The following is a 57,671-nucleotide window of genomic DNA, read 5'->3' on the forward strand; positions in this document are numbered from 1 at the left end:
TAAATGCTTTAGCGTTATTTGTCTTTAAAAAATGGCTACAAGAGCGTGATGATAACCTGATTGTTAATTGGCAAGATTGTACAATTACCAAACCAGCTTTAGCTAATGTCATTCCTACTGTTGCCAATTTACAAGTTGGTAATTTTAAAGTTTGTCTAATTACCATAGGTAATTCCTGGGATGAACAAATACCTTTATCTAGATTAGTCGTAGATATCCCCGAATTCGTTCCCCACTTTTATGTATTTGTAGAAGTTTTAGAATCACAAGAATTTGGCGTTGTTAGGGGATTTATCTCCTATCCACAATTAATAGAAAATATTAATAATGTACAGACAGTATCTCCTCAAGCAGATTGGAATTATGAAATACCTTTAACTTGGTTTGACAACGACCCAAACCGCTTGTTACTGTATTTACGAACTTTACAACCAGAGGCGATTAGCTTACCAGCCATACCAAATAATCGCCAGCAAACATTAGCAGCGCAAGAAAGTGAATTATCAACATTACTGTGGCAATTACAAGACCCAGAAATAGAACTTTGGGAAATCTTAAATTGGCAACAGGGATGTGTAGTTTTAACTTCTCCTGAATTACTTGATTGGATATACCAACTACAAACTAGTAGTCTAAATATAGAAGAATACCAGACACAAACCACCACCGCCCATACAACTTTATTGCAAGCATCCACAAGAGATTTAATTAAATTAATTACACAACCAGCTATTAATGTAGGACGCTGGTTATGGGATGAATTAGACGAAATTGGGGAATCACTAGCTTGGACGCTATTACCAAGATTTTCACCTTTAAGAGAAATCCGCAGTCCAGCCGAGGAATTAGAGGCGATAACATCACAATTGCAAACACAAGGTCTAGAAATCCCTTTAGCGGCTAGGAGTGGATATCAGAGTTTTCTCCTAGCCGGAATTCCTCTAAGATTGTATGCAATTGGGTGGAATTCATCGACATTAACTGAACCCAATTCCTGGAATTTGCTGTTAATTTTAGGTGCGCCTTCCCCAAATACCTTACCAGAAAATTTCAAGTTTCGAGTCAGCGATAAAACTGGGGTTTTGCTAGAACAGAGTGTGAATCCACAACAGCGCAATTGGTATTTATATACTTGTTTAGTTGGCAATTGGGATGAGAAGTTTATTGTGACTACCAGTTTAGGTGATGATGTAGAGGTTACACTACCACCGTTTGGCTTTGATATAACAAGGTAAACAGGAAACTGGGAACATTCAAGTTGTTGACGGCTGACGGTTCACTGTCTGTATGGGCGGATTTTGTGAAATATTCACGCTTCTAACAGATATGTCGGTTAAACCCACCCCTACAACAATAGCTTTGCGCGATCGCACTTCAGCAACAATACACTCAAATAGCACGGCACTGCAAGATTGAGGCTGATATAGATATGCCTAATTGCTGCTGTGCTTTGAGTATAACTGTTTAACACTATTTTCCAGCACTTTGAGGATTTTCTCCATAAATTCACGAAATCTTCAGCATTTTTACTCAGGTAAATACTCGACAATATCTTTAGCCGCCAAAACTGCATACCCCCTCATCGCTGAGAACTAAGAGTATTTACACAGATGCTGAAGGATGAAGCAATGCGCCACAGACTATGTTTAAACGAAAAGGATACAACCCCTTCACTTAGTTATAGCGATGATTTGAATTTTGTAGGCGTAAGCCTTAAGGCAGGGTATTTTAAATTCGGAGCAAAGCGACGTGACTAATTTTTATTTAAAAATTCAAAAAGTTGAGAAAACCTGTTTATTTGAACTATCCTGGGGTCAAGGTCAGCACATTACATCTGAAATTAGTTATCCAGAAAATATTATCGCTGACCATGAACAATGGCAGAAAATTTATATTAATTTTTACAGTAACCAATTGCGAGGTAAAGTCATAAATAAGGGGATGGTTATGCCACCTCCTGTTGATTGGCAGGCTCAATTAGTACAAGCAGAAGCTAAACTTTTATATGAGTTTCATCAATGGTTGCGTAGTGAAAAATTATATGAGATTCGGACAAAAATTAGTAAGCAAGCCGTAGAGAATTACAACAATGAATTAAAGGCTAATGCTGCCAGCAATATTAATATTTTTATTAGTTGTAACTCTCCGGAATTAGAATATTTACCTTGGGAAGCATGGGAAATCAGCACAGAATTAACATCTGGCAAACTACGGATTGTACGTCAACCACTGAATGTTAGGCAAGAAGTAACCAACTCCTTTCCCAAAATTTCTAGAAAAGCTAAAATTTTAGCTATTTTTGGTGATGATACTGGGTTAAGTTTCGCAGACGAATCTCGTGCTATATCATCACTCGAAAAAGTCGCCAATGTTAAAGTTAAATCAATTCGTTGGGACAAACAGAAAGATATTAATAATTGGAAAGATGAAATAATTACCACTCTGACTGCTCAAAGCTGGGATATGCTATTTTTTGCGGGACATAGTAATGAAACTACTTTTACTGGAGGTCAAATATCAATTGCGCCTAATGTCAGCATATCTTTAAGTGAAATTGAAAAGCCATTGACAACTGCTATTAATAATGGTTTAAAATTCGCTATATTTAATTCCTGCGATGGTTTAAGTATTGCGAATAAATTAATAGATTTAGGCTTAAGTCAAGTTGCAATTATGCGCGAAAAAATACATAATCGCGTAGCTGGGGAATTTTTTGTGCAATTTTTAAATGCGTTGAAAGAATATCAAGATGTTCACGAAGCATTATTAACCGCAAGTGATTATCTCAAAGTTGAAAAAAATCTTACCTATCCTAGTGCTTACCTAATTCCTTCTTTATTTCGTCATCCCAACGCCGAATTATTCCGTTTACAACCAAATGGTATTAAGCATAAAATTCAGCAATGGCTACCGACAAGCCGTGAAACTGTGGCATTAGGAACAATAGTTATTTTAAGTCTGATTACTCCTGTACGGCAAGCTGTAATCGACCTACAAATTGGTATGCAAGCAGTGTATAGAGATGTGACTCAACAAGTACCAAAAGGCAATACACCACCAGTTTTGCTGATTCATATTGATGAAAAATCATTGAATGAAGTTAATACTAAAGCTAATAAATTTAATCCTCTTGACCGGAGTTATTTTGCGCGATTAATTGATAAACTAACTAAAGATAATGCCAAGGTTATTGCTATAGACTATCTGTTTGACAGAATCACAGATGAAGATAAGATTCTAGCTAAATCTGTAGTCAATTCTATTAACCAAAATGGTACATGGTTTATCTTTGGCTCAATGTTGAATGATGATAATCAAGAACAGGGTGTAAATAAAAGCGTTGCTAATCTTAATCAAACTCTGCAAGGTTATGTCGATCACCATCAAGGACATCTATCATTAGTAAATACAAATCAAGATTGTATACAAAGTTGTCCATTTACCTATTTAATAACCTTAGTATCTGGGATAAATCAAGAAAAATTACCTGCAAATCTGCCACAACCACAATCTTGGCGAAATCCTGATTTACGTACAGATTTAATTAAATATCTGAATGAGACTCCCAAAAATTTATCTTTGAGTCAAAAAATACGCAAATTACGTTTGTCAACAGTTAGTAGATTTTCTGAATATTTTGGACAAGCTTGGTTATATCCAATTATTGACTATTCCCTACCACCTAATCAAGTTTATCAGGTAATTAATGCAGGTAATTATTTAAAGAACAATACAACTCTCAAGCCAGAAAATTTCCAACAGCAAGTTGTATTAATTGGTGCGGCTGGATATAAAGATTCGGGATTATCAGATGATCATAGCGATATTTTTCCCCTACCACTGGGGGTAGCTTATTGGCGAATACAAAATCCCACAACTGGCTTGTTGCAAGAGATGGCAGGGGTAGAAATTAACGCTTACATGATTCAGAACTTGATTAAACAACACCTGATTATCCCCATTCCTGATTTGTGGATAATTGGTATGGCAATATTGTTAGGCAAAGGAACAAAATTATTTCTGTTGCAAAATCAGCAGAGTAAACGCAGTAGTCATTTATTTATTGCTTTACTTATTGGTGGTAATCTAATTTATGCATTGATATCAATGCAAATCTACATAACTCTCAGCCTTTTAGTACCTTTATTTTTACCATCTGCTACTTTCTGGATGTATATATTATCAGGATTGAGGAAGAAAAATGCTTAATAAAATACTTGGAATTCGCTTGTTAATTTTGGCAGGTTTATTATCAAGTTCTGTTGTAGCTGCGTTGTTAATTAGTCCAGAGATAACCATCGGGCAAACCAAATCACAGGTAGTATCTTGGACAGGTATTTTTGACTGGTTAATAGGCAAGAAAAAACAGCGTCCAATTTCGCGTCCCCAAGAAGGTTTATGTCTGATTACTCCTAATGGAAAAATTTATAGTACTAACCCCATGTTTATATGGCAGGGTAATTTAAAGGAAATTGCTGTGTCAAAAGCACGCAATCAGAAAAATTTTTGGCATCAAAAAGTTACTAATCCAGAAACATTGGCAGTTTATCAAGGAGAACAAGCACTACAACCAGGGAGCAGCTATGATTGGAAAGGATTTCTTGGTGAAAATCCCACTATAGTTGCAAAGTTTCAAGTGATGGGTACACAAGAACGTCAGCAAATAACTGATGAACTGAAGGCTTTGGAACAGCGATTGCAAACCCAAGGTGCAGATGAGAAAACAATTGCTCTAGAAAAAGCAGATTTTTTTGCTAAACATGAGTTATGGTCTGATGTATTGCAGCAAGTGTATTCGGTTCCTAATCTTGCCAAAGAGTTACCTTCCCAGACAAAAGATTTGTTAAAGCAGTTATGTGAGGATAAGTAGTCACGCACCCCACACTCCGTCCGCCATCTGAAAGTTGATACCCAGCCCACCTTTAACCTCTAGCTTTCCTGAAGGGGTAAGTGGGCTTTGTTATACCATTTTAGATTTTAGATTTTAGATTTTGAATTGGGATGAATTTTTGCATACCCCCTCAGCCGCCAGAGATATAGATAAACAGAAAAGTGAAACAATTTCAATTTTCAAAACTGCATACCCCCTACTGGGCTGAGAACTATATATAGTCAACCAAAGCTAAGGGTAATGCATAGGTAACAAAGTCGATATCAAGGTGTATCTACAACCATTTTATGAGAAATAAGAATTTCTCATCCATATTCAACACTGTTTGTCATGTATTTAATTGGAGAATTAAAAATGAAAGGATTCAAAGTTTTAGCTTCAGGAATGATTTTATTCGGTTTAATGGTTTGTACTCCCAAGGCTAATGCTCAAAACTTACCCAGCATAGAGTTAAAACCACAAGCAGAAAAGTTGCAAGTTGAATCTAATTTTACGCAAGCTAGAGATGAGAATAATAACCCAAAATCTTATCTAGAGCAAGGATTTGCATTGTTAGAAAAGGATGATTATCGAGGAGCTATTCAAGCATTTAACCAAGCAATTCAGACAGCACCTAATCACCCATACGCTTATCTTGGTAGAGGGTTTGCTTACTTCAGTTTAAAGCAATACCAGGAAGCTAAATCTGATTTTGACCAAACTCTTAATCTGGATTCTAATATTGGTTATGCGTATTTATTCCGGGGTATGTCTAATTATGCTTTAGGAAGTAAGCAACTAGCAATTTCCGATTTGCAAACAGCAGCAAACGTTTTCCAAAAAGCTGGAGAAAAAGAACTTGCTCAAAAGTCTCTTGATGCTTTAGAACGGATACGGAATGCGTAATTAATTTGTAATTCGTAATCCGTAATTGTAAGAATTCAGCATCTAGAAGTCAGAAGTCAAAACTCAGAATTTAGAGGTAATCTAGTAGATTGGTAAATTTATTTATCAAATGTTTCTCCTCATTATTTAACTCTTCTGACTCCTGAATTCTGATTCGTAATTTACTTATTGGGGTATAATTACGAATTACAAATTAGTTTAATTTCTGGTGTGTTGCGCTACCAGACAACACACCATTAATGAGTTATGGGGCTTTATTACTATTTGTAATAATAGGCTATTCTATATTTAATTTACATTATTTGGGCAGGCAAGATGCCAATCCCACAATATTTATAGGCTTTATGGATGTAAATTAGATTGGTTTGGCTTACAAAAAATAGTTTTAAAATCATCGATAAAACTTACATAAAATTAGTGAGAAATAGGAGATATGCAATTAAAATTAGCTCTGGCATTTATTAGCTTTACTACTTGCCTAACTTTGCCTTTAAGTTTGACTCTAGCATTAGAAAAATCGTCATTAGAAAAGCAAACACCAGTTTCTCAACAACTGCTGAAGTCGCTCATTGTTCAAAATCAATCCACAGCAGCGTTAGAAGTTGAAGAACGCAGTAGAAATCGGGGTTTAGTTGATTTATTAGTGCAGAGTTTACCAACAAAAAATGTCGCTCCGCCAAAGGTTGAGGAAATTAAGCAAGTTGCTAAAAATCAAAACGCTACAATTGTGCAATATACAGTTTTAAGTTTAAGCGAAAATTCTGATGTTAATGGTAAAAGACAAACTCAAGCATCAGAATTGGTAGTTTGGGTAATTTCGCCTACTGGTGAAATTGCTTTTCGCCGGGTTGATGTACAAGCTTGGCAAAAGAAAAATCAGACTAATCTGGCAAATTTGATTCAGCAAATTCAAGCTAGTAATGGCAGTATAACTGAGCGAGATAAAGGCGGAATCATAACATCCAAGACCCCTAAAAATCCTTCTGCATTAACCTGGAAACAATTACATCAATTACTGATTCAGCCTATTGCTGATTTATTACCAACTAACCCAGATTCTAGAGTAATTTTTATTCCTCAAGATAAATTATTTCTTGTGCCTTTTGCAGCGCTACAAGATGAAAATAATAAATATTTAATTGAGAAACATACTATTTCTAACGCACCGTCAATTCAAGTTTTGGATTTACTGGCAAAACGACGTACTGCAAATACAACTGCTACTCAAGATGTGCTGATTGTTGGTAATCCTACCATGCCAACTAAACCCATGAATCCTGGTGAGCAATTTAGCAAGTTATCGCCATTGCCTGGTGCAGAAAAGGAAGCCAAAAATATTGCCAGTATCTATAATACCCAGGCTTTGATAGGGGATGCGGCAACTGAAACTGCTGTTGTTAAGGGAATGTCCAGCGCTAGGATTATTCATTTGGCAACAACGGGATTTTTGGGTAAATCTCTAGAAATTCCTGGTTTACTGGCGTTTGCACCTTCTAGTCAAGATGATGGTTGGTTAACAGGTAGTGAAGTTAGCAAGCTGAAGTTAAAAGCCGACTTGGTGGTTTTGAGTAGTTGTGATTCGGCTTTAGGAAAAATCACAGGTGATGGTGTCATTGGGTTATCGCGGGCGTTTTTTGTGGCGGGTGCTAATAGTGTGATTGCGACGCTGGGCAATATTCCTGATGAACCAACGGCGACATTAATGACTGAGTTTCATAGTATTTTAAGTAAAAATCCTGATAAAGCGGCGGCGTTGCGTCAAGCGATGTTGGTGACGATGAAACAACATCCTAATCCTCAAGATTGGGCAATGTTTACACTGGTGGGTTTGCCTTAATTGTGTAGGGTAATAACAATGCGTTCTTATAAGATTGGGTTAGGCATTTTTGTTTGTTTGTTGGCTGTGGTTTCGACTTCTTCTGTTTTCAATTTGCCGATCGCAACAGCATCGCGGGTTTTGGCGCAAACAGCAGATGCACGAAAAGCGGAAGCAGACCGATTGTTGCAGCAAGGTATTAAGCAGTTTCAAACGAGTCAGTTTACAGCAGCATTGCAGTCTTGGCAGCAAGCACTTTCTATTTACCGCGAAATTAAAAACCGTCAAAGTGAGGGTAAAGCACTCTTGAATCTCGGTCTTGCCTACCTTTCTTTGGGAGACTACCCCAAAGCTATTGAATACCAACAACAAGTATTAGCGATCGCACGGGAAATCAAAGACCGTCAAAGTGAAGGTGCAGCACTCTTGAATCTCGGTCTTGCCTACGTTTATTTAGGAGACTACCCTAAAGCTATTGAGTACCTACAACAAAGCTTGTCCATAGCACAGGAAATTAAAGACCGTGAAGGTGAGGGTAAGTCACTAGGAAATCTCGGTCTTGCCTACCTTTCTTTGGGAAAATACCCCAAAGCTATTGAGTATCTACAACAACTATTGGCGATCGCAAGAGAAATCAAAGACCGTCAAAGTGAGGGTGTAGCACTCTCGAATCTAGGTCTTGCCTACGTTTATTTAGGAGACTACCCTAAAGCTATTGAGTACCTACAACAAGGCTTGGCGATCGCACGCTCAATTCAAGATCGTAATAGTGAGGCTAAGGTACTGGGAAATCTCGGTCTTGCCTACCTTTCCTTGGGAGATTACAAAAAAGCCATTGAGTACCTACAACAAAGCTTGGCGATCGCACGCCAAATTCAAGACCGTCAAAGTGAGGGTGGAGCACTCTCGAATCTCGGTCTTGCCTACGTTTATTTAGGGGACTACCCTAAAGCTATTGAGTACCTACAACAAAGCTTGGTGATCGCACGCCAAATTCAAGCTCGTCAAGGTGAGGCTAAGGTACTGGGAAATCTTGGTCTTGCCTACCTTTCTTTGGGAGATTACAAAAAAGCCATTGAGTACATACAACAATTCTTGGCAATTGCACGTCAAATTCAAGACCGTCAAAGCGAGAGTGAATCGCTGGGAAATCTTGGTCTTGCTTACGGTTACTTGGGAGACTACAAACAAGCCATTGAGTATATACAACAATGGTTGGCGATTGCACGAGAAATTCAAGATCGTCAAGGTGAGGGTCTATCACTAGGAAATCTCGGTGTTGCTTACGGTTACTTGGGAGACTACAAACAAGCCATTGAGTACTTACAACAATGGTTGGTGATCGCACGCCAAATTCAAGACCGTCACAGTGAGAGTCTTGCACTAAATAATCTAGGATTTGCTTTCTACAAACAAGGCAATCTCACTTTAGCTGAAAGTACACTAAGAGAAAGCTTAAAAGTTAAAGAATCTCTTCGAGGTCGAGATTTAAAGGATGGTGAGAAAGTCTCGATTTTTGAAACGCAAAGTAACACCTATCGCACTTTACAACAAGTTCTCATTGCTCAGAATAAAACTGATGCAGCTTTAGAAATAGCTGAAAGCGGACGGGGACGTGCATTTGTAGAGTTACTTACTTCGCGGTTATATGCTGATCCCAAACAACAATTCCTTACTACACCAAATATTGCTGAGATTAAACAAATTGCCAAATCACAAAATGCTACCCTTGTCCAATATTCAATTGTTGGTGATGAATTCAAAATTGCAGGTAAATCAGAAACCAAAGAATCAGAATTATATATTTGGGTGATTAAACCTACGGGTAAAGTTTCATTTCATCGCAGTGACCTTAAACCTTTGTGGCAAAAGTCAAATACAAATCTATCCCAATTAGTTGAGGATGTTCGTACTTCTATTGGTGTGGTAGATATTAGAGGACGGGCTGGTGGTATCGTCGTTGCTGGTAATGGTGGAGATAAAACTAACCAAAATAAACGCTTAAAGCAACTGCATGAGGTGTTAATTAAACCGATCGCAGACAGTCTCCCTAAAAATCCTAACGATCACGTAATCTTTATCCCTCAAGGTTCTCTGTTTCTAGTACCTTTCCCAGCGCTGCAAGATGCAGACAATAAATATTTAATTGAAAAGCACACTATCCTGACTGCGCCATCAATTCAGGTATTGAGTTTAACACGTCAGCAAAAGTTGAAAAATGGGTCAGCGAAAATAGGAAGAAGTGAAGCTTTGGTGGTAGGTAATCCGACAATGCCGAGTGTAGCTTTAAAAGCAGGCGAAAAACCAATACAGTTACCGCCTTTGCTGGGTGCAGAACGAGAAGCTCAGGCGATCGCACCCCTTCTGAAAACCAAACCGATCATAGGTAGTCAAGCCACAGAAATTGCGATCGCCCAAAAAATGCCGTCAGCGCGATTCATTCATTTAGCGACACATGGCTTACTTGATGATGATCGGGGATTGGGAAGTGCGATCGCGTTAACTCCTGCCGGTAAAGATGACGGTTTGCTGACTGCGGAAGAAATTTTAAACTTGAAACTAAACGCAGATTTAGTGGTTTTAAGTGCTTGCGATACTGGCAGAGGCCGGATCACTGGGGATGGTGTGATTGGTTTATCGCGTTCTTTGATTAGCGCCGGTGTCTCCAGCGTTATGGTTTCTCTGTGGGCTGTAGATGATAGCTCTACGGCATTTTTAATGACAGAATTTTATCAAAATCTGCAACAAGGGCTTGACAAAGCTACAGCGTTACGAAAAGCAATGTTGGCAGCAAAAGATAAATACAGCAATCCTTTGCAGTGGTCTGCATTTACGCTGATTGGGGAAGCAGAATGAGAAGGAGTCAGAATACCCTATGCCTCGTAATTTGTCATGGATTTTGCTTACTGAATCTGGGAAATGAGAAAGCGATCGCAGTTTGAGAACGTGAAACCCAACATCCACAAGTTTTGAGGTGTTGGGTTTCGTCCAATTACCAATTATCTCCATTCACCCAAGAAGGTGAAAGCCGCCCAGTAATTGGGATTACGCCATTTCTCTTGTTGCCACATTTTTAACTGCGCTGCCCGTAATGCTTGATTTGGCGATTTGTTGTGCTGCCACATTTGCTGGTAAAATTCTTGCATAAACTCAGATGTGCCTTTGTCATCAACTTGCCATAAGGACACAACTAATCTTTCAGCACCTGCATACATTAATCCTCTTGTCAAGCCTACCAAGCCTTCACCTTGAATCTCTTTACCTAATCCGGTTTCGCAAGCGCTGAGAACAATTAAATCGGCTGGATAATCGAGGTTAAACAAGTCTGCTAACCGCAGATATCCCCGGATGTCTTTACCTTGTTCGTTTACCAGAGACAGCACAAGACCTGATAACTCTGGGTTAGCATCATTCACAAAACCGTGGGTAGCAAAATGTAAAATTCGGAATTGATTGAGATTACTGCTAGTAGCTTGGGTGTAATTTGCGGCAAAATCTAAGAGTTGCACGCCTTGAGATTTAGGTACTAGGTTAAAAATTGTCTGGGCTTCTGTGCGTGTACCTGAAAGTCGCGTCCAACCTTGGCGATTGAGAATATCAGCAGAACGCTTGAGGGCAGACTGTTCTAGCTCTATGTTGAGGTAATCTTGCTTTTGGAGTTGTTTATTTTGGGCGTTCGTAACTCGCGTATCAGTAGCGTTGTATACTGGGTCTGCGAGGATAGCTAAGGCTTTGGGTGCGGGTGGACGTGTGGCGAGTTCTTGGCGTTGAATTGCGATCGCACTTGCGGATGGTAAACTAACAATTTCGTGGTTAACTAATAAAGGTTGGTAATTTAAACTCTGCGCCTGGGCTGGCGAACAGACACGAATACCACCCGCAGTAGAACAGACAACATCTTTGGGTTTTTCTTTCTCTTCCTGTGGTGTAGAATTCGGTTGAGAATTGACATCAGCTAACGCTGCAAAGGGAATATATTGCAAAGCACCATCAGCAACAATGACTAAGCGTTTTGTAGCTAATTTATCTTTCGCAGGTGAGAGAATCAGTTGACTGAGTTCCTGTGCGGCGACATCAATGCGTTGATTTTTGATGTTTTTACAGGGATTTTCTTGATTAGTAACAGAAGGCGGTTTAGAACTATTTCGGCTAATCAGGCAAAATAAATTAATCGCGCTTTTGTCTATCTCGGCTTTTTTGGGAAGTTCGTAAATATCGAGAGAATTGGGAGAAACCACCCACAGAAAACTGCGTTCGGAACCTAAGGAATACTGTAATAGCAGGGTATCTTTATCAAGTTGTTGCTGAATTTGCGGTAAAGTCAGGGGTTGGGGATACTTGAGGTTAGCGTATTTTGAGCTAGTTTGACGAATTTCGGTTTCTAGTTGCTTTTGTTGGCTGAGAAGTTGCTCGATTTCTGTTTGTAACTTTTCGGCGTTGGCTTTAAAAATGGGGTTTTTAATTTTATCGCTGTTAACTATTTCAAACCTGACTTTCTCCTTACCATCAATTAAAGCTTGTATGCGGCGTTCTTCGGCTAAGAGTTCGGGGTTTGCACCTTTGCGGATATTGGCGCGGGCTTCGGTTAACAGTTCTACTAATCCTCTAGCGCGAGAGCGATCGCTTGTTTCCAGTGCTTGGGCATTGTATCCTTTTGATGGGTCTTGTTTGTGCAGTTCCATCAATAGGTCGATTTTGAATTTATAGTAACTTTGGACTGTGGCGAAGTAGGAAGTACGCAAATCTGAGTTTTTGACGTTGCTGCGGATATTTTCGATGATTTTAATTGCTGCTTCGATGTTGGTTAGTGCAGTTTCAGGGTTTCCTAGTTTGCGTTGATTCATGGCGATTAGATAAAAAGCATTTGCTTCGCCTGTTTTATCTTTTAACTCACGCCGCAGTTTTAGTTCCTCATTGAGTGTATTTATCGCCTGTTTATAATTGTTTTGTCGTTCATAAGTTATGCTCATATCGCCTAATATTCGAGCTTCTCGAAGGCGTAAGCCGACTTTGCGATAATGTGCCAAAATTTTTTGAGAGATATCTAATGATTTTTTGTATTCACCTTTTGCTCGATATAAACTACTAAGAATATTGAGAGAAACTTCTTCTTGAAAAGTGTTTTGGCGTGATAGAGCTAATGCATGATTGGCAAAATCCAATGCCTTATGGTAATTTTTCAAATATATATGTGTTTTCGCCATTCCATGAAGTATGCTGATTTCAGACTGATAATCATCTTTGCTTAATAGTGATAGCGCCTGGTTATAAAATGGAAGTGATTCATCGTATTTTTCTTGTGTTTGATAAACGATGCTGATCAATAATAAAGTCCGAATTTGTCCATTCTTATCTGGTAAACGTTTGTATATTTCTAATACTTTTCTGTAAGTATCAATACTTGACTTATAGTCACCTAAAGATTGTTGAAGTAGTGCAATTTTTCCAAGGGTACGAGCTTCCATTCTAGGATTTGGTATTGAACTTGAAATTTTCAAAGCATTATTATACTCATTTAATGCTAATTGGTAATCACCTTGCGATGCATAAATATCAGCTTTTGCGTCAAAAGTAGAAGCTTTTCCATCCTTATCGTTCACCTGAAGAGTAAGTGCTTCATCTAGAGATTCTAATGCTTTTTGATAATCTCCCGAAAAAGTTGTGTGAAGATTAGCAATCACAAGAATAATGGTTGATTCTAAATATGTATTGCCAGCTTGCTGATAAAGCTTTCTAGCTTGCTGATGGTAATAAATTGCTGTTTTATAATCTCCCCTTGAAGCATATAAAAAACCAATATCTGTTAGAGTACTAGCTTGGTCAGATAATTGAGATCCTGCCTCTTGATGCAGTTTTAATGCTTCTTTTAAGGAGTTCAGAGCATCTTCAAAGTTTCCCAATACACCTTGGAGAGCACCAATATCACTTATTAATATAGCTTGTTTTTTTAAATCTCTTCTTTGTCGTTGAATTTTTAAGGCTTGATTGTAATAATTAATAGCTGTTATATTTTCACCTGCTATTGAATATATAAAGCCAATACTATAAAGCGTGTCTGCCTCTCCAGATAAATCTTTTAGTGTCTCTCGATAAATTTTTAGTGCCTTGTTTAATAAATCTAGAGCCTCTTTTGTATTTCCTAACTTATGCTGAACAGTAGCAAGTCCTTTATAAGTCGTTGCTAGTTCATGAAGCTGTTGATTTTGCAAAAATATTGACTTTGCCTGTAGGAAATAATTAAGTGCTTTTTCTGGTTCATCAGTGTTAGTGTAAACAGCACCAATAGCAACAAAAACTTTTGCTAACAAAATATTATTTTTAAGTTCGCGGGAAATTTCTAATGCTTTATTAAAATATATTAAGGCATTTTTACGATCAGAAATATAATTGTAGGCAGTGCCAATAACAAACAATATCTCAAATTCATCTTGGAGCAGTCTTAATTCCTGGACAATTTTTAAAGCCTGCTGATATTTATTTATCGCCTGTTCATATCCTTCTTTAGTCCCCTTCTTCTGTAACTCCTGTGCTTCTTCAACTAGTTTTACACCCTGTTGGTATAACTTTTGCTGTTCTGCATTCAAGGGAACTGACGGCGTAGACGCTGGTTGCTGGGCAATTTTTATCCCATGACTCCCCAAACTTGCGGCTGTTGACTCGGATAATAAAAGCAGGGCAAAAAATAAAGCCGCAGCGCGAGATGCTAACCCAAGAAGTTTTTTATGCTTTGTCATGAGCGTTTATACTGAATTTTGAACTACGAATCAATATAGTTCTCGGCGGTATGGGGGTATGCAAGTTTACAGAAACTTTAAATGGAACGTTCATAGCTGCTTGGAATATCAACCAATCACGCAGACAGTTTTTCCAGCTTCAGCCAACAGTGTTGCATTCTGACGTACTTATAGGAAGAATAGCAGCTTCCGAATTCTCAGTTATTCGCCAAGTTGCATACCCCCCCCAATACTTCTCGGTTAAGGATTTTTAACTCGGAATTTGGTTTGGGGAAAAGGTGACTGGGTTTGGGTTAAAGGTTTTATCTTGCCCCTTTTGCCCTTAACCGACAAGTATTGCATACCCCCCCATACCCCCAGAACTATAAATAACCAGCAAATCTCAAATCTCAAATTTAAAACCTATGTCTCAAATCAAACGCCGTCAATTTCTGCAATTTGCTGGTTCCACATTGGCGAGTATTGGTTTCAGCCAGTTAGATATCATCCACCAGGGAGATAAATACGCCAAAGTTCTGGCGCAAAATTCACCCCGCAAACTGGCGCTACTAGTAGGAATTAATGAATACAGAAATGGTATCCCGCCACTAGCAGGTTGCATTTATGATGTGCAGTTACAAAAAGAATTACTAACTCACCGCTTTGGTTTTAACGAAAAAGATATTGTTACACTCACCGACGCACAAGCTACACGCCAAAATATCTTGACAGCCTTTGAACAACACCTCATCAACCAAGCTAAACCAGGGGATATTGTAGTATTTCACTTTTCTGGGCATGGTTCACGAGTAATTGACCCAGACAAGGACGAAAAAGATGGATACAACAGTACACTGGTTCCCGTTGATTCTAGATTACCCCAAAGCGGTGGCGTAGCCCAAGACATCATGGGACATACTCTGTTTTTACTCATGTATGCATTAAAAACAGATAATGTCACCGCTGTTTTAGATTGTTGTCATTCTGGTGGTGCAAAACGGGGCAATTTTCTTGTACGTACTCGTTCAGAAGTTCCAAATGTGAAAGCTATTGAGGCAGAATTGGAATATCAACGCCAATGGTTAAAGCGATTGAATCTGTCAGAAAAAGAATATAGAACACTGCGTAAACAAATAGCTAAAGGAGTTGTTCTCGCTTCTGCAAGACGCGATCAATTTGCTGTTGATGCAACTTTTAGTGATTTTTCAGCAGGAGCATTTACTTATGCTTTAACTAATTATTTATGGCAAAAGTCAGCAAATCAATCTGTCAACAAACTCTTTGCTGATGTGAGTCGTACTACTGCAAGTTTGGCATACCAAAATTTTGGCATTCAATACCCAGAGTTAGAAATTAACGTCAAAGGCAATTCTGAACCACAGCTTTACTTTAGTCCTTTTACAACATCCTACGGCGATGCAGTTGTGACTCAAACTAAAGGTGACCAAGTAGAATTGTGGTTAGGTGGTATAGATCCCCAATCTCTAGATGCATTTAATAAAAATAATGCAGCTTTTAGCCTTGTTGATAGCAACGGTAAAGAACGAGGACTAATTAGATTAGAATCTCGTCAAGGTTTAGTCGCCAAAGGTAGATTAACCGCATCTACAAAAGGAAATGCAGAATTACAAAGTGGAATGCTTGTACAAGAACGTTTGCGAGGCATCCCCACTGATATAACATTAAATATTGGACTAGATGACACATTTGACAATAACACTACTGCCCAAACTACACAAGCTTTAAAAGCACTCAACCGTGTTACACCCGTACCTTTGAGACAAAAAGAAGTACAATATATCTTTGGTCGCATGACCAAAGAAAGATATCAGCAATTACAGAAATTTAAAATAGCAAATCTTCCGAATGTAGGCAGTTTAGGCTTATTTTTACCATCATTAGACCAAATAATTCCTAAATCCTTCGGTGAAACTAATGAAACTATCCCGGCGGCAGTAGAGCGATTAAAATCTAAATTAAAATCATTATTAGCAGCGCGAATTGTCAAGAAAATGGTACGCAATACCAATACATCGCGCCTCAAAGTTAACGCGTCAATGATTATTGCGAATAGCCAAACAATTGTTAGTGAATCTTTTACAGTTCGTGGTCGCGAAAATTCTCAACAACCTGCAAATACTAGTAAGATTCAAGATGGTGGTATTGCACAATTACCTATTAATACGCAAATAGCATTTAAAGTTGAAAATCTAGAATCTGTACCTCTTTATCTCAGCATTTTAGTAATTGACGCTGAAGGTGAAATGGCAGTTATCTTTCCTGATAACCAACTTGTTTCTGCTTCAGAAGATGCAGTCACCATAGCACCAGGTGAAAAGCGAGTTATTCCTGAAGATGATGAGATGACACTCACTATCAGCGAACCATTAGGAATTACCGAAGCATTAATTATTGCTAGTACATCACCATTGCGAGAGTCACTGCAAGCACTGCAAAAAATTGCTAGAAGAGGAGATACTACTAAACGTAGTGCATTCGCTGCAAATGATGAGTTTTTAGATGTAGCAGATAAGTTACTTCAAGATTTAGATACTGCCACACGTAGTGCGACAAACGCTGAAGCACAGCAGTTACCTGCGGGAGTGCGCGGTGTAGATGTTAAGAAACTGGCTGCAATGTCAATTACCTTAGAAGTAGTTAGTTAAAGGGGACTGGGGAGTAGGAATTTTAGATTTTAGATTTTAGATTTTAGATTTTGGATTTTAAATTTTAGATTTAAACCTAATCCAAAATTGCAAATCCGTCTTCTCTCAAAGGGAGAGGCTACGCCAAGAAAAGTTTGCAAGGGCGGGGGGAACCCTCCTTCGGATTCACCACTTTGCTTATGCCGGGAAACCCGTCCACCGCAAGTGGTTCACCGCACGCAACTTTTGTCTTCTCTACGAGAGGCTGCGCCCGACGCGTTCGCGAAGCGTCTCGTAGAGAAGCGATGCCGCAGGCTTTACGACACGCTACGGGTAGCTTGCTTCTCCGCAGGAGTACGCAAAATCCAAAATTGAATTGCCCCATGCCCAAGAACTTCATCCACGAATGGGAGTTTTTCAAACTAGAATTAGCATAAAAAATAGCTTTTATTTCCGGTTGACTTCCGGAACTCAATCGGAACTCAACCCGAACTCTAATGCCCAAAACGTAGACTAGAAGACACAACCCGCCACAGCATCAAAAAAAGACGAACCACCGATGGATACTGGCTTTTGGCTGAGTATTGGATGGTGGTCAGACAAGCATGAGTATCTTCTGTGTTGCGACCGAAACCACAGTCATTACGGAGTCGTACTCGACGGACACGATAGCCACCCTTGGCTAAACGGCGTTGAATTTGGTGGCTGCTATCCAAGAGCTAAGTCTTTTTTAGAGTGGTTGCTCCTGCATGGTGGCAGTTAATTATGATGTTGCACCTGTTTTAGCAGACGTATTCGATTGAGCGGTTTCAAGCCTATCATTTCAGGTAGGTAGTTCCTCCTAAAGCCTGTTACATGATGTTTAAGGAAAGAGCTATTCAACATCGCACATCAGTTGTTTATACTCCGAAACAGCATTTCGATAAGCCTCATTCTCCCCAGGTCTTGCATCCCAAAGGATTCTAACCCTGTTTTGTCACTCTGGCAGTAGTATAATAAGGTAAAAATGCTAGAACCAAGACACAGAGCATGGTACAGCCCCGTCCAGCCGCACCAACAGTCAAATTTGTGGACGAATATTGCCAGTGGTATAAAAGTCTGTTTCCAGATGTTAGGAGTTTCGAGGCTTTTAAATATCTCCATGTAGGCTGCATTTCTGATCTAAAACGTAAAACATTGCCAGAAATAGCAAAAATCGTAGGATTAGATAACCAGCAAGGGTTGCATCATTTTCTAACTACATCACCTTGGGATATAGAAAAGTTAAGAACCTTAAGGTTAGAGTTAATTTTACAAGTGCTAAAAAGGTAGACCAATCATTTTAATTATTGATGAGACAGGGGATAAAAAGAAAGGGAGCAAGACAGATTATGTGAAACGGCAGTATATAGGAAATTTGGGAAAAACAGATAATGGAATTGTGGCAGTGACAGTATATGGTGTTTTCTGTGGGATGACATTTCCATTACTGTTTGAAGTGTATAAACCCAGGGAAAGATTACAGGCAGGAGATAAGTACCGCACTAAACCAGAAATAGCAGCAATACTGATAAAAAAGCTACAATCAATGGGTTTTAAATTCAACTTAGTACTTGCAGATAGCTTATATGGAGAGAGTGGTAAGAATTTCATATCTGTATTAGATGAACTAAACTTGAACTATATAGTAGCGATTCGGTCAAATCATTATGTAGAAATACTTCCACGACAACATATTCAATATTTAAAGTGGCAGAAGTTTCAAAGGGTATTCTCTGACTTGAGTCGGGAAAATCGATTTATTAGAGAAATTATTCCGGGAAAACGTGGAGAACTTAGATATTGGCAAATTACTACAGATCCAGAAAATTTGCCTGATAACACTACTTGGTATGTGATGAGTAAATATCCAGACATTACGCCAAGAGAAGTTGGAAATTTTTACGGTTTAAGAACTTGGGTCGAGTACGGGTTAAAACAAAGTAAGAATGAATTAGGTTGGTCAGATTTTCGCCTGACTCACTACCCAGATATTGAGCGATGGTGGGAAATTATTTGCAGTGCTTATTTAATGGTTAGTCTGCATTCGGAGCAACTGTTTCAGTCTCCATCACAACGAGAGTCAAAATTTGTTTCACATCCTTGGTGGGATAATGGAAATGGCTGGAAGAACATTCTTAACAATCTTCGTTTGATTATTCAACCTTTTACTTTATTTAATCTGATATATCCCTGGTTAACGGTTTTTCCTATTCCTCAATTAGCTTTGGGTTTTTTTAAACTTCAATCTATTATTTATAGCCTCACCAGTTCAATTTTTATATCCCTGATTCACCCTGATTTCTACTTTTCCTCTGCCTAGAGTGACAAAAGAGGGTTAAGATTCATTTCGTTTCGCAAGCGCAAAATCTCCGCTATTGCCTCATTTCGGAGTAAGGCGAAACGAGTGAAACGCGGCTGTTGTGAATCAAAACTATTGATTTCGCGTAGTTTCGGCGTTTCGGATGATTGTTTCGCCGTTTCGCTAGGTAAGGAATCCGAAATGGCTTCATCAGCATGGAAACTCGACTCCAGTCTCTTGATAGTGTCGATATCAGAACTAATAAATTCTCCGGGAGTAGGAGGTTGGAAGCCCTCAAGAAAAGTTCTGGAATCACGGTCATAGCCAGAATGATTTTCTAGCTTGGGCATTGCAAACCAATTATTTAAACCACCATGATAAACTGCTCGGTTTACAGGTGAAGCATCAATGAACTCCTGAAGTTTGGCATCACTGATTTTCTGAGAACTGGGGATGAAGCCAGTAGAAATCATCGCACTATAGGCTGCAATATTTACACCAGAGACAATCGCCAGGGGAGTAAATTGCGATCGCAATCCGCCGCTAATCCCCAAATCCTCAGTATGGGGATTCTGGGCTAAAATCCAAACTCTAATCCCCGCAGAATCACCGCAGGAAGTATAACTAGTCAATTTTCCCTTGAGCCAGTCGAGTTGCTTTGCGATTTTAAATTGACTGCCAATCTGCGTCCCTTCGTCAAAAGCCAGCAATTTGTCACCCCTGATGGTATCGAATTCTTTAATGCAATTTTGGAACCAACTGACAATTTCAACAGGAGTCATCGATGGAGTAGAAGCCCGTTTGAGGACATCTACACAACCAGAGAAATAACCAGTCTCCTTTGGGTCGTTTTTGGGGTCGATGTAAAAAATGGTAGTTTGCGGATGCAATTGTTTAATTCGCCGCAAAGCATTACTGACAAGCAAACCTTTGCCAGCCCCAGGAATACCTATAATTAAATGATTAGAAATCCGTTGTGACATCTTCTCAATTACATCAAGTGTTTGCGCTCTTTGGGGACTGTATTCATCAATGTGCGTGTTAGTTTCATCAATTGGTATAGGATTTGAGGAATTAGATGAAGGAATACCAAGTGGTAAATTAGTTATTGGTGCGGCTAAAGGTAAGTGAGCAATAGGTGGAGGGGGTAAGTTAATTTGAGGTGCTTCTAATTGTGGTGGGCGTATTTGTTGAATCGCTTGAACATGATGATAGTTAACTCTAGGGTCAACTGACACTTTGGCAAGATGCTGATTGAGTTGGTCAAACGTAGGGAAGACACCGCGAAAATTGACAAAGCAATCAAGCAAATATCGGTAAGCGTAAAAGCGTTTTCCCGGTTCCACAATATTAATAAACTCAGTTAAGGTATGAGTGTGCTGCCTGAGCATGGCAAATTCATAACGCTCGCACGGTTCTAAATGATGCATCAAGTCAACAAATTCGTTTTGATTTGAGAACCATTCTTCTCTGGCTTGACTATCACCCATCGCTGATAAAAACTCAAAGAAGTTACCTCGAATAAAGGGTATGGGGGCAAACTGATGGGAAGCATTCATGTCAGTTGCAACCGCCCAAACATACCCAGCACTGGCAATTAATGCACCGATGGGTGCCAAAGGACTGGTAGCATAACAAACTGCTCCAATTGCCCCACCAGCAAGAGTGATGAGTTTCGAGAGGTTCATCCCGGCTCGCTCATCTTTGGCTCTAATTAATAGCTGATCGGTACGTTCAACTAACCAAGCCGCAACATTTCCCGCTTCCAAGTGTTCTATTGAAGGATAATCTTCTCTGAGCCGAGCAGTTTCTAGCGTAGTTAAAGATGGTACTTGGTTTCCCTGATGAGTCTGGTTTTCATGAGATGTAGGGTCTGGTTGATAATTTATAAAATCCATAGAGTTCACCAATACTGATTACCAAAATAGAATTCAGGAGTCAGGAGTCAGAATTCAGTATGAATTCTGTACGACTGGCGGATAGCGTAGCGTTAACGAGTCCTCGTTCGCGCAGCGTCTCGTAGAGAGCGTCTGAATAAGTGGGTTTAAGACCCCCGCTAAATTAAAAATTTAGCGGTCTACAATTAGTGGCGGGTCTGAATCCCCCACTAATTGCATTCTGACTCCTGACTTCTGACTTCGGGATTCTTCTTCATTTGGTTAATTTCCAGATGGTGTAGCCGATTTCACCAGCCATCATTGAGCCTAAGTTGTAGACAAGGCAGGCAAGAATAATACTGGGATTGGTGAAAGCGAAAGGGTTGCGTCCAACGAAGGTGGTTGTTAGGTCAAAAATCCAAAAGAACAAAGCAACCGCACCGCCTGTGTGTCGTTCTTTCATGCCAGCAACCTTGTAATCCCGCCACAATGCCTGTGTTAGGTCAATGGTGCCACTGGGTTTGCCGCCTAATGTAAACTGCTTGGAATATTCAAACTCGGTTTTCGCTTCTTCTGGGCGTTTACCACGCAATGTTCGAGCTTGCATTACTTGGACTAACGCAGATATGCCAAAAGATAACCAGAATAATGGGTTGAAGGGCAGTGTTAACCACCCAATCCAACCAATCCAATTTTGCTCAAACCAAGGAAACAAAGGAGTTCCAGCAAACATCGTCTGCCAAATGCCATCAGTACTAAGTAAAGAGCCGATGAAAAAGCCGAGTGCGCCGATGATTTTCGTACCGCCAGAACCAGGGGTAACGAACTGTGCCAGGATATGGGAAACGAAAGACACGGGGATGGAAATAATATCAACAATCCATCCAGCTAAGATTTCTATGTAGTCAGAAACTCCCTTCCTTTTCTGAGTCTGCTTTTCGGTTGCTTGCTCAGAAGATGAATTTTTCTGAGTATCCATGTTTTTTAGACCCCCTAACCTGGTGCATCAGTGCAAGCATTTTTGTAGTGATATTTCCATTGCCATTGCCGAGCAGATATCCGCCCTATGCAAGCACCGGCAGAGTCATAAACATAAATCATTTCCGACTCTAACCAACCTGTAGTTTCTGGGCGTGGATCTCGTTTTGGGTTATCAATGTACTGCCGGATTTTCAGTTTTTGAGTATTGGGCATGACTTGGGTTTGGGCTAACTTTAAGGCTGTTAGCTGGCGTTGCTCGATGCGTGAGCGCTCTACATCTTCACTCTGTTCAATTTGTGCGGCAGCGTTAAATGATTGAAATTGGGATGGGAGTTTGAGGAATAGGGGTGATGCAATTAAAGCTATTCCTATAAAACCGAGTATTGCTTGTCCAAGGTATTTATTAGCACTAATAGTCACGATTTCTCTCCGATCAATTTCGCTGATATGCCAGCAGTAAAGCCTAAAGTCATGGCAGCTATGGTTACATTGGGCTTTACCAGTAATGTTGAAATCCCGATCGCGGCGGCCCAGAAACAACCATTCGCAATAGCAATTAATCGCTTGTTTTTTGGCTTGGTTATTTGGTCGTTGATCACCTGATGTACGATTGCGTAATCTTCCAGCTCAGTCAGAATGTCTGTTACAGAAGCACCGTACTCTTTTTCAAGTCTTGTAATTGCTATTTGGTCAAGCTTGACTGGGCTGGTTGCTAATTTCTCCAATGCTTGTGCGAGTTTGGGGGTCATTTTGAAACACGCCCCAAAATTGCAAAACCTGCACCAACAACTATTCCTAAAGCTGGGAGCAATCCAGCAGAAAGTACCCCAGTAGCGATCGCACTTCCTACAAGATAGCTACTACCACCCAAAGCACCCAAAACTGAAGTGGCAAATAAACTTGTACTGAGAATATCCATAACTGTCTTTTTCCTTTGAGATTTCAAGATTTCTTGCAGTAGTTGTATTTGAGCAACAGTAGCGACAGTCTCCTGATGGAGTTGTAGAGCAAGTGCTACTGTTGAATAAGCTTCTAGAAGCGAATCTGTGTCCCCATTGAGCTGACTCGTTCTCTCAAAAGGTTCAGTCGCTGTTTGAGTTGTTCCTTTTTGCGAATGGACTCCCCCAATCTTGTTGAGGCTTCTTCGGCTAGGTTAATTAAGCTCTGATCAATCTCCGCTATTTGATTGTCAACTTCAAGCAGAGATTGCTCCGCAAAAGCGTCTAGCACAGTTCCTTTAGCTGCAATCAAGGATTCCATGAACAACAATGCGCCTGTTACCCCAGTGGAAGCCCCCAATATTTTCGATTGTTCGTTTTGAACGGCGATCGCTCCTGATATCGTCTGTTTATCTGCTGCTGTTAGCTTGTATGACGCTTGTTGAATTGCCTCGTCAGCCTTTGTAATTGTGGCTTCTCCCATGCCATTGAATGGTTGCGAGTCCGGCTTTTGGTCTTGTTTGACTTTTGAATGAGCAGCCAGAAATTCTTCGGGGAGTGAGGAATTGATTGTCCAAGTTTGGCCTGGGAAATTTTTGCGGAACTCGTCAACTAACTTACCCGGCTTTATACCAATAGATTCTGCATATTCTTTGATAGTCATTATCTAAACTCCTGTAAATTTTTCTGGGTGTTGTTTTAACTCGACTGCGGTTTTGATTAAACCCTTAAGTAAAACGCAAGTCCTAATTTGTTGCAGAACTGGTAGATGCCAATTAGTCAATTTGACATGGCGATTTAATCCACCATTCTCTTCATCTCTAAAATCAGCAAAACTTGGGAGATATAAAGAAGCTAAATCTAGATATGTTCTTAACTGCCTTTCACTAATTTGTGGTTTCAATCTCAGAGCTGCTTGTTGTCTTGTGAGAACTTCTTCAACAGAGCAAGAACCTTTCAGTTGCAATACTTTCCCTCCTTTCACTTCCGATTGACTTCCGATGAACTTCCGATTCATTTCCGGAAGTGCTGATATCAATCATAAAAAAACCGCAATATTGCGGGTAGTGTTTGTGTAACCTCTTTGTGTTTCTCCAACACTAAGCTAAAGCTAATATTTTATGGATAGCTCCGAAGTGGTTCAGTACATATGGCTTAGGTTCTACAAATCTAGAACTATTTTCATCAGCTAACCAGTTTTTTAATGTTTCAACTGAATACCCTGACAATTTGCTCATTTGGTAAATCGAAAACTTATGAATCTTTTTAAAATCTTTAGGATGTATGGGATTAATACTAATAGTTACCATAGACAATTGCTCCTACTATTTGTGAAGCTTTGTGGGATGATCCTCTTATTTACCGTACTATACCGTACAAAATTTGTAACTATAACGTAATTTGCCGTACTATCAGAAAACTATTTCTCTGTTATGTATGCCAAAGCCAGGATATAAAACTATCACAGTTCCCGACTGGATAATTGATGAAATTAAAAGACAACCTGATTACCAGGGGAATCAAGCTGCTACACTGGGAAGATTGATTAAAGATGCGGTTGCGGCTCGCAGCGGAGATTTAGAAAGCCCAGAATTAATTACTGGACGTATCCTCAATCATCTGCCTCATTGGGATAGAGAGAAATCTTGGGAGTTAGCGCTAACTATTTTAAGCTGGCTACAAAAAAGCGAGCGCTCTGACCATGAGCTTTGATAACATACAGGGGTGTTCAAGAGAATGATTCTTTTGTTACGCAATCGCGCTACAAGTGAGCAACTTGAACAAATGTTAGAACAGCACAAGTTCTACATTAAAACAGCAGTAGATATTGAGCGTAGAGTATTAGTTGGCGGCGGTGAGCTACACGTTGATTGTGAACAAGTGCTGTTGGATGATGGTAGTAGACAGCAGGATATTTGGGCTGCTAGTTTCATGCCAGTGACTGGGAGGATTATATGCGAATCTATGGTTAATCTGCGTCCTCGCCAAAATCGGTCAATGGAAATTTTAGACTCTAATATTAGAGAAAGAGTTGCTCAAATCATTATTGAGTTCTTGGGAAACTTATGATTGAAATGACACCACAACAGCAAATTTTTATCCAAGATGATGTTTCCACTCGCCTGCATCACTTGGCAAATCACTTATCGCAAATTCATTCTTTATGGGCTGGGGAGTCATCGAAGGATTTGATGCTAAATCTGGTAAAAGAAAGTCGTTACTTTATAGAGTGGACTGTGCCTGACATGGTGAAAGCCGATGACATTGACAGGGCTTGTGAGTTAGTTGATTTAGCGCGTTTAATGAGTAATTGGTTATTCCATTGGAACGAGATGTGGTCTGATGCTGAACAAAAGCGGGTCGCACAGAAAAAGACCCAAAACTGGTTGCATCGGGTTTTGGAAATAGCGGATACAAAGCCAGAATCACTGAGTGCCTAGTTTTTTGCTTTGTCTAGCTTGACCTCAACAAACGGCTCAAGACAAGCCATCGCCCCATCGCCTTACCCAGATAATGCAGTGCATCACCCAAATATGTCTTGATTTGGGTTTAAAACTTCCAAGGTTTGTGCAAGTGCCTGTATTGCATCTGCCAAACTCAAATCCCTTTTGTTATCGCATAAGAATTGATAAACTCCTGGGTTTTGCTCTTGAAAATCTACCAATGAATTGAGTATTTTCTCCAATTCTTCATGCACAGATTCTCTGGTTCTGCTGTCTAAGTACAGTGCTTTATCTAGAGTTTGTTCATTCATGATTTTCGGAGAATATAAAGAAGCGCTCTGTGATTAACAAAGCGCTTTGTAATTAATAAATTGTTGTAATTTGGTAACTATGTTTTGAGATTGCTCTCAATTTGTAGCGAATCTTGCCAACAATTCTTCACGAGTTAATTGAAAGCATAGAGGCGTAAATTCTTCTGGTTGTAGCTGTAACAAACTATCAATAACTCTTGACAGTTCTTCATCTACTGAACCAAATCTTACTTTAAGCAAATTTTCTACAACTTCGCGTCGTTCCTCCAGTCTTGCCTGCTGTTTTGTAGTTTCTTCCCATTGTTGATATGCTTGTGACAAGTTCATGATTAACTCCTGATCATCTTCTTATACCATCTGTGCAAAAGTCTGCTTTTGCACTTGCTGCATCCATTCCTTAATTGCTTGTACTTCATCCACACCATCAGCTACAACATTAACAACGTGTTTCTGATATGAATTAGCAGCATGATTGGGGTGGTCAAACTTATCTGATGCCCAAGCAATACACATGGTTTTCACAAGTTCATCAACTTTACTGTGATGAAGCTCACTGGGACTACTAGCATCTTGAAAACGTAACCATTCCTTGATTAAATCAAGCGGATAATTTAATAAAGTCCGAATTTGCTTTACTCGTAAATCTTGAGGATGTAGTGAAGATGTTACCCCAGTCTGCTTTGAAGTTGCTTGGGGTTGTGCAATAGATGGAACATAATCGACTGAATCTGAACTTGGAGTTAACTTCGATTGAACATCACGAATCATTATTGCCCAATCAGCATTTGGATTCCATTCTCGACGAATTTTAGTTTTAGTCAAAGCATTATAGAGATTGCAGAATACTGAATTTTCATCACCTGGAGTAGCAACAATTATTATAGGCTGAGTAAAATCTTTCACAACAGATGCAGCTAACAAGAATGATTTAGCAAAGTTTGTTTCAATCCCACTGCGGACGATATAAATTTCATCAGCTTGGACAACAATATCTAATTTTAGATTATCCTTGCCTTTGAAATCTTTATCTGTCAATCTTAGCTCCAAAATATAACCTGTTAATGCTCTTTGGCTGACAGGAATCTTTTTGTCTTGTTCAATTTCACAGTTATACCAAGCATAAATCCGACCATCAACCTCTAATTTCTTCACGTACATGTAAATTGGCTGTGGTGGATTACCTAATCCGAGTTTTATTTCAGCCATAATTAGAAATCATCCAGTTCAGTTTCAGTTTGGTTTTTAGTTGATTGTCGTTGCATTCGGGCTTTATTCATCTGATGAATTGAGTCTTGAATTACAGGCCTGGCAGCTTCTTTAACAGAAGCCTTAGCTTGTTGATATAAAAATTGCGTGACACCTTCTGCATCTTCTTCTGGGTCGATTTGTGCCCATAAAGAGCAACCCAATTCCAACGATTCATAATCACCTAAGTTAAATTTTCTGTGATAGGTGACAGCAATAGTCTTAATATCCATCAGGTTTTTCAATTCCTAATAATTAAGTGGATATTTGCAGTTGATTTTGCTAATTGAATTAATTTTGAGCGCGGTCAATTTTCATCTTATTGAAATTGATTCAGCGCTGTTCCTTGATTTAAACCCAAACTTTTTTAATGATTAACTCTTTTGAATGAATCTAATAAGACTTCTCACGTCCGGCTTATTATGCTGATATTGAGATGGTGGGCGCATTGTGCCCACCATATTCTCTCTTAAACTACGCGATTAACACCATACTTTCTGGAAGTGGCTTGTACTCCATAAGCCGCTTCCATTCCTCAGTTGTCAGTTGATCAAATGGTTTATCTAGCAACTCCTCACAAGACTTTGTTTCTAACCCAGGCAATACTTCAACCATCGACAATGACCACACGGCATCGAATGCAGAATCACAGGGTACTTGCTGCTGATGTTCTGATGACGCTCTGTTGACCCACCAGCGACCATCAGTGCATCCTGCCGAGCCTAGCTTTTTGTCGTTGTTATAGATACCGTCATCAAGGAGTTCAAAGCCAAATTTCTCACATTCCAAGGCAATTTGTGCCATGACTTCGTTACCCGTAGTATTGGCTGGAACTTTTTGCTTTTGTACAGGCAGTGTGCCTTGCTTGTGGTGCCAAACAATGTGGTTGTGGCACTTGGCCCAGCTGTTTGCACGATGTTGTTCGGTTGAGTTCACCAAGACTACCCAGCGTTGGGTTACGAATTCGTCGTGGTCATATGTAATGCTGGCTATCAGTTTGTCGCCAACGTAAATTTCGTAGTCGTAGCAGCTGATTTCGATAACTGTGAATTCTTCGGTTGCTACAACTTCACCCTGTTGTGTGATGTGCTGCTCTAGTTGGGCTTGAGCTAGAGCTTGTTCGTCAACAGCAAAAGAAGCAAAAATTGCTTGCTGTGTATGCGTTGTATGGGTCATAATGAAAATCTCCAGTAAATTTGGATAAAAGGCGATCGCAAACTTTCCAGGTTGGGCGATCGCCTTTGTTTTGAGTGTGTTGTGCTGAAAGCACAAGACTTTCCCATTAATTAAGCGTAGCTTTGTATTTGTTGCTCAAAGTCAGTGACGTTTGAGCATTACCACAGAAGACAAATGGTTTTAGTAGACGTATAAGGCTTTGAAAACGTTGAATGTTAACCCTTGTCCTGCTTTTTGGTAATTCTTATTCAGAACTTTCCTCAACCCTTATCTACCAGAAGCCGCTTTGACTATCCACTGCCTCTGTTACCTCAGGGTGTATTGTTTAGTTCAGTTGTCATAGTTCTGTAGTGCTGTTTGCTTTCCCCTTTTAGCGTTCGGGTGCGGGCAGTTTGCTATCCGTTACCCTAATACTTAACTAAATATATCGCTTTATCGATTAATCGGCAAGTCGATTAATCATCAGAAAAATCACTAAAAATCTAGAAAGCGATTAATATGTCGTATAGTCGCTTTATCGATTAATCGATAAAATGATGATACGTTTAATAAAGTAATCGATAAGTAATCGAAAATAGGAACGTAAGGAAATGACATCTCTAGCTTTAATGATGAATCCTCCCGTTCCGCCTAAGTACACCAAGCGTAGTGATAGAAAAGCCGTGCAGAACCTTAAGGTGAAGCTACGTTGCAAATTGCAAGATTTAATTGACGAACATGGGTTAACTCGAACAGCTTTAGCTGAGGCAACAGGGTTAACCGCAGGCGCAATACGTGGCTTATGCGAGAACACTGCAAAACGTTATGACGCTGATACCATAACTGTTTTATGTGTTTATTTTAATTGCCAAATTTCAGATTTCTTTGAATTGGTTCCAAAAGACTAATTCCAACTTGAGTAACAATGCCAAACATTAAGCGATCGCTTGCTATCCAAGATTAGTGATCGCTGCCCCAAAATCTTTAAATGAGCTTGAAAAGCTGAAATTATCAACTTCCAAGTTCAGACGTTAATAATTTGCCAATTAAATTGGCGGCATCTTTGCAATGCCGTGATTGTTCTATGCGTCAAAAATAGGAGGGAGTATGGACACACTGACATTTCAAATCAAAGATGAATTAGGATTTTGTACCCGTCAGAATGATGGCATCAGTGGAATGACCGTAACTGCACTGGCGAATTTTTGCGGTGTAGATCAGCCTGTAATTACAAATTTGTTAAATCGACTTAGAGATTCTGACTCGATATTAAATGAATTACCACCGTCATTGAAAAGCTTTGCTGGCAAGGACTGGAGGCTCATATTAAAGGATGGCGACAATAGCTTGTTCATCATTGATGAGGTGTGTCACGCGATTTTGGAATATTACGCCGTAGACGCTCGTAAATATAAAGGTAAGGCAATCGCTCTCGAGAATTACCGCATGGTTGCCAGAGCAGGACTGCGGGTATTCATCTGGTCGCAAACTGGTTATTCACCGCAGACCAAGAGCGCACAACAGTTGGCATTGCTCCAAGATATCCCTGCTATGCAACAGGCGATCGCTCAACTGCAATCCCAAATCCAAAACCTTCTACCACCATCTGCTGACTTCATACCCCCAGGCTGGAATGAGGAAGTATGGCGAAAGCTCCCCTCACAGGATAAGCGCCACTTCCGCTATATCTTCCGCCGTCGTGGCTTTCGCCCTTCAGGGCAAGGCACAAATGAGCAACTAGCATTACCTGCTGTGACTACTGAGCAATTGAAGCAACGACAACGAGCAGAATTTGAGCAGCTCGTCGGTGAGTCATCAGCCCAGGAGAAAGAAAAGTTAGAAGCAGCAAAACAACAAGCACTGAAACAACTTTGGTCACAAGGAGAACAAGATGATACAGATGTCCCTTTTTAACGAACGTACGCCAGTTTTACCAGTCACTTATTATCCAGAGTTCCTTAGCCAAGAGGAAGCTGGCGTGTTATACCAGCACTGCTTAAAACTGCAATGGCAACAGAACCAAATAAAAATGGTGGGTAAAACTTTACTTGTACCCCGGCTGGAATGCATCTACGGTGACGAAGGTTGTGAGTATTTGTATTCCAAAAGCGTGCTATTAAAACCATTGCCTTGGACTTCATCGCTGGCCCAGTTGAGAGACAGGATTACTGCTGTTACTGGCTACAGCTTCCGTATCGTCATTGGCAACCAGTATAGAAGTGGACAGGACAGCATAGGGTGGCACGCAGATAATGAATCGTCGATGGGCCTAAATCCGGCGATTGCATCTGTAAGTTTGGGTGCAGAGCGGAAGTTTCAGATAAAGCCCATCGGGGGCAAGCCGACTGATTTCTGGCTGGAACACGGGAGTTTGCTCTTTATGCACCCTGGTTGTCAGTCCACGCACCTTCATCAAGTTCCCAAAACCAAGAAATTGGTTGGCACAAGAATTAACTTAACTTTTCGTCCGCATGTAGGAGGCAACAAATGAGTACTGTTGTCTCTACCGAAAAAGCATCCGGGCTGGTGATATTGCGGCGAGAGTATCTGGAGATTACTGGTAACTTCTGTGCTGCCAAACTGATTGAGTATTTCCGACATTGGACAAAGTGGAAGCTCGAAAATCATCGCACTCCTTGGGTTTACCAGCCACTCAAGCGAATTTATGCTGACCTAATGGGTGAGCATAGTCTTCATGTCATTAGGAGTGCGATCGCACTGCTTGAGAGCATGGGTCTTATCGAGAAGCAGAAAAATCCTGGTAATGGGCAGGATAAGACTTGGCAGTATAAATTGCACCTTGATGTACTTAATCGTCTATTGGAACCTGGCAAGTGCAAAACTGAACCTTCAGAATTCAATGCAGAACAACACCATAGATCAGATCCTGAAACTTCTAAGCCACAACAAAACACTGCTGTTGAGTCAGGAAAGGATGAAGTAGAAGAAGAAAGCGAATATGAGCTAGTTCGCCAAGCACCAGAACCAGAGCAACCCCAGATTACTCGCTTTGTTGATGAATTAGAACTAGATCACTCAACTAGCGAGATAGACTCTCATGAGGACGAGTTTTCCGAGCCGGAAGTTGAAGTAGGTTCAAGTACGTATAAGCCCAGCAAACCCGAGATTGCTGAGGTTTGTACCGAGTTGCGGCGGTTGCGGATTAACCCAGAGCCGTGTTTGGGGGTGATGAAGAAATATTGGGCGAATGTGCCTGGGGCGATCGCACGAGTCAAGGAAGCAATTCATGAAGGCTGGTGTGATAATCCGACTGGCTTATTTATCAACAGCTGCAAGAGTGGGGCTAAGGGCAAGAATGTGGTGACATCGGATGTGAGTGCTTGGTTTGAGTGGGCGAGGAAGCAGCGGATTGCGATTGCGATGTCTGGCGGGGTCGTGTATACGCCTTCAGGGGATGCGGTGGAAGTACAGGAGATGATGCGACGGTATCCTATACAAGAGTAAGCTAGTAGATTAAGTATTGCGTTAATTTTAGCGATCGCTCACACTGACGATTGAACACTAATCAAAACATAGTTTATTGATCGCTGTTTGTACCAATGCTGCAGAAAGTGCGATCGCTTTTTCACCCCATCTCAGTTGAAATTGCACAATTCGCATAGTAGTTATGATGATGTGCATGTACACCCGGTGATCGCTTTTTGACAACATCTTGGTGATCTCTGTTGACTCAAATCTACGAGCGCAGCAAAAATCAGCAACCAAACAACAGTCACCATTCCCTAACCCTGTTTTGTCACTCTGGCAGTAGTATAATAAGGTAAAAATGCTAGAACCAAGACACAGAGCATGGTACAGCCCCGTCCAGCCGCACCAACAGTCAAATTTGTGGACGAATATTGCCAGTGGTATAAAAGTCTGTTTCCAGATGTTAGGAGTTTCGAGGCTTTTAAATATCTCCATGTAGGCTGCATTTCTGATCTAAAACGTAAAACATTGCCAGAAATAGCAAAAATCGTAGGATTAGATAACCAGCAAGGGTTGCATCATTTTCTAACTACATCACCTTGGGATATAGAAAAGTTAAGAACCTTAAGGTTAGAGTTAATTTTACAAGTGCTAAAAGGTAGACCAATCATTTTAATTATTGATGAGACAGGGGATAAAAAGAAAGGGAGCAAGACAGATTATGTGAAACGGCAGTATATAGGAAATTTGGGAAAAACAGATAATGGAATTGTGGCAGTGACAGTATATGGTGTTTTCTGTGGGATGACATTTCCATTACTGTTTGAAGTGTATAAACCCAGGGAAAGATTACAGGCAGGAGATAAGTACCGCACTAAACCAGAAATAGCAGCAATACTGATAAAAAAGCTACAATCAATGGGTTTTAAATTCAACTTAGTACTTGCAGATAGCTTATATGGAGAGAGTGGTAAGAATTTCATATCTGTATTAGATGAACTAAACTTGAACTATATAGTAGCGATTCGGTCAAATCATTATGTAGAAATACTTCCACGACAACATATTCAATATTTAAAGTGGCAGAAGTTTCAAAGGGTATTCTCTGACTTGAGTCGGGAAAATCGATTTATTAGAGAAATTATTCCGGGAAAACGTGGAGAACTTAGATATTGGCAAATTACTACAGATCCAGAAAATTTGCCTGATAACACTACTTGGTATGTGATGAGTAAATATCCAGACATTACGCCAAGAGAAGTTGGAAATTTTTACGGTTTAAGAACTTGGGTCGAGTACGGGTTAAAACAAAGTAAGAATGAATTAGGTTGGTCAGATTTTCGCCTGACTCACTACCCAGATATTGAGCGATGGTGGGAAATTATTTGCAGTGCTTATTTAATGGTTAGTCTGCATTCGGAGCAACTGTTTCAGTCTCCATCACAACGAGAGTCAAAATTTGTTTCACATCCTTGGTGGGATAATGGAAATGGCTGGAAGAACATTCTTAACAATCTTCGTTTGATTATTCAACCTTTTACTTTATTTAATCTGATATATCCCTGGTTAACGGTTTTTCCTATTCCTCAATTAGCTTTGGGTTTTTTTAAACTTCAATCTATTATTTATAGCCTCACCAGTTCAATTTTTATATCCCTGATTCACCCTGATTTCTACTTTTCCTCTGCCTAGAGTGACAAAAGAGGGTTAATTTGGTTGATGATTCGGGTTTTGGGAAGCAGGCGCAGCATTAGCTAACTGCAAATTCATGGTGACGATCGCATAAGGATCGAGCGCAACGTGTAATTGACTTACGCCGCCTTGCAAGTGCTGGTGATTTACCTGAATTTTCACTTCCTTGTCATTGGCGGAAATTACCTCCACAGGTTCGTTGTTAATTGCAGCTACGGGGAATTCATCGAGGGATTGTGCGATCGCTAAATTATTTCCTTCTAAGGTAAGAATTGTTTTACCCTGAGATTGGGAAAGACTGGCTTTAGACACAGTAGGAGCCAGTTGCTGGCGGCGCGATTGGTTCATCAGGTTAGCCAATCCCTGATAGTCCACCTTGTTATCTGTCACCTTCGCGATATCAACGTTTTCCTCTTCAACCGTGCGGCGCAAGTCCTCAGCAGAGCGAATCCCCAGTTTTTTTAATTCCTTTTTCTCTGGTTCTGGTAAATTGACCTCTTCTAAGGAAATATCATTGCGGGTGAGTGGTCTTCTAGCAACTTCCTGAATTTGGTGATCTCGAATCGTCCCTAGCTGAAAGGTAACTTTTGATGCTCCTGTCTGTCCGGGTTGGGCTGTGACAAACCGGACTGTTTCGCCATCAAATTCGGGAAAGATTTGTAAATCTAAGGACACATCTTTGACCGTATAGGTTAATTTTCGATTCATGCCCTTGACAGAGAGGGTATCTTGAGCTTTGTCTAGCTCATAGATTAATGAATCGAGAAATGATTCCAAATTCCAGGGGCGGTTGTTGCTATTCGTCGCCATCCTCTCTGACTATCCGTAGTTGCATTTGATGAAATACTGGCATGACGGAGGTTTTCACCATTTGGGTGGGTGGTGAAGCTTTGAGATTTACTGTGCCGTCATTGTTGACAGTTACTTTCAATTCGATCGGCATATCGACCGTTAGTTGCGCGATCATCATGGCAAATCCCGTCTGGGGGTCAATTATTTGTTTTTGGTAATCTGTGAGTTTTTCGACTAATTGAGCAAAGGGCAATAACAGGCTGTGGTCTAGTGGTTTTGCTGGGGCTGCGGTATTAAATATATCTAGTTTGGGTAAGTTTAAATCGCTTGATTTAACTAGATTAGTTGAAGCAAGCTTATTTTCATGTTCCATTGCGATGTGCCTCGTCTTTAGATTCTAGAGTGACCGGATAAACTCCTATCGGTTGATCAAAGATCACCTTCATACCGTTGAGAATTAACTCACCAGAAAAACCATAATTAAATTGAGAGTTATCTTCAGGAATTAGGGATTGGGGAACTGCTAATGGACGACAATAATATCTATGAAGCAAGTCTAAAAAGAAATCTCCTAGTTTTGTGATTGCATTAACAGGCTCCATAGTACTGAACTTTTCTTGCATACATCTTTCTTTGAATTCTAACCATTTGATAACCAACCACATTTCTCTCAATGCTACAATGCCTGTATCTTGCTCCGTGAGGCACTTTTGAATAAATTTTTCTAGATGCTGCTTTTGTTGTTCAGGTTGCATTTGATAAAATTGACCTTTTGTGCTTAAACGATAATGCCCATCAACGTTTTCAGGTTTAACAAGTGCCATTGGGTATAAACCGACCGTCAACGTTTCGTATCTAGTATCGAATGCCTGTTGAAAGGTCGTTATTCTATCTCGGATCAACTCTAAAGTCATTAATGATGTACCAAAGCATAAATTATTCCGTGATGCTTCCATACCAAATAAAAGTGCATTTACGAAATTCAGGAAATGATTCAATTGAATACTTATACCCGGACATTTTCTCTCGGCTTGTGGAAAATTTGAGCTTTCACCATTCTTTACCTTTCTAAGCAAAATTTCAGCTATAGAAGCATCTGATAAATTATTGTCTATTCTCTTTAATGATTCGATAATCCTTTTAATTTCTGCGTAAGATAAATCTTTTCTATTCTCATTTATATCAGTGCATCTGATTAATAAAGAAATATTCTCCTCTAGAAATAACCTTTCTATATTAAGACATCCTCGCATTTTTGTTTGAGCTTCACCAACCTTCAAAATATAATCTAGAGACTGTGTTTGTGCATTCTTCTTATTTCCATCTGCTATATATTTAGCAAGGCAGCTTGTATGTTCAATCCAATTGATTCCCCCGGTTATTTGATATTGATTTTTATTTTGATTTTCTTGTATTTTTCCATCATTCTGGTCAATTAAACATTGAATTAAGCGATGAAGTTTCGCCGTTAAGATAGCACCCAAAATACACTCATTCTTAACTTGAAATTTAATATCCTCCCGTTTGAATATATTTAATGGCTGCTGCGGCTGAAATACTCTATTAAGAGGCTGTGTATTTGATGGCTGCTGCGACTGACATGGATTTTGATCAATTCGGGGCTTTTTGTAAAGCTTCTGATATAGTGATTGCGGTTTTTGCGAAGCATCCATATGGGTTTTCCTCTTCTGTTTATCGTGTGGACAGTTGAAAAATTGTTAGACAGTCAAAATTTACGTACTCACCCCAATAAAATGAGCCAACGCAGGCATCGGGAAATAAACAGGATGTTCTTTCAACGCCTGTACATTACCGTTAGGCTGACTCTGCTCTACCTGCTTCAAAATCACCTGTTGCAACTTCAATTCTGGATAAATCCAAAGTGCAACAGTATCTCTTGGTTTGCCCTTAAAATTCACCTGAGTACGCGCTGCATGACTAAACCGTGCTTTAAACTCCGAACCCACGAGTGCAGTTAATTCTGCATCGCTTAATCGGGGATGTTGAGAAATTTGCTCCAGCAGTTCATTCAACCCATAGGGACTGACAATCAAACCAGATTTCAACCTACTTTTGTGTCCTGTGGCATCATCTTCTAAAAGCTGCGTTACCGTTTCCATCCGAGCATTTTCGGTACGTTTACTTTCCAACGTGTAATAGTATTTACAATCAAAACTGATCCGCCGCACATCTTCAGTAAAATCCCCTTGCCACACCTTATGCCAGTAAGAACGAAATCGGTCTACATCATTTAGTGGTACAGTCTGACCAGTACCTTCAACGCGGTCAAACAAATATTCACCCACCAAAGTAATTAGTTGCATGGTACTTGTCCCTAACTGCATTACCTTTTGGGTTTTCTTTGACCTACCTTCCCAAACCAAAGAAACGCAGATTAAATATTCTTCATTGACAGCTAACTTTTTGAGTTGTTCTTTACTGATTTTAGGTACAACACTAACTGCACCAGAGGTAGCATTTTCAATGTGGTAGTTTTGCTCAATTAATACCTTCAAAGTGTTGGGATGCTTCACCAATAATTGCAATTTCGCTTTTTTTACTGCTTGGGGTGTTTCCAACTTCAAGGGGAAACTAATATCCTGGTCATGGCGATACAAAAAGCGTGACTTGCCATGTATCATCACCGGGGTAACATCAGTAAACGCCAAAATAACTGCATCAACCCGTTGATAAGCTAAATTCAATGTAGGAGCAGCAGCAATACCCAGACTTAAAGCAATCAACGTCGCATGGTCTTCTGTATACTCCTCCTCATCAATGCCCAACATCATACTCATTTGCTTTGATGTTGGGTTCTGGTTTTTAGGAAACATTTTCATAATCAAATCAATGATTTGTGGTGCAACCTGCAAAATAGTCGGCAAAATAGCCATCAGAGCAGCAGGAAACACCATCGCCTCGGAATATTCCAAAGGCATCGAATATGTGGATGCTGATGAAATATTGAGATCGTCATCTAGATCATCTTCTGTGGATAAGGCAAAACCATTAACCACCCCACCATATCTAGGCGCATAATAATCTTGAACAGACATCGCCATTGATTTCGCCGCCACTAGTGAACTTGAATTGCGCCGTGCTACAGGCGCTCGTTGCATAATGGGTCGTGGCGATGGTGGCACAGTAGTAGGAGTAGCTGCACTAGGAGATGGAGGCAACAGAGTAGTTGTTGGTGTAGGTGCGGTTGGCGTTTCAGTCCCACTTTGCTGAAGTAACCCCCCCAGGAGATTTGCAATTTGACTTACATCACCTGCTGGCTGCCCACCAGCCAAGTCTATTTTCCCGCCTCCCCCCATAAGTTGAGGTAACATCCCTAGCAACTTGGGCAGTAAAGTACTCAGCAGATTGCCAATTGACCCACCACCACTTCCTCCGCCCAAAAGAGTGGGAAGTACCTTTGAAACCGCGCCTGTCAACATATCCAGTATCCCCATAGCTTCACTCACAGGTGGTACTTCTCGATACTGAAAAGCAACTGTTTCTACTGATGATTTGTTCATAGTCGTTTGCCGATCTAGTTCTTGGCCAAAAGAAATCTCTGGTAAGTCATTTGTGCTAACACTGGGAACTATGACAACCTCAGAAATAGCAGGCCCTATTTTCTTTGCATTCTGAAAACTTATGATTTGGATGGCCCGATGCTGGCGATCAAATTTATCATTCGGCACTTCTAGAACAGTTCGCCCCAAACTACTCTCCGGTAAAGGGCCAATTAACGGCGAAGTGTAGATTGGGTCTTGTAAAAGAGTTAAACCATTATTGTGGATTTGTTGATCGCCAATCTTATAGCAATAAAACCGATTCGTCGTTCCCAGATTGACCCGAAAGCGGCTTTTTTGCCCATAACTTTCAAGAAATTCTAAAATTGCCAGTGCCATAGCTGTCAATTATTGAGGTGTTTGTGGTGCGGGTGTAGGTGTGGGTGCGGCGGCTGGCGGCAGAGTTTGCGCTGGTGCAGCAGCAGGCATTTGTCCGTGTGGAATTTGTCCTTGACCCAAGTCAAATATTTCTCTAAAGTTATCCAGTTTAAAATAATCTGATTTAAACTGAATCTCGACAAAACCTTCCATTTCTGCCGATAATTCTGAACCCATGTCAGTCTGAGAAGTAGCAATGCTAACCTGACTTTTTGTGTGATTGAAGCTTGTACCAAAATTAAAAGCACCATATCCGAAACCTGCATTGAACCCTACTGAGTTCGTTACGTTTTCGTCACCTCTATCATTGTTTTGGGTATCTTCATAGGCATCAATTTTGAATTTGACATTTGCCCGAATTACACCTTTTTCTACTACTAAACGAGATACTCCCATCAAAATCGTTTCCCGCAGCAGTGTACGTTGTTCTTTAGCAATGGCTAGTTTGGCATCTAAAATCTTGGCTTGAATAGCATTGTCATCTGTGTTAACATCTTTACCATCCTTATCTACAAGTTTCACTTCGTTCGCAGCAGGTGGGGTTTGACCTCCTGGCGTGGCGTTAGCTGAATCTTTCCTTCCTCGTCGTCCGCCTCTTCCGGGATCAGATGTTTTAGCTTTGGCCAATTTGTAATCATTATTCATCTGAGTCAAGCGAAATAAAGCCTCGTCATTGTTGATCGCATTGACAAATTCAGAAAGAGATTTGGTCGCTTGTCGTAATAGTTCTTGATACGCTCTCATTTGCCGTTCATTGGCATCTTGGTTAGCATCAAAAACACCAACAAGCAAATCCCGCACAAATCCAGGGAAATTTACCTTGTTAACCAGCTTACCTATGATATCGCCAGCATCTTTACCAGCACCCCCAATCCGTTCATTGCGGTGTCTGTCAGCGTCAATTAAATCACCAGCTGTCATTTCGGTAGCTAACCCACTTTGTTCGGCTAAATCCCTGTAGTGGGCATCTACTAAATCTTTATACAGTGCCAACTGCTCTTCCCGATCCATACTGCGGAAAGATTGGGAGTAAGCAAGTAAGGATCTTGTCTTTGCACGGGCTTGGTCTTTCAGTTCTTGATGATCGGACATAATCAAAATTCTCCTTCATGCTTGTCAACAAAATGAATCAGATTAAACATCCCAATCATCAAAATCACCATCGCCACCTTTTGTCTTCGGTTTCACCGTGTCTCGACCTCTGGGAAGGGATCTGTTGGCAGTACTAGTTTTGTAGTGACTAGCAGATCCTTTCGGCAGGAACTTGCCATTACTTCCTGTTTCCATTGATGCTTGGGCAATAATCCAAGATTCTGCGGCACTTAGTAGGGTGTCAAAATCTGCTTCCCTTACAGCGCCTTCTGTCTCAAAGTTAGCAATCCATTGAAAAATCTTGTTGCCCTCTACAGCAATTGTTCGCAGTGTAGCCGTTGCTACCATAGTGCCTAGGTCTTCTTTAGCAACTTGCTCAATCACACTCCAAAGGCTCTTGCGTCGTCCGCCAAAACTATTGAGAATTTCCTCAGATCGCAGAATCTCTAGAGCTTCTTGTAAGTGGGCATAGTCTTCCGTCACCTGCACATGAGACATACCAGTCATATGCTCGGTGAGGTTATACTGCAAGTTTTTGGTAGCTTGATAAAGAGGCGACCTGGACACGTAAACATCTTTGCTACGTTCTGACTTACGGATATATTCTGCTACTTCTGCCATTAATTGGTGCCAAAGCATGGGAAACGCTTCATTCACCACCATGTTAGACAGCAGTTTACCATGCCCTTTATTCAGCACCCGCTTGTAAAGCATGGCACGCTCTGCGGGTGTGTTGCGCTCATTACGTAGTTTATGAAAGCGGTAGAGAGCGCCAGCAGTCTTGCCCTCAGGGATGTCGAGTATTCCACTCGCCCAACGCAGCACCAGCGCATTGGCTACATCAAAGACACGCATCCGCTCACCAATATTAAAGATGTAATCTAATGCCCCTACTGCTTTAATATTGGCAGGAATTACGCCTTGATGCTCAAAAGTATCGAAGGAATCGACAACAAAATTCCAGGCGACTTCACCGCCTTTAATGCGTGCTGTGTCTATAGGATCATCTGCAACTGCACTTTTTTTTATGGCCTCATTATAGGCAAGGAGAAAATATTCGTCGTAAGCTCCTTTTTTAAAGTTCTCTTCTGTATTTGCAGCGTTAAACACTACCCCCAATTTAATGAGGTAATCAATCATTGACTGCTTGATTGTGTCGGTAAATGAAGTGGTTGGAATAGCACTACTACGTGTATAAATGTACTCATCAAGATAATAAGGAATATTCCCTTCACGGTACAGAATGCTTAAAAGACCCATAACTGATGGCCGTACCTGCCCATCTCGGATATCGATCCCGCGCTGTAGAGTCAACTCCACAAGTCGAGGCCAGTTCTTGTTGGGATCTTTGTCTTCAGTTGTAATCCGTATTTTTAAATCATTCGTAACCTCTGCTAGTACCCATGCCAGAAAGTATCTTTTTGGTTCATCTGTAACTCGCAACAGAACTGCATTGGCTAATCCAGTAATATCGTCTGACTTAACTGCATCTACTGCTTGCAGTAAGGTAAAGGCATAAATATCGCGATGAGATAGCAACAATCTGGGAATATCTTCTAGTCCAATTGTGTCAAGTTTTTTGGTTAATTCATCGATTTTCTCAATCGGCAGTTTTCTCGGTAGTGTATCTCTGGCATTAGTACCAAGACCAATCTTCGTAGATTCGTTAGAGGGATCTTTAGCCTTTTCCTGAAAATCTTTTTTGTAGTCTTCCCACTTCTTAGTGCTGACCCACTCTGCGGTTGCTGTTAAGGCTGTTTCGGCATAAATATCAACACTGACTGGTCTTCTGAACTTCAGTGCATTATCTACAGCCCAACCTTGGGTCATGATGTTAGAATTTATCGCTGCACCATTAACGGTGCCTACAACACTAGATTCTGGTGACATATTTTCCTTTGAGCTAATGATGAGTGTTTAATTTAAAAGTGTAAAAAGTATCTTTTATTTATTTGTCTGCTTGGATTTATCTAACTCAAACAGGTGTATTAATGTGGATAAGTTAATATCTCCTAATCCATCTGGTGGTTGATTAGGGGCTTCTGCTGGAGGTGAAGTCAGGGGAAGATTGTCCTTTTGATTAAATAAATCCCAAAGTGGTGAAAAGTTAGATGGGCCAGCTGGTATAGGAGATGCTGCCTCATTGTTTCCTAAGTTTTGGACATCTTCTTCTACTTTTGCTTTTAACTCGGAAATTGTTTGTTGAGCAGATTGAATATCTTTTAAAGCTTCCTTTGCGGCTGTTTCCGCATCTTTGGCAGCTTTTTCTTGAACTGCCACTGCATTCTGCACTTCCGTAAGATTTTGGAAGGGGATAGCAACTTTTGTTTCTTCAGCTTCCGCTTTTTCTGTAGCTTCGGAGGCTTCTTTTACTTTATTTTCAACTTTTGACTTCAAGCTTTCAGCATTTTTTACTTTTTCTGGAATCTCCTTTACTTGCTTTTCAGCATTTGCGACAACCTTATCGGCATTGTCTGCTTCTGATTTGGGGCTGGTTAGTCTAATCTTGGCAACATTCTCTTTGGCTGTCTTGATTATTTCATTAATCTCTGTCTGTGTATTTTGAATGCTTTTGTATAGTGCGATCGCAGCATCATAAATCAGACCAGTCCGTCTTGCACTTTCCCTAACTTTGACTACAGAAGCAGAAATAACCAATTTTCCAGAAGCTAACTCAGCTTCATTTTTAGCCTTGTCTATAGCAGTCTTAGCAGACTCAGCTTCTTTTTTGGCATTTTCTGCAGCAATCTGAGCAGTTTCTACTTTATTTTTAGCAGTTTCAATCGCCCCTTGGGCATCACCAATTTGTTGAACAAATTTTTGAAGTTCCAGATTTTTTGTGATTGGTTCAAGACGTTGTTCTAACTTATTCCATGTGTCGTCATCAACTCCTTCCTTAGGACCTATTCCTACGTCTGTTTGAAATTTGTCAACTGCATCTTGGGTCATATCCCCATAATCGCTATCGATTTTTCCTGAGTAATATCTGAGAACCTGTAAATAGCTCTGCAAAAGTTTTACTAAATAACCTTTAGAACCTTTGACTAGTATTTCCATAATCAACCTCTATGAACTGAGTTTGTAATCGAGGAGTTGTAAAGCATCAATGAGATTCAGCTTGCCAAATCCGGCTCTGCGATGCTTAAACTGGGTACTTATTTTGTCAGATGTATGCTTGAGAATGTGTTTTACCTGCTCATCTGATATAGTTTTCCCTCGCTTTTTCAAGGCATAAGACTTCAATAGCGCTACCGCACCAGCAACAAAGGGTGAGGCATGAGAAGTACCTGTAGAGAAAGAATATTCATTATGCAAATAGGTACTGTAAATATTGGTTCCCGGTGCAACTAGACTCACCTGTTTGCCATAGGTAGAAAATTTTGCGATCGCACCTGTTTCGTCAATGGCTCCCACAGCAATAACGTGAGGCAGCGCACCTGGATAATATAACTGTTCTTGCCCATCATTACCGGAAGCCGCAACAATCGTCACACCCTTTTCTTGAGCATAATTGACAACTTCTTCATGGGGTAAACCACCACCAGTATGGGGAATCCCCAAGCTCATGTTAATTACTTGAACGCCTTGATCTACTGCCCATTTAATCCCTGCATTAATGTTGTCTACTAAGCCTGCACCCACCCGTCTGCCGTTTTTCTCCATCGCACCGAGGACTCGTACAGGTAGGATTTTGCATTTTGGTACAACCCCTACAGGCATTCCCAACCCTTTGCCTCCGATGATGCCAGTTACATGAGTTCCATGCCCTACTTCATCATCAGGAACATCATCTGCACCCAAGAAATCCCCAACAAACTTACCTGCGCCGTCAATAATATCTACAAAGTCATAACCTGGTAAAAGAGAATCTTGATACTCTGGATGAGCAAGATTGATCCCTGTATCTAGAACTGCCACAACAATGTTTGGATCTCCTTGAGTATATTGATGTGCTGCTTCTAGATAAATTGCTTGACGCGATTGCCAATCAGTTTCAGCACTCATTGCAGCTGCTCTTGGAGACGGTAAGGGTACTGAAACTACCTCTCCAATCTTTACCTCTTCCACTATTGGTTGTACAGAGATTTCCTGGATTAATTGTGGAGGAATATTAGTATCCTCTTGCAGAATCAACCTATAGACTCGATTCAATCCATGAATTAACTCTCCCTGATTCCAGGTTTGTCCCGCTGGTTTATATTCTCTAGTTACCCAAATAGGTAGTCTATATTTAGCGAATAGTGTATCAATAACAGAATGAATGGTTGTTATAGCATGAGTTTTATCATCAAGAAAATTTTCCCAATGAGCTAATTCTCTAAGTCCAACATCCTGCTTTAACTTCAGCCTAATATGTTGTTTCATGGTGCTGATTGTTATGATTGATTTCTGCTAATACCTTCGCCAAATACTAAAGTGTTCAGGTAGATACATTTCTCTCATTACTGCTCTTCAATTAAGTAACTCAATCGAGTTAAGCTTCTATACCAGTACAGAGATACTTTTGACATTCTCCAAATGATTGATGGCAAAATGATGAACAGCTTTTATCATTTCCTCAAAACAAGGATTTTTATCGTCACGCAAATTTACGTCGGTTGCCGGAATGTCATCTTGCAATACAACACTTCCATGTTTAACTTTTAAATGCCTTGGTATTATAAATGATTCTTGAATAGAGCAGCGCTCTAGAAAAATCTTAATTGCCTCAAGATTTGCTCTTTCATCAGCTTCAGAATGAGCAGCAAAAACTGGTTGTAAGAGACTGGCTTTTTCAATATTTTTATCAATCTCTCGGATAATTTTTTTTAGCTGAATAGCTCCATGATAATCCATTTTTGCGTAACGGTAAGGATTTTCGCCAACTAAGGAATTATCCCTGATTAAATCCTGGATATCAGCAACTTCATTTGTTATGGGCAGTGTTAATAAAAATTCTTCTAATTCTCCTCCTAAAGTTCCATATTTGCTTGTTAGATCTAATGCGGCTGAAAATAAGAAAACACCTCCAGATATTCCGCCATTTGACTTGAATGCTTTATACACACTTAAAGCACCGCCAGTAGAAAGCCCACCAATGGAAATTTTGTTGCCGTAATTTTTAGCCGCCTCTACAGCATAATTTACATTTTCTTCCCATTGCGCTAAGGTTACGGTTCTCATACCATCGGGTTGTTTAAGTCCGTGACCAGCTAGTAATGGTATGACAACATTAAACCCCATAGCATCATGAAAGTATTGCCCTATCGCTTTCATGAAAAATGGTGAGTCAGTCAGTCCATGAATTAAAACTATTGCATTATCTTTTAGTTCATCGTTCACTATTAAATAGGGTTCGCATCCTTCTCTAATAGCATTTTGCTCAAGTCCAAAATGTTGAAGGTATTCTTCCCATATTCTGATTTCAGACATATCATTCTCCTAATTTTGAAGTTCAAGAAGAGTTTTGTTATACGTTCTACTGCAATCTGCTATAACTGGACTACAAAAATCCTTAGGCAGCATCCAGTTTTGGCAGATAGACTTCTTTACACAACCCATATAAAGGGTTTCTGGCACTCAATAAGGGACTTCCAACTAAAAAAATATACTGTCGCTAGGTTAGCCGAGGGAGCAGAGGGAGAGAAAGAATTTACTCAATATCTTCCCCCCTTGCTGATTGAATAATTTAATTTCTGAAAGTCCCTAATTATGTTTCTTCCAAAAGTGGACGCACCCAATCCTTATTTCTTACAGCATCTTCTAAATTAATGCCAGCAATGCATTGGACAATATTGTTAAGCTCTGAAATTGTTGCAGCTAGAGTCATTGTCCAATGTCTTATAAGATGCAAATGCAAGCATCGCTTTTTAGCTACAGTAAATCAAGAAAAATTGAATAAGAATTTTATAAGAACAATTCATATTCAATAATTCAACTAAAAAACCAATACTAAATGTTTTATATCAAAGCAAAGCTCGGTAAACCAGCGCACTAATTGTTTACCCATAAATGTGTAATTGCGGGAGCAAGAAGAGCGAATCCTCCCAGTATTATTAGAGAATTATATGACTCCGTCTTTTTTCAAAAATTTTTCAATGCCACAGATCACAGCATCTATCTGTGCAATAGTAACTAGAAATTACAGATGATGTAGACTTTCCCTAGAGCACCCTTTCCAAGTAAAAATACTGATGTATTTCATCTATTACTCTCGTATTTGCTTGATGAATAAGTCAAGCAGATTTTACAAGTCGTTATAAATAACTATGTTAAGCGATATAGTTATATAAGAAATTAAGGTAAAAAGCTTATCATATAAAGCTTACAGCTATTTCTCTTTATTAAGTAAGATTACAAGCTGATGAGTATAAGTACCAATTGTTACTAAATAAACCGATCAAAAGTGACACTCATAGGATTTGGATAATTCGAGCGACGCGATCGCTCTTCTCGTGAAAGGCGTAATCCCATAACCAAGAAGAAAATCACTATTCCAGCTAAGGCAGTGCCTGCATTTTCTGCTCTCAGAAGTTCCGCTCAACAGTAGCATCATCTGCACCATAAATGCATTAACTGAACTTCTGCCTATCCAATCACTACGGCTTTGTAGTGAGCGGTGCGATCGCAAAACATAGGCAACGCTAGGTGGAAACCGTGAGTGTTCAACCGTAGATTTTACAGATGGCGTACCACTGGCGCTAGCACAAGTACAATCGCTAGCACTACTCTAACAGCGTAATTGCTCCCTTCAACAGACCGAACAGATTGGCTTGTTTTCACTACTTGTGAAGGACTGTCCAATCACTCACCATAGATGAGACGCACAATTTTTAGCTACATCTGTTTTTCTATTATCAAGCTTTTGACACCAAGATAAAGATGAAACCTATCAAAAAACCGGAACTACTGATTGTCAAAAAGTCTGTTACTTCACAGCCAGCAGTTGAGGAAGTTGTCCCAGTCGAGACAGTCTCTGCTGATGAATCTATCATTCACCAGCAGCCAGATTTGGAGGTAGAAAGCCAATTGACAGAATATGTTCCCTTTTACGCTCCAGTGCAAGATTCTCCAGTTCTCCAGTCTGTGGGCAATACTGGTTGGCAGGTTTCTGACATCTGGCGAGATTTACGTATTGATAACTTTTGTGATTGATATTTTCCCTATGGTTGGTTTGACAAAGATTAGTCCCGGACAAAGAGCGGAAGATATTGAAAGCTAAAAGACTAAGCGGCAACCCAACACTCTCAACTATTGGCGTATTTGAGAACTCATTCCCACTCCCAACGCCAAGCAGTCTCTACTGTTATTTCTTTGCCGGAATTTTTTCTAACGAAACCAAACCATTGTCTACAAAATCTATCTCAAGATGATAACCTTCCAGCATCGCAGTTCCTAGTAAAGGCTTATAACCAGAAGCTAAAACGAGGACTACCTTTTCTACATCATCCCAAACAACAGTTGCAAAATGTATGGCTGATAAGGCTTCACTACCGTCAGCTAATTTTATAGGTGTACTGGAATATAAGGGAAGATTCATTGCACTGATTGCTTGAACTGGTAAAGTCAGATAGCCGTTGAATCCAGTATCAATAACAAAATCTAGGGAAAAATCTGGTTGTCCAGGTAAACGAAAAATTACTGGAGCGATTGCCTTACCATCAACCAATCTTCCTTTCATCATTCAACTGTACGCTCCATAGAAGCACCACCAAAACTAAACGCAACATCGTAACCAATTCGCATGGTAAATAATCTCGCGTTGGGATTTTTCTGCTTTAACATTAATGCAGATTCAACACCACTTTTATCAATTCCATATTCGCCAGTTTCAGCATCAATCACAATCATCTTGCCAATATTATCGCCATGCTCAACCTCTGAGCGAATCCCCTGCTCGTAAAAATTTTTGGCTCTTTGGGCAACTTCCTCTACAGTCCAAAAAATAGCCTGCATAATTACACCTGCTTTTACCCTAATGTTATTCCATATTCTCATTATAGAGATGGGATATCGACCCAGCAAGCAACTTTTACCATAACGCGAGCGTAGATAATTTTGGCAAATGAATTTATAATCATAATTAAACTAATATATTTTAATTTTTCACCCAAAGACACATTAATTTGCGCTATTCCCATCTGGCTCTTATTAACATTAAGTCTTTCTGTTCTAGTGATTATTTCAGCTTTGCTTCTCCCTTATCTGGCTTACGCCTGAAGAGAACTGAAGGTATTCAGAAGCAATCAACCATGATTCAGGCAATAGATTTTGAACAAACATTTGTTACCCATCTTGAAAGCTTCATGGGTAAAGCAGATAAGTTCATCAAGTTTTATTATACGGGTATAAGTGAAGAAACCCATCTAACAGAAATAATGCTGGCGGTGAAAAATCTCGCACTTGATGCAGACTTACAACAGCTAGAAGCTGAGTATCAAATATGTAGCGAAAGAAAAGATTTAATGGCTGACTGCGATGATTCAGCTTGGTGGTAATCTGTTTCAATTGTGGGCGGAAATTCTTCACAAGATTAAGTTGAATTTAGTAAGTCGAAAGTCGGAATTTTCAAAATACTTCTTACTTTCAATTTGCTACTTCTGAAAATATATTGGCTTACGCCATTTGGTTAATGAAGTTTACGGAACAATTTATGCCGTCACGCAAATCTTCTACTCCTACCATTCAACCAATAGATGGTTCAATATTAGGTGAATATGCCGTGAGCAATTACTCCGAGCGTGTTTACTCAAAAGTTTACTATTCTATCCGTTCTCTTTGTGGACTTGTTGCCAAACGCTCTCTCAAAGAAACTTTTGATTGGGATGAATTTAAAGAACGCTTTACTACTGATTTTGGTAATGTTGAAGAAAAGCGATACACTCTAGAGCAATTACTAGAATATGCAAATCGCAAATTTGGTAAAAGCCTTGAAGATTTGATAGTTCAAAATCAAATATCTTGGCAACGTAGACAAGAATATGCCGAGCGCAATCAGATGCATTACCAATCAGAGACGATTGAAGATAGCACTCACTACTAATCACAATAATCCATATTAGCAATTTCAAATCCTCCAGTATCATTCCCGACTGGAGGATTTTTATTAAAAGCGATTTATCTCCTCAACTCATCGCTTTTAATCAGTAAACTTTTGTGGCTATCTGTCTACGGAATTACTCGCTTCACAACTTGCCAACTCATCAATATTCAACTATCTGCTGTTATCAATATGCTACAAAACAGCTATATTGTTTGGTCAGGAGCTTCTTTAATTGATGGTTCTGCGATCGCCCTGATTTTGACGGGATTTGTTTACCCTACATCGAATCGCAAAACTGGAAGATTGATTCAATCTTGGATTTTGCAGCAAGAATTCGTGCCAACGTCAGCAGCAAGAAATGGTTTAGACCAGGGAATTTGTGGGAACTGTCCCTTGAAATTGAGTCAGAGCGGTAGCTGCTACGTTAATCTATTACCTGTTAATAATATCTACCGCAAATACAAAGCTGGTACTTATCCCAAACTGGGTACAAATGAAATAGAAGTTTTGAAACGATATCGCTATCCAGTGAGAATTGGCTCTTATGGAGACCCAACAGCAGTACCGTTTGAGGTTTGGGAGCCAATCATTTTAGCATCGAAAAAATACACTGGTTACACGCACCAATGGCGAGTGTGCGATCGCCGTTGGCAGAAATATTTAATGGCTTCGGTGCAAAGCCAAGCTGAAGCGGAGTTAGCACAAATTCAGGGTTGGAGGACTTTCAGAATCATCGCTCCTGATGCTCCTTTGAGCCAAGGCGAAGTTCTGTGCCGTCATACCGAAGATGACAGAATTCAATGCGAGACTTGCTTATTATGCGACGGTGCATCCTCAAAACCGAATGTAGTCGATCCCGTTCACGGTTTAAACTGGAAAATCTCGAATTTTCTTAAATACACCGAATCAGTATCAATTTAATTGCAGGAACTCTTATCTGTCTTCTCAAAATCATCAGACCCAGGAGTCAGAATTCAGGAGTTAGAAGAGTTAAATAATTAGGAAAAGACAAGTTCCAAAATATACTGGATTCCTTCTCAATACTGCTCGGTTAAGGATTTTCAACTTGGAATTTGGTTTGGGGAAAAGGTGAAAGGGTAAGGGTTCAAGGTTTTTTCTTTCCCCTTTTCCCCTTCCCCTTTTGCCCTTAACCGACAAGTATTGGATTCCTTCTTAATTCTGACTCCTGACTCCTGGATGCTGAATCCTTACAGCCTTACGGCAAGAGAATTTAGAACAGAATGTAAGGTGCTATCAATGGCAGAAGTATTAGATAAACCACAATTTCAAATATTCACTCACATAAAAACGGGAGCAAAAGTAGGAAGAATTTATTTTCCAGCTTTGTTTCTGGCTGAGTTTCACGCAACTGTATACCAATGGTTGCAAAGGCAAGAAATTATTTTCAATGAAAAAGACATCAAACAATATGGTGATGGCTCATTTCGACTTTATTTTAGAACTAATAATTCACTTGAAAGCGAATATTTTCAGTTAGTAAATCCACTCACAACTCAAAAGCATCAGAGTTATTTTGAAAATAACTTTCCTGATTAAACCTTGGTATAGACAAAGAAATTAAGTGCAACGCAAATTTAGTAAACCCCGAATGCAGGAGAAATATTCTATGCAATCAAACTATCGAAGCTTTCTGGGAAATCCTAACATCCAAATTCCACCTCTTGCTAACTTTCAAACAAATTACCCAGCAAAGCTAGAACGAGAAACAATTAAGCATACGCTGATTGGCTCCAGCCAAGCTGTAATGGCAACAATTCGTATTTTGCATCAACTCGGTTATGCAGATATAGGTAATTGGAGTCCCTTATTACCAACGAACAATCCTGGGGAAGTGATGAGCATTTTAATTCGGTCAATTAATGTGCATTAGTCAGAATTATTCCCCTAGTCCCCAGTCCCTACTCTAGGAGAGCGATTTTTTCGGGGGAGATGGGAATGGCAATGCGGGAAGATGACCCAATGACCAATTCTGAGCAACTTGTTATCTACCAGCTTCATATTTTTATTTTGGGCATCAGTCCCATGATTTGGCGTAGAGTCTATATTTTCCAGTCTTCTCGACGTGGCCCGTTGGCGCATGATACGATCGCCGGCATTGTTGAGCGATCTGGTGAATTAGCTGGTTTACCTTTAAGAGTTCATGCTCATATGCTGCGGCATGGAACAGGTTATTATTTGGCGAATCGAGGCATTGATATCCGAACAATTCAGAGTTATTTGGGGCATAAAAATATTCAGCATAAGTAGCTCAGTGTTAAAAATTATTGCTATGACAAGGCAGGAGGCAGGTGGCAGAAGGCAGGAGGGAAGAGGGTTATAGCTTTGTTTACTTTTCTTAACTTAGTTTTGTTTTTTCCCACCGACTTACTTACTGTTCGTTACACCGAACTTAGATCTACAAAATTTCAAAGGCTTTGGGATGATTAATATTTAAATCCCTTGGTTAATTTTTGCCCATCTCCCCCCGAAAAAATCGCTCTCCATTAACTAATACAATGCCTTCAAAAAAGTAAAGTAGGGCAGGCATCTTACCCTACACTTTAAACACGAGGTTAGCGACTATGATTGAGAACCCTACTTTTGGATTACACTTGCTTTTTAATCAATGGAGTTAGAGTCTGAATTAATAAGGCAAATGCACGAATTAAGATAGCTATTGCCAAGATTGTTTCAGTTCCCCAATACTGAGGGGAGGGTATATTTGGTTCTACATCAGTTGGTACAATAATGGTTGGTTTGCTCGTTTGGATTGAATGTTCAAGTCGAGATTGCATGGTATTTCTCCCGTGAGGATTTTTGGTTTGGTATAAGGAGAAGGTTGTTAGCGCTAACTTCGCTTTCCACACTTTTAGAATGCCGTACCCAAACGGGCGAAAAATCTCCTATTTCGGCTCATCTTGGGCAAGCTATCAAAAGTGAGCCAAAATTGAACCTCAAAATCACTCCTGTAAAGTATATGTATCCGATGGGCACAACAATCCGAAAAACTGCAACTTAGATCAGTAGTTACTTAGCGGGACTTAAACATTTTTGAGGCATAAACAAGCCTCAAATTCATACAGGGCAAGGAAAATACGCTAAAGCCTCAAAAATGCTTGAAACCCAGATATATCAAGAAACTAGGCAAATCGATGTCAAAGTCTCTCTATATATACATTTGAGGGTTTTTTATGGCTACTTTTTGTCTAAGTCCCATTAGGAATGTGTATACAAGCGAGAAGCACCCTATGGCGGTTACTCTTAAAGCATCAAAACAAGGTTTAGAAACAGTTGATCAAGCAAGAAGAAAGAAAAGATGGAGCGCAACAGCAGCTTCTTGGTGTGACGCTGCTAAGACTTCAGTTGCAACCCTGAAAAGGTTTAGGCGAGGGAGACCAATTGATGGAGATGTATTTGTTGCTATTTGTAAAGCTGTCGGGATAGATAACTGGGAAGCCATTGTCGATGACACCCCAACTCTCCAAGATTCCAGACCAGAGTTTTTTGCCTTTGATGATGCTTGGGTAGGTCGAGAGCAGCTAGTTAACGAACTAAGTACAAAGCTTCGTGGGTCGTGTCGTCTTTTGCTAATGCTGGGACTCACGGGCATTGGTAAAACTGCGTTAGCAGAAAAATTGGCAGTAGAAATGCAAGACTGGTTCGGTGGCGACTGGAAGAACAGATTCAAGCGAGCTAATTTTGACTACCAAGACAAATCTACAGACTTTGCCAGTGTCGCTGCTAGGTGGCTAGAGGAGTGGGAAGAGAAAGTTCCAACAGAGGATAATAAGCCAGAAAAATTGTTGCAGAGATTAGTAAAACATCTGCGCGAAAATCAGGTACTTGTGTTGATTGATTCTTTGGAGAAACTGCTGACAGGAAATGAAGAAGACGGCTGGAGTGATTTTGTAGACGAGTGGTGGGAAAAATTTTTTCTGAGCTTATTGTCAGCAGAATCCTGTCAAAGTCGGTTAATCGTCACTTCACAAGATTTACCAGTTAAGTTAGTAGACTCTCGGTACAAAAATTTCTGGCATCGCCAAGTTTTATATGGATTAGACGAAGCTGAGCAGGAGGCATTGTTTGAGATAACTGGGCTAGATGTCAGTGAGGAGTCACCAGATCGCCCTCTACTGATGCGACTTGGGAAAACTTACAAGGGTCATCCCCTAGTTTTACGAGTGATAATTGGGGAAATTTGTGAGTCTTTCAATGGGAATGTCCAGGCTTACTGGAATGATATCAGCAGCAAGATAGAAGAGGTAGAAAATGCTCTAGCAGAAGCAGAGGCGGATGCTAAGAAAATAGTGGGAGCAGACGACGATTGGAAATTACATAAGCTGACCCGAAAAGTACGATTAGAGGTCAATAAGCAACGACTAAAAGCTGTCTTTGAGCGTTTGGAAAGTCAGGTTAAGGATGCGTACATTTTGATTTGTGCTGCTTCAGTATATCGTGCTCCAGTGCAAGAAGAAGGGTGGTTGATGCAGTTGGCTAACTTGGTGAAGCGTTTAGAACATCAGCAGTGTAGCAGGGAGCGCCAAGAGAGAGCATTAGAAGAGCTATGCTATCGGTTCTTGGCTGAGGAATCAGTTAACCACAATAATAAGCGTGTCCTGGGACAACACAATTTAGTTCGCAGTGTGGCACTAGAACGCCATAAACAGTTGGTACAACGCTTGAAGAATGAGGCGAAATCAGCATGACAAGTAATTCGCAAACACCTGGTCAACTACTCTTTGCCAAATTGGAAATAAATTTGGATGAAATTCCGATTGAGCAACTAGCGGATTACACAGCAGTAGAATACTACCTGACAGTTGAGGATGAGCCACCACCAAATGCTACTAATCTAGAGAAGGTGCGCCACTACCTAGAAGCGTTTCACCATCTGTGCGAGGTAAAGGATTGGAATTCTGCGAAGACCATTCTGTTGGATCGGCAAATTGGATCGCAGCTTCAAACCTGGAGCAAATATCGGGAGATGATGAATTGTTATCAGAGGCTAATTGGGCATTTAAATGCCCTAGACGAGGTGACTTGCAACAGAGGATTGGGTAATGCCTATTTCTTTCTATGTATCTATCCCTCTTTTGTCACTCTAGGCAGAGGAAAAGTAGAAATCAGGGTGAATCAGGGATATAAAAATTGAACTGGTGAGGCTATAAATAATAGATTGAAGTTTAAAAAAACCCAAAGCTAATTGAGGAATAGGAAAAACCGTTAACCAGGGATATATCAGATTAAATAAAGTAAAAGGTTGAATAATCAAACGAAGATTGTTAAGAATGTTCTTCCAGCCATTTCCATTATCCCACCAAGGATGTGAAACAAATTTTGACTCTCGTTGTGATGGAGACTGAAACAGTTGCTCCGAATGCAGACTAACCATTAAATAAGCACTGCAAATAATTTCCCACCATCGCTCAATATCTGGGTAGTGAGTCAGGCGAAAATCTGACCAACCTAATTCATTCTTACTTTGTTTTAACCCGTACTCGACCCAAGTTCTTAAACCGTAAAAATTTCCAACTTCTCTTGGCGTAATGTCTGGATATTTACTCATCACATACCAAGTAGTGTTATCAGGCAAATTTTCTGGATCTGTAGTAATTTGCCAATATCTAAGTTCTCCACGTTTTCCCGGAATAATTTCTCTAATAAATCGATTTTCCCGACTCAAGTCAGAGAATACCCTTTGAAACTTCTGCCACTTTAAATATTGAATATGTTGTCGTGGAAGTATTTCTACATAATGATTTGACCGAATCGCTACTATATAGTTCAAGTTTAGTTCATCTAATACAGATATGAAATTCTTACCACTCTCTCCATATAAGCTATCTGCAAGTACTAAGTTGAATTTAAAACCCATTGATTGTAGCTTTTTTATCAGTATTGCTGCTATTTCTGGTTTAGTGCGGTACTTATCTCCTGCCTGTAATCTTTCCCTGGGTTTATACACTTCAAACAGTAATGGAAATGTCATCCCACAGAAAACACCATATACTGTCACTGCCACAATTCCATTATCTGTTTTTCCCAAATTTCCTATATACTGCCGTTTCACATAATCTGTCTTGCTCCCTTTCTTTTTATCCCCTGTCTCATCAATAATTAAAATGATTGGTCTACCTTTTAGCACTTGTAAAATTAACTCTAACCTTAAGGTTCTTAACTTTTCTATATCCCAAGGTGATGTAGTTAGAAAATGATGCAACCCTTGCTGGTTATCTAATCCTACGATTTTTGCTATTTCTGGCAATGTTTTACGTTTTAGATCAGAAATGCAGCCTACATGGAGATATTTAAAAGCCTCGAAACTCCTAACATCTGGAAACAGACTTTTATACCACTGGCAATATTCGTCCACAAATTTGACTGTTGGTGCGGCTGGACGGGGCTGTACCATGCTCTGTGTCTTGGTTCTAGCATTTTTACCTTATTATACTACTGCCAGAGTGACAAAACAGGGCTATTCACAAGCAATTCATTACTATGAACAAAGTTTGAGTTTGTCCTGTGAAAATGGCGATCGCCAGGGTGAAGGCACTGCATTAGGCTGTTTGGGTAATACTTACTTTAGCCTTGGGCAATATCAGCGGGCAATCGACTTCTATCAGCAATGGCAAACGATAGCGAAAGAAGTTGAAGATCGCCAAGGTGAAAGCATGGCCGTAGGCAATCTGGGGAATGTTTACTTTAGCTTTGGGAAGTATCAGCAGGCAATCGATTTCTATCTACAACACCTAACCATTGCGCGAGAAATTAACGATCACCAGGGTGAAGGACGTGCCTTGGGTGGTTTGGGGAATGCTTACCTTAGCCTTGGAGAGTATCACCGGGCAATCGACTTCTATCAGCAATGGCAAACGATGGCGAAGGAAATTAATAATCGCCAGGATGAAGGCGGTGCTCTAGGCAATTTGGGACTTGCTCACTACAGTCTTGGAGAGTATCAGCAGGCGCTCGAATGCCATCGGCAACACCTAACGATAATGCGGGAAATTGGTGATCGCCACAGTGAAGGTCTTGCTCTAGGCAATTTGGGACTTGCTCACTACAGTCTTGGAGAGTATCAGCAGGCACTCGAATGCCATCAACAAAACCTAATCATTGCACAGGAGATTGGTAATCGCCGAAGTGAAGGCGCTGCCCTGGGTAATCTGGGAACGACTCAACTCAAACTGAAACAGTATCCAGAGGCATTAACTCATAATCAGGCGGCATTAAGGATTTTTCGAGATATTGACGATCGCTCTGGTGAAGCAGAGGTACTCAAAAATTTGGCAGACATCCATCAAGCCCTAGGTGAGGTTAAGGTAGCACAGAAATATTGCCAGCAGGCATTGGCACTGGCAGCGGAGTTGGGCATTCCATTGCAAGCGGAGTGCCAGAAGCTAAAGGAAGCAATCGATAGTAGCTGTCAGTGACATTCTCTGGAGCAATATCCGATTCACGATTGAAGGCAACAACGAGATTATGAATTGTGTCAAATTCGCCAGGTAATATCGCATAGCCATAAAATTGATCGCCACGGGCATGAAGTTTCGCAACATGATCATGAATCTCTGATTTGATGGCATCAACGAGTTCATGATCATCGCGGTCAAGCCACGCTTGTAGGTCAGTTTTTGTCATCAGAAATACTGGTTTCTTTGGAACCAAGGGTCTAACTTGGCGATCGCTCATTAGTAAGATTTGGGAACCAATGGTTCCCATTTGGGATTTTATAATTAAAAATAGACAATAAATTTGTGACTTGAAGAAGATTTTGGACAGGTTGTCCATCTTTACCTGACAAAAACGTCCAAAAAATAATATAAAGGAAAACTAAACTGTTAAAATTATATGCCTGTATGCAAGTTAAAGGTTAAAGGTTTTGGTAATAGCGATGCCTTCGGCGGCAAGCTACGCTAAAGTTTGTAAGAAATCCCACAAGTTAGGGGAACAGTTGGCATCTGAGTAGTATTTATATAGATTTGCGTCCATGTTCTTCTTCCATTTTTGTTATTATGTCCATTTTCTTTATCCAAAAAAAGCGATCGCTTGATTAATGCCTTAACGAAGTTATAAGTATTTCCGCTTACAACTTGTCCAACTTCTGCTTCCAAAACTTTCCAAAATCTTCTTAAAATCACAAAATTTTCATGAGGTCAAAAATATGACACACTCTTCACCCGAAAGAATTGTCAGACGTGGGAGAGTATTTCCGGAAATTCAATGGACAGAAGCACAAAAAGCTCAAGAAAAATCCAGAAGACAGGCATTTTATGAGCGTTGTTGGGTAATTTTTGAGCGTTTAAAACCAGAAATACTAGATAAATACTATGGTTGGTATATTGCCATTGAACCTGATAGTGGGGATTATTTTATTGATCGGGATCAAGAGGTAGCAAGTAAAATGGCCAGAGAAAAATATCCTCATGTGATTCATCATATTTTTGGCATTAACGAAACCGGAGTTAGTGGCAGAATATGATTGAGGGGAGATTTGGAGATAAAGGTCAAGTTTACTTTGAAATTGATTTAATTGGAGGGGATGACTTCAGTTTTCCTATAGAAACAATGTTAGATACAGGATTCACTGAATTTTTAGCTATGAACAAACAAGATGTCCAAAGTCTTGATTGGTCTTTTTTGCGTCAAAATAAATTAAGAACTGCTCAAGGAGAAACTGAATTTGATGTTTATATTGGTAGGGTAATAATAGATGCTCAAGAGTGGGAAATTCCTGTATTTGCTGGAGATGAAATTCAGGAAATTTTACTAGGTTCTCGATGGCTGAAATTATTTATATTAGTCGCTAATTATAGCCAAAATATAGTAAGTTTAGAGTTAATTTAATTCATATGCAACTAATTGGTGCAATGGTGAAATACCAATGGTTGCTTTTTAACGCTTACGCGCTGCTGAGGGATGAAATTTAAATAGGAATTAGTCAATAAAATGTCCTATATCACCACAGACATCGACCGTGAAATTGACTTTTTGATGCAGGAGCGCGATAGGTTAACACTATATTGGTTTGAGTTAGGCGAGGCAGACCGTACCTGTAATTTACCACCATCGTATTCACAAAATTACTGGTATCTACTTGGATGGCATGACAGAGACTACCAGATAGAAATCGCCTTTCAACCGCAATTCTCAACTTTTGAGCATTTCTAGAATCAGTAACACCTCTAGCTTGTAGCTGGGGGTGTTGAAATATCTGCAACTCCTATGGGGAAAGAACTATAAAAAGCCAGCACACACTTCACGCAATTTTACTGGAGACACGGAAAATGGAAGATATTCAAGATTTTTTGAAAAATGCGATTTTGGCGATCGCCACCATATATGCAACCCTGATGATACTTGATTTGTTTACAGGTTTAGTAAAACTTTGGAATGCTTGCGGTCAGCGACAAAACAACACGGCATACCAAGTAAACGACGAGGAAGTGGCAGACAAACCTACTTCGCAACCTTCTAATAAACCT

General features: G+C 40.1%; 60 protein-coding genes and 1 pseudogene (1 of these 61 running past the window's edge). 32 read left to right on the forward strand and 29 right to left on the reverse strand.

Annotation, left to right across the window (positions count from 1 at the left end):
• Positions 1–59: 59 nt before the first annotated feature.
• Complete coding sequence (locus HG267_RS37530) at positions 60–1,235, forward strand: DUF1822 family protein (RefSeq protein ID WP_317891630.1); 1,176 nt, start codon at positions 60–62, stop codon at positions 1,233–1,235.
• Positions 1,236–1,253: 18 nt separating this feature from the next.
• On the opposite strand, the gene HG267_RS37535 is transcribed toward HG267_RS37530, so the two are convergent.
• Positions 1,254–1,400, reverse strand: a complete 147-nt coding sequence (locus tag HG267_RS37535; RefSeq protein ID WP_155539587.1) for a hypothetical protein — start codon at positions 1,398–1,400, stop codon at positions 1,254–1,256.
• 349 nt (positions 1,401–1,749) lie between these two features.
• On the opposite strand from HG267_RS37535, the gene HG267_RS37540 reads away from it, so the two are divergent.
• The 5 genes from HG267_RS37540 to HG267_RS37560 all read left to right on the forward strand — a co-directional run bounded on the left by HG267_RS37540 (position 1,750) and on the right by HG267_RS37560 (position 10,448).
• Positions 1,750–4,209 (forward strand): CHASE2 domain-containing protein, encoded by a 2,460-nt coding sequence (locus HG267_RS37540; protein ID WP_045873630.1) that lies wholly within the window; start codon positions 1,750–1,752, stop codon positions 4,207–4,209.
• The gene (locus HG267_RS37545) at positions 4,202–4,870 is read left to right on the forward strand and encodes a hypothetical protein (RefSeq protein WP_052335383.1); all 669 of its coding nucleotides are present in this window, start codon (positions 4,202–4,204) and stop codon (positions 4,868–4,870) included. Before HG267_RS37540 ends, HG267_RS37545 begins: the two co-directional genes overlap by 8 nt.
• Positions 4,871–5,245: 375 nt before the next feature.
• The gene (locus HG267_RS37550) at positions 5,246–5,776 is read left to right on the forward strand and encodes a tetratricopeptide repeat protein (protein ID WP_045873682.1); all 531 of its coding nucleotides are present in this window, start codon (positions 5,246–5,248) and stop codon (positions 5,774–5,776) included.
• A gap of 433 nt (positions 5,777–6,209) precedes the next feature.
• Entirely contained in the window at positions 6,210–7,613 is a 1,404-nt protein-coding gene (locus tag HG267_RS37555) for a CHAT domain-containing protein (protein ID WP_052335385.1), read from the forward strand.
• Between the two features lie 18 nt (positions 7,614–7,631).
• Entirely contained in the window at positions 7,632–10,448 is a 2,817-nt protein-coding gene (locus HG267_RS37560) for a CHAT domain-containing tetratricopeptide repeat protein (protein WP_045873631.1), read from the forward strand.
• Positions 10,449–10,591: 143 nt separating this feature from the next.
• Here the strand turns inward: HG267_RS37560 and HG267_RS37565 are convergent, their stop codons facing one another.
• Entirely contained in the window at positions 10,592–14,326 is a 3,735-nt protein-coding gene (locus HG267_RS37565; protein WP_045873632.1) for a CHAT domain-containing tetratricopeptide repeat protein, read from the reverse strand.
• A gap of 404 nt (positions 14,327–14,730) precedes the next feature.
• Between HG267_RS37565 and HG267_RS37570 the strand changes: the two genes are divergently transcribed.
• Both HG267_RS37570 and HG267_RS37575 read left to right on the forward strand, forming a co-directional pair.
• The gene (locus HG267_RS37570) at positions 14,731–16,971 is read left to right on the forward strand and encodes a caspase family protein (protein ID WP_045873633.1); all 2,241 of its coding nucleotides are present in this window, start codon (positions 14,731–14,733) and stop codon (positions 16,969–16,971) included.
• 179 nt (positions 16,972–17,150) lie between these two features.
• Positions 17,151–17,387, forward strand: a complete 237-nt coding sequence (locus tag HG267_RS37575; RefSeq protein WP_168161035.1) for a hypothetical protein — start codon at positions 17,151–17,153, stop codon at positions 17,385–17,387.
• 57 nt (positions 17,388–17,444) lie between these two features.
• Here HG267_RS37575 and HG267_RS37580 read toward each other — a convergent pair whose 3' ends face one another.
• Positions 17,445–17,666, reverse strand: a complete 222-nt coding sequence (locus HG267_RS37580) for a hypothetical protein (RefSeq protein ID WP_155539589.1) — start codon at positions 17,664–17,666, stop codon at positions 17,445–17,447.
• 313 nt (positions 17,667–17,979) lie between these two features.
• Here HG267_RS37580 and HG267_RS37585 point away from each other — a divergent pair.
• A pseudogene (locus HG267_RS37585) lies at positions 17,980–19,291 on the forward strand (IS701 family transposase).
• Here HG267_RS37585 and HG267_RS37590 read toward each other — a convergent pair.
• The 8 genes from HG267_RS37590 to HG267_RS37625 form a co-directional block, all read right to left on the reverse strand.
• The gene (locus HG267_RS37590; protein WP_052335363.1) at positions 19,288–21,168 is read right to left on the reverse strand and encodes a hypothetical protein; all 1,881 of its coding nucleotides are present in this window, start codon (positions 21,166–21,168) and stop codon (positions 19,288–19,290) included. The pseudogene HG267_RS37585 and the gene HG267_RS37590 overlap by 4 nt on opposite strands.
• Positions 21,169–21,421: 253 nt before the next feature.
• Positions 21,422–22,126, reverse strand: coding sequence for a hypothetical protein (locus tag HG267_RS37595; RefSeq protein ID WP_045873465.1), 705 nt, complete (start codon positions 22,124–22,126; stop codon positions 21,422–21,424).
• A 14-nt stretch (positions 22,127–22,140) separates the two neighbouring features.
• A complete protein-coding gene (locus HG267_RS37600) occupies positions 22,141–22,548 on the reverse strand; it encodes a hypothetical protein (RefSeq protein WP_309227754.1) in 408 nt (135 codons plus the stop codon).
• On the reverse strand, positions 22,545–22,877 hold the full coding sequence (locus HG267_RS37605; protein WP_045873466.1) for a hypothetical protein: 333 nt from the start codon (positions 22,875–22,877) through the stop codon (positions 22,545–22,547). Before HG267_RS37605 ends, HG267_RS37600 begins: the two co-directional genes overlap by 4 nt.
• Entirely contained in the window at positions 22,874–23,047 is a 174-nt protein-coding gene (locus HG267_RS37610) for a hypothetical protein (RefSeq protein WP_155539556.1), read from the reverse strand. Before HG267_RS37610 ends, HG267_RS37605 begins: the two co-directional genes overlap by 4 nt.
• Positions 23,048–23,160: 113 nt before the next feature.
• The gene (locus tag HG267_RS37615; protein ID WP_045873467.1) at positions 23,161–23,730 is read right to left on the reverse strand and encodes a hypothetical protein; all 570 of its coding nucleotides are present in this window, start codon (positions 23,728–23,730) and stop codon (positions 23,161–23,163) included.
• 3 nt (positions 23,731–23,733) lie between these two features.
• Positions 23,734–24,084, reverse strand: coding sequence for a hypothetical protein (locus HG267_RS37620; RefSeq protein ID WP_045873468.1), 351 nt, complete (start codon positions 24,082–24,084; stop codon positions 23,734–23,736).
• 82 nt (positions 24,085–24,166) lie between these two features.
• On the reverse strand, positions 24,167–24,376 hold the full coding sequence (locus HG267_RS37625; protein WP_045873469.1) for a hypothetical protein: 210 nt from the start codon (positions 24,374–24,376) through the stop codon (positions 24,167–24,169).
• Between the two features lie 127 nt (positions 24,377–24,503).
• Between HG267_RS37625 and HG267_RS37630 the strand changes: the two genes are divergently transcribed.
• The 3 genes from HG267_RS37630 to HG267_RS37640 are packed head-to-tail and all read left to right on the forward strand — an operon-like array spanning position 24,504 to position 25,507.
• Positions 24,504–24,779, forward strand: coding sequence for a hypothetical protein (locus tag HG267_RS37630; RefSeq protein ID WP_045873470.1), 276 nt, complete (start codon positions 24,504–24,506; stop codon positions 24,777–24,779).
• Between the two features lie 24 nt (positions 24,780–24,803).
• Positions 24,804–25,136: a DUF5674 family protein gene (locus HG267_RS37635; RefSeq protein ID WP_045873471.1), complete on the forward strand. Its 333-nt coding sequence runs from the start codon at positions 24,804–24,806 to the stop codon at positions 25,134–25,136.
• Positions 25,133–25,507 carry a hypothetical protein gene (locus tag HG267_RS37640; RefSeq protein ID WP_045873472.1) on the forward strand — a complete coding sequence of 125 codons (375 nt, stop codon included), beginning with the start codon at positions 25,133–25,135 and terminating at the stop codon, positions 25,505–25,507. The genes HG267_RS37635 and HG267_RS37640 overlap by 4 nt, the downstream gene beginning before the upstream one ends.
• Before the next feature lie 83 nt (positions 25,508–25,590).
• Here the strand turns inward: HG267_RS37640 and HG267_RS37645 are convergent, their stop codons facing one another.
• The 5 genes from HG267_RS37645 to HG267_RS37665 all read right to left on the reverse strand — a co-directional run bounded on the left by HG267_RS37645 (position 25,591) and on the right by HG267_RS37665 (position 28,338).
• Positions 25,591–25,821: a hypothetical protein gene (locus tag HG267_RS37645; protein ID WP_045873473.1), complete on the reverse strand. Its 231-nt coding sequence runs from the start codon at positions 25,819–25,821 to the stop codon at positions 25,591–25,593.
• Between the two features lie 96 nt (positions 25,822–25,917).
• Entirely contained in the window at positions 25,918–26,148 is a 231-nt protein-coding gene (locus HG267_RS37650; protein WP_045873474.1) for a hypothetical protein, read from the reverse strand.
• Positions 26,149–26,169: 21 nt separating this feature from the next.
• On the reverse strand, positions 26,170–27,027 hold the full coding sequence (locus tag HG267_RS37655; RefSeq protein WP_045873475.1) for a hypothetical protein: 858 nt from the start codon (positions 27,025–27,027) through the stop codon (positions 26,170–26,172).
• A gap of 2 nt (positions 27,028–27,029) precedes the next feature.
• On the reverse strand, positions 27,030–27,299 hold the full coding sequence (locus HG267_RS37660) for a hypothetical protein (protein ID WP_045873476.1): 270 nt from the start codon (positions 27,297–27,299) through the stop codon (positions 27,030–27,032).
• A 241-nt stretch (positions 27,300–27,540) separates the two neighbouring features.
• Positions 27,541–28,338: a hypothetical protein gene (locus HG267_RS37665; RefSeq protein ID WP_228045721.1), complete on the reverse strand. Its 798-nt coding sequence runs from the start codon at positions 28,336–28,338 to the stop codon at positions 27,541–27,543.
• Positions 28,339–28,832: 494 nt separating this feature from the next.
• Between HG267_RS37665 and HG267_RS37670 the strand changes: the two genes are divergently transcribed.
• The 5 genes from HG267_RS37670 (at position 28,833) to HG267_RS37690 (ending at position 33,342) form a co-directional block, all read left to right on the forward strand.
• Complete coding sequence (locus HG267_RS37670; RefSeq protein ID WP_045873477.1) at positions 28,833–29,129, forward strand: helix-turn-helix domain-containing protein; 297 nt, start codon at positions 28,833–28,835, stop codon at positions 29,127–29,129.
• A 199-nt stretch (positions 29,130–29,328) separates the two neighbouring features.
• Positions 29,329–30,135 carry a hypothetical protein gene (locus tag HG267_RS37675; RefSeq protein ID WP_045873478.1) on the forward strand — a complete coding sequence of 269 codons (807 nt, stop codon included), beginning with the start codon at positions 29,329–29,331 and terminating at the stop codon, positions 30,133–30,135.
• Positions 30,122–30,712 carry an alpha-ketoglutarate-dependent dioxygenase AlkB family protein gene (locus tag HG267_RS37680; RefSeq protein ID WP_263420091.1) on the forward strand — a complete coding sequence of 197 codons (591 nt, stop codon included), beginning with the start codon at positions 30,122–30,124 and terminating at the stop codon, positions 30,710–30,712. The genes HG267_RS37675 and HG267_RS37680 overlap by 14 nt, the downstream gene beginning before the upstream one ends.
• Positions 30,709–31,686, forward strand: a complete 978-nt coding sequence (locus HG267_RS37685; protein WP_081584121.1) for a hypothetical protein — start codon at positions 30,709–30,711, stop codon at positions 31,684–31,686. The genes HG267_RS37680 and HG267_RS37685 overlap by 4 nt, the downstream gene beginning before the upstream one ends.
• 345 nt (positions 31,687–32,031) lie before the next feature.
• The gene (locus tag HG267_RS37690) at positions 32,032–33,342 is read left to right on the forward strand and encodes an IS701 family transposase (RefSeq protein WP_096621593.1); all 1,311 of its coding nucleotides are present in this window, start codon (positions 32,032–32,034) and stop codon (positions 33,340–33,342) included.
• A 15-nt stretch (positions 33,343–33,357) separates the two neighbouring features.
• Here the strand turns inward: HG267_RS37690 and HG267_RS37695 are convergent, their stop codons facing one another.
• The 9 genes from HG267_RS37695 to HG267_RS37735 all read right to left on the reverse strand — a co-directional run bounded on the left by HG267_RS37695 (position 33,358) and on the right by HG267_RS37735 (position 44,576).
• A complete protein-coding gene (locus tag HG267_RS37695; protein ID WP_045873546.1) occupies positions 33,358–34,152 on the reverse strand; it encodes a hypothetical protein in 795 nt (264 codons plus the stop codon).
• Entirely contained in the window at positions 34,139–34,507 is a 369-nt protein-coding gene (locus HG267_RS37700; RefSeq protein ID WP_045873547.1) for a hypothetical protein, read from the reverse strand. The genes HG267_RS37695 and HG267_RS37700 overlap by 14 nt, the downstream gene beginning before the upstream one ends.
• Positions 34,497–35,807 (reverse strand): hypothetical protein, encoded by a 1,311-nt coding sequence (locus HG267_RS37705; protein ID WP_045873548.1) that lies wholly within the window; start codon positions 35,805–35,807, stop codon positions 34,497–34,499. Before HG267_RS37705 ends, HG267_RS37700 begins: the two co-directional genes overlap by 11 nt.
• A 60-nt stretch (positions 35,808–35,867) precedes the next feature.
• Positions 35,868–38,033, reverse strand: coding sequence for a hypothetical protein (locus HG267_RS37710; RefSeq protein WP_045873549.1), 2,166 nt, complete (start codon positions 38,031–38,033; stop codon positions 35,868–35,870).
• A gap of 9 nt (positions 38,034–38,042) precedes the next feature.
• Positions 38,043–39,164, reverse strand: coding sequence for a hypothetical protein (locus tag HG267_RS37715; protein ID WP_045873550.1), 1,122 nt, complete (start codon positions 39,162–39,164; stop codon positions 38,043–38,045).
• A gap of 42 nt (positions 39,165–39,206) precedes the next feature.
• Positions 39,207–41,054, reverse strand: a complete 1,848-nt coding sequence (locus HG267_RS37720; protein ID WP_052335372.1) for a hypothetical protein — start codon at positions 41,052–41,054, stop codon at positions 39,207–39,209.
• Positions 41,055–41,108: 54 nt separating this feature from the next.
• Entirely contained in the window at positions 41,109–42,221 is a 1,113-nt protein-coding gene (locus HG267_RS37725) for a peptidoglycan-binding domain-containing protein (protein ID WP_045873551.1), read from the reverse strand.
• A 9-nt stretch (positions 42,222–42,230) separates the two neighbouring features.
• Complete coding sequence (locus HG267_RS37730) at positions 42,231–43,529, reverse strand: S8 family peptidase (RefSeq protein WP_045873552.1); 1,299 nt, start codon at positions 43,527–43,529, stop codon at positions 42,231–42,233.
• 117 nt (positions 43,530–43,646) lie between these two features.
• On the reverse strand, positions 43,647–44,576 hold the full coding sequence (locus HG267_RS37735; protein WP_045873553.1) for an alpha/beta hydrolase: 930 nt from the start codon (positions 44,574–44,576) through the stop codon (positions 43,647–43,649).
• A 1,039-nt stretch (positions 44,577–45,615) separates the two neighbouring features.
• Between HG267_RS37735 and HG267_RS42055 the strand changes: the two genes are divergently transcribed.
• Positions 45,616–45,693: a hypothetical protein gene (locus tag HG267_RS42055; RefSeq protein WP_411863278.1), complete on the forward strand. Its 78-nt coding sequence runs from the start codon at positions 45,616–45,618 to the stop codon at positions 45,691–45,693.
• 332 nt (positions 45,694–46,025) lie between these two features.
• Positions 46,026–46,298: a hypothetical protein gene (locus HG267_RS37745; protein WP_045873555.1), complete on the forward strand. Its 273-nt coding sequence runs from the start codon at positions 46,026–46,028 to the stop codon at positions 46,296–46,298.
• A 151-nt stretch (positions 46,299–46,449) separates the two neighbouring features.
• Here HG267_RS37745 and HG267_RS37750 read toward each other — a convergent pair whose 3' ends face one another.
• Together HG267_RS37750 and HG267_RS37755 are read right to left on the reverse strand one after the other, a co-directional pair.
• A complete protein-coding gene (locus HG267_RS37750) occupies positions 46,450–46,827 on the reverse strand; it encodes a clan AA aspartic protease (RefSeq protein ID WP_045873556.1) in 378 nt (125 codons plus the stop codon).
• Positions 46,824–47,099, reverse strand: coding sequence for a hypothetical protein (locus tag HG267_RS37755; RefSeq protein ID WP_045873557.1), 276 nt, complete (start codon positions 47,097–47,099; stop codon positions 46,824–46,826). Before HG267_RS37755 ends, HG267_RS37750 begins: the two co-directional genes overlap by 4 nt.
• Before the next feature lie 296 nt (positions 47,100–47,395).
• On the opposite strand from HG267_RS37755, the gene HG267_RS37760 reads away from it, so the two are divergent.
• The 6 genes from HG267_RS37760 to HG267_RS41800 all read left to right on the forward strand — a co-directional run bounded on the left by HG267_RS37760 (position 47,396) and on the right by HG267_RS41800 (position 50,454).
• On the forward strand, positions 47,396–47,641 hold the full coding sequence (locus HG267_RS37760; protein ID WP_045873558.1) for a hypothetical protein: 246 nt from the start codon (positions 47,396–47,398) through the stop codon (positions 47,639–47,641).
• A 155-nt stretch (positions 47,642–47,796) separates the two neighbouring features.
• Positions 47,797–48,186, forward strand: coding sequence for a hypothetical protein (locus HG267_RS37765; protein ID WP_045873559.1), 390 nt, complete (start codon positions 47,797–47,799; stop codon positions 48,184–48,186).
• 189 nt (positions 48,187–48,375) lie between these two features.
• Positions 48,376–49,107, forward strand: a complete 732-nt coding sequence (locus tag HG267_RS37770) for a hypothetical protein (RefSeq protein ID WP_045873655.1) — start codon at positions 48,376–48,378, stop codon at positions 49,105–49,107.
• 336 nt (positions 49,108–49,443) lie between these two features.
• Positions 49,444–49,743 carry a hypothetical protein gene (locus HG267_RS37775; protein ID WP_045873560.1) on the forward strand — a complete coding sequence of 100 codons (300 nt, stop codon included), beginning with the start codon at positions 49,444–49,446 and terminating at the stop codon, positions 49,741–49,743.
• A gap of 70 nt (positions 49,744–49,813) precedes the next feature.
• Positions 49,814–50,077: a hypothetical protein gene (locus HG267_RS37780; protein ID WP_045873561.1), complete on the forward strand. Its 264-nt coding sequence runs from the start codon at positions 49,814–49,816 to the stop codon at positions 50,075–50,077.
• A gap of 65 nt (positions 50,078–50,142) precedes the next feature.
• Positions 50,143–50,454 (forward strand): tyrosine-type recombinase/integrase, encoded by a 312-nt coding sequence (locus tag HG267_RS41800; protein ID WP_304412436.1) that lies wholly within the window; start codon positions 50,143–50,145, stop codon positions 50,452–50,454.
• A gap of 338 nt (positions 50,455–50,792) precedes the next feature.
• Here the strand turns inward: HG267_RS41800 and HG267_RS37790 are convergent, their stop codons facing one another.
• Positions 50,793–50,981, reverse strand: a complete 189-nt coding sequence (locus tag HG267_RS37790) for a hypothetical protein (protein ID WP_045873562.1) — start codon at positions 50,979–50,981, stop codon at positions 50,793–50,795.
• Positions 50,982–51,434: 453 nt separating this feature from the next.
• Between HG267_RS37790 and HG267_RS37795 the strand changes: the two genes are divergently transcribed.
• Together HG267_RS37795 and HG267_RS37800 are read left to right on the forward strand one after the other, a co-directional pair.
• Positions 51,435–52,892, forward strand: coding sequence for an ATP-binding protein (locus tag HG267_RS37795; RefSeq protein ID WP_045873563.1), 1,458 nt, complete (start codon positions 51,435–51,437; stop codon positions 52,890–52,892).
• Positions 52,889–53,338: a hypothetical protein gene (locus HG267_RS37800; protein ID WP_052335373.1), complete on the forward strand. Its 450-nt coding sequence runs from the start codon at positions 52,889–52,891 to the stop codon at positions 53,336–53,338. Before HG267_RS37795 ends, HG267_RS37800 begins: the two co-directional genes overlap by 4 nt.
• On the opposite strand, the gene HG267_RS37805 is transcribed toward HG267_RS37800, so the two are convergent.
• A complete protein-coding gene (locus tag HG267_RS37805; RefSeq protein ID WP_096621593.1) occupies positions 53,288–54,598 on the reverse strand; it encodes an IS701 family transposase in 1,311 nt (436 codons plus the stop codon). The genes HG267_RS37800 and HG267_RS37805 overlap by 51 nt on opposite strands.
• On the opposite strand from HG267_RS37805, the gene HG267_RS37810 reads away from it, so the two are divergent.
• From HG267_RS37810 to HG267_RS37830, 5 genes are all read left to right on the forward strand, one after another.
• Entirely contained in the window at positions 54,597–55,619 is a 1,023-nt protein-coding gene (locus HG267_RS37810) for a tetratricopeptide repeat protein (protein ID WP_052335374.1), read from the forward strand. The two genes, HG267_RS37805 and HG267_RS37810, sit on opposite strands and share 2 nt — an antisense overlap.
• A gap of 731 nt (positions 55,620–56,350) precedes the next feature.
• On the forward strand, positions 56,351–56,668 hold the full coding sequence (locus tag HG267_RS37815; RefSeq protein WP_045873565.1) for a hypothetical protein: 318 nt from the start codon (positions 56,351–56,353) through the stop codon (positions 56,666–56,668).
• Entirely contained in the window at positions 56,665–57,033 is a 369-nt protein-coding gene (locus HG267_RS37820) for an aspartyl protease (protein ID WP_045873566.1), read from the forward strand. Before HG267_RS37815 ends, HG267_RS37820 begins: the two co-directional genes overlap by 4 nt.
• Before the next feature lie 102 nt (positions 57,034–57,135).
• Positions 57,136–57,357 carry a hypothetical protein gene (locus HG267_RS37825; protein WP_155539573.1) on the forward strand — a complete coding sequence of 74 codons (222 nt, stop codon included), beginning with the start codon at positions 57,136–57,138 and terminating at the stop codon, positions 57,355–57,357.
• 116 nt (positions 57,358–57,473) lie between these two features.
• On the forward strand, positions 57,474–57,671 hold the 5' end (the start) of the coding sequence (locus HG267_RS37830; protein WP_045873567.1) for a hypothetical protein. 300 nt of this gene lie beyond the right edge of the window; the window shows 198 of its 498 coding nt (coding positions 1–198); the start codon lies at positions 57,474–57,476; its stop codon lies off the right edge, out of view.

Origin of the sequence: Tolypothrix sp. PCC 7601, from assembly GCF_025677855.1 — a bacterium.
Classification (GTDB): Bacteria; Cyanobacteriota; Cyanobacteriia; order Cyanobacteriales; family Nostocaceae; genus Aulosira; species Aulosira diplosiphon.

Excerpts from the sequence above, each read along its gene's own strand:
- HG267_RS37545 (WP_052335383.1), top strand. The coding sequence starts at position 4,202 with ATGCTTAATAAAATACTTGGAATTCGCTTGTTAATTTTGGCAGGTTTA.
- HG267_RS37550 (WP_045873682.1), top strand. The coding sequence starts at position 5,246 with ATGAAAGGATTCAAAGTTTTAGCTTCAGGAATGATTTTATTCGGTTTA.
- HG267_RS37555 (WP_052335385.1), top strand. The coding sequence starts at position 6,210 with ATGCAATTAAAATTAGCTCTGGCATTTATTAGCTTTACTACTTGCCTA.
- HG267_RS37560 (WP_045873631.1), top strand. The coding sequence starts at position 7,632 with ATGCGTTCTTATAAGATTGGGTTAGGCATTTTTGTTTGTTTGTTGGCT.
- HG267_RS37565 (WP_045873632.1), bottom strand. The coding sequence starts at position 14,326 with ATGACAAAGCATAAAAAACTTCTTGGGTTAGCATCTCGCGCTGCGGCT.
- HG267_RS37570 (WP_045873633.1), top strand. The coding sequence starts at position 14,731 with ATGTCTCAAATCAAACGCCGTCAATTTCTGCAATTTGCTGGTTCCACA.
- HG267_RS37575 (WP_168161035.1), top strand. The coding sequence starts at position 17,151 with ATGCCGGGAAACCCGTCCACCGCAAGTGGTTCACCGCACGCAACTTTT.
- HG267_RS37590 (WP_052335363.1), bottom strand. The coding sequence starts at position 21,168 with ATGGATTTTATAAATTATCAACCAGACCCTACATCTCATGAAAACCAG.
- HG267_RS37595 (WP_045873465.1), bottom strand. The coding sequence starts at position 22,126 with ATGGATACTCAGAAAAATTCATCTTCTGAGCAAGCAACCGAAAAGCAG.
- HG267_RS37605 (WP_045873466.1), bottom strand. The coding sequence starts at position 22,877 with ATGACCCCCAAACTCGCACAAGCATTGGAGAAATTAGCAACCAGCCCA.
- HG267_RS37610 (WP_155539556.1), bottom strand. The coding sequence starts at position 23,047 with ATGGATATTCTCAGTACAAGTTTATTTGCCACTTCAGTTTTGGGTGCT.
- HG267_RS37615 (WP_045873467.1), bottom strand. The coding sequence starts at position 23,730 with ATGACTATCAAAGAATATGCAGAATCTATTGGTATAAAGCCGGGTAAG.
- HG267_RS37620 (WP_045873468.1), bottom strand. The coding sequence starts at position 24,084 with ATGAATCGGAAGTTCATCGGAAGTCAATCGGAAGTGAAAGGAGGGAAA.
- HG267_RS37625 (WP_045873469.1), bottom strand. The coding sequence starts at position 24,376 with ATGGTAACTATTAGTATTAATCCCATACATCCTAAAGATTTTAAAAAG.
- HG267_RS37630 (WP_045873470.1), top strand. The coding sequence starts at position 24,504 with ATGCCAAAGCCAGGATATAAAACTATCACAGTTCCCGACTGGATAATT.
- HG267_RS37635 (WP_045873471.1), top strand. The coding sequence starts at position 24,804 with ATGATTCTTTTGTTACGCAATCGCGCTACAAGTGAGCAACTTGAACAA.
- HG267_RS37640 (WP_045873472.1), top strand. The coding sequence starts at position 25,133 with ATGATTGAAATGACACCACAACAGCAAATTTTTATCCAAGATGATGTT.
- HG267_RS37645 (WP_045873473.1), bottom strand. The coding sequence starts at position 25,821 with ATGAATGAACAAACTCTAGATAAAGCACTGTACTTAGACAGCAGAACC.
- HG267_RS37650 (WP_045873474.1), bottom strand. The coding sequence starts at position 26,148 with ATGAACTTGTCACAAGCATATCAACAATGGGAAGAAACTACAAAACAG.
- HG267_RS37655 (WP_045873475.1), bottom strand. The coding sequence starts at position 27,027 with ATGGCTGAAATAAAACTCGGATTAGGTAATCCACCACAGCCAATTTAC.
- HG267_RS37660 (WP_045873476.1), bottom strand. The coding sequence starts at position 27,299 with ATGGATATTAAGACTATTGCTGTCACCTATCACAGAAAATTTAACTTA.
- HG267_RS37670 (WP_045873477.1), top strand. The coding sequence starts at position 28,833 with ATGACATCTCTAGCTTTAATGATGAATCCTCCCGTTCCGCCTAAGTAC.
- HG267_RS37675 (WP_045873478.1), top strand. The coding sequence starts at position 29,329 with ATGGACACACTGACATTTCAAATCAAAGATGAATTAGGATTTTGTACC.
- HG267_RS37680 (WP_263420091.1), top strand. The coding sequence starts at position 30,122 with ATGTCCCTTTTTAACGAACGTACGCCAGTTTTACCAGTCACTTATTAT.
- HG267_RS37685 (WP_081584121.1), top strand. The coding sequence starts at position 30,709 with ATGAGTACTGTTGTCTCTACCGAAAAAGCATCCGGGCTGGTGATATTG.
- HG267_RS37690 (WP_096621593.1), top strand. The coding sequence starts at position 32,032 with ATGGTACAGCCCCGTCCAGCCGCACCAACAGTCAAATTTGTGGACGAA.
- HG267_RS37695 (WP_045873546.1), bottom strand. The coding sequence starts at position 34,152 with ATGGCGACGAATAGCAACAACCGCCCCTGGAATTTGGAATCATTTCTC.
- HG267_RS37700 (WP_045873547.1), bottom strand. The coding sequence starts at position 34,507 with ATGGAACATGAAAATAAGCTTGCTTCAACTAATCTAGTTAAATCAAGC.
- HG267_RS37705 (WP_045873548.1), bottom strand. The coding sequence starts at position 35,807 with ATGGATGCTTCGCAAAAACCGCAATCACTATATCAGAAGCTTTACAAA.
- HG267_RS37710 (WP_045873549.1), bottom strand. The coding sequence starts at position 38,033 with ATGGCACTGGCAATTTTAGAATTTCTTGAAAGTTATGGGCAAAAAAGC.
- HG267_RS37715 (WP_045873550.1), bottom strand. The coding sequence starts at position 39,164 with ATGTCCGATCATCAAGAACTGAAAGACCAAGCCCGTGCAAAGACAAGA.
- HG267_RS37720 (WP_052335372.1), bottom strand. The coding sequence starts at position 41,054 with ATGTCACCAGAATCTAGTGTTGTAGGCACCGTTAATGGTGCAGCGATA.
- HG267_RS37725 (WP_045873551.1), bottom strand. The coding sequence starts at position 42,221 with ATGGAAATACTAGTCAAAGGTTCTAAAGGTTATTTAGTAAAACTTTTG.
- HG267_RS37730 (WP_045873552.1), bottom strand. The coding sequence starts at position 43,529 with ATGAAACAACATATTAGGCTGAAGTTAAAGCAGGATGTTGGACTTAGA.
- HG267_RS37735 (WP_045873553.1), bottom strand. The coding sequence starts at position 44,576 with ATGTCTGAAATCAGAATATGGGAAGAATACCTTCAACATTTTGGACTT.
- HG267_RS37745 (WP_045873555.1), top strand. The coding sequence starts at position 46,026 with ATGAAACCTATCAAAAAACCGGAACTACTGATTGTCAAAAAGTCTGTT.
- HG267_RS37750 (WP_045873556.1), bottom strand. The coding sequence starts at position 46,827 with ATGATGAAAGGAAGATTGGTTGATGGTAAGGCAATCGCTCCAGTAATT.
- HG267_RS37755 (WP_045873557.1), bottom strand. The coding sequence starts at position 47,099 with ATGCAGGCTATTTTTTGGACTGTAGAGGAAGTTGCCCAAAGAGCCAAA.
- HG267_RS37760 (WP_045873558.1), top strand. The coding sequence starts at position 47,396 with ATGATTCAGGCAATAGATTTTGAACAAACATTTGTTACCCATCTTGAA.
- HG267_RS37765 (WP_045873559.1), top strand. The coding sequence starts at position 47,797 with ATGCCGTCACGCAAATCTTCTACTCCTACCATTCAACCAATAGATGGT.
- HG267_RS37770 (WP_045873655.1), top strand. The coding sequence starts at position 48,376 with ATGCTACAAAACAGCTATATTGTTTGGTCAGGAGCTTCTTTAATTGAT.
- HG267_RS37775 (WP_045873560.1), top strand. The coding sequence starts at position 49,444 with ATGGCAGAAGTATTAGATAAACCACAATTTCAAATATTCACTCACATA.
- HG267_RS37780 (WP_045873561.1), top strand. The coding sequence starts at position 49,814 with ATGCAATCAAACTATCGAAGCTTTCTGGGAAATCCTAACATCCAAATT.
- HG267_RS41800 (WP_304412436.1), top strand. The coding sequence starts at position 50,143 with ATGGCAATGCGGGAAGATGACCCAATGACCAATTCTGAGCAACTTGTT.
- HG267_RS37790 (WP_045873562.1), bottom strand. The coding sequence starts at position 50,981 with ATGCAATCTCGACTTGAACATTCAATCCAAACGAGCAAACCAACCATT.
- HG267_RS37795 (WP_045873563.1), top strand. The coding sequence starts at position 51,435 with ATGGCGGTTACTCTTAAAGCATCAAAACAAGGTTTAGAAACAGTTGAT.
- HG267_RS37800 (WP_052335373.1), top strand. The coding sequence starts at position 52,889 with ATGACAAGTAATTCGCAAACACCTGGTCAACTACTCTTTGCCAAATTG.
- HG267_RS37810 (WP_052335374.1), top strand. The coding sequence starts at position 54,597 with ATGCTCTGTGTCTTGGTTCTAGCATTTTTACCTTATTATACTACTGCC.
- HG267_RS37805 (WP_096621593.1), bottom strand. The coding sequence starts at position 54,598 with ATGGTACAGCCCCGTCCAGCCGCACCAACAGTCAAATTTGTGGACGAA.
- HG267_RS37815 (WP_045873565.1), top strand. The coding sequence starts at position 56,351 with ATGACACACTCTTCACCCGAAAGAATTGTCAGACGTGGGAGAGTATTT.
- HG267_RS37820 (WP_045873566.1), top strand. The coding sequence starts at position 56,665 with ATGATTGAGGGGAGATTTGGAGATAAAGGTCAAGTTTACTTTGAAATT.
- HG267_RS37825 (WP_155539573.1), top strand. The coding sequence starts at position 57,136 with ATGTCCTATATCACCACAGACATCGACCGTGAAATTGACTTTTTGATG.